Origin of the sequence: Rhodococcus sp. IEGM 1302 (genome assembly GCF_030056935.1) — a bacterium.
In the GTDB taxonomy this organism is placed as follows: domain Bacteria; phylum Actinomycetota; class Actinomycetes; order Mycobacteriales; family Mycobacteriaceae; genus Rhodococcus_F; species Rhodococcus_F qingshengii.
The window spans coordinates 1-57671 of sequence record NZ_JASHKY010000003.1; the positions used below are offsets into that span (position 1 = coordinate 1).

At 64.1% G+C, this 57671-nt stretch carries 45 protein-coding genes, 4 tRNA genes, 1 rRNA gene and 1 pseudogene (1 of these 51 running past the window's edge); 23 read left to right on the top strand and 28 right to left on the bottom strand.

What is annotated here, in order from left to right:
• Positions 1 to 209 precede the first annotated feature (209 nt).
• Positions 210 to 326, top strand: a 5S ribosomal RNA gene (gene rrf, locus QM609_RS07115).
• Between the two features lie 300 nt (positions 327 to 626).
• Here rrf and QM609_RS07120 read toward each other — a convergent pair.
• Positions 627 to 1253 (bottom strand): dihydrofolate reductase family protein, encoded by a 627-nt coding sequence (locus QM609_RS07120; RefSeq protein ID WP_050657074.1) that lies wholly within the window; start codon positions 1251 to 1253, stop codon positions 627 to 629.
• A 141-nt stretch (positions 1254 to 1394) separates the two neighbouring features.
• Positions 1395 to 2987: an adenylate/guanylate cyclase domain-containing protein gene (locus QM609_RS07125; protein ID WP_007733242.1), complete on the bottom strand. Its 1593-nt coding sequence runs from the start codon at positions 2985 to 2987 to the stop codon at positions 1395 to 1397.
• A 42-nt stretch (positions 2988 to 3029) separates the two neighbouring features.
• On the opposite strand from QM609_RS07125, the gene nucS reads away from it, so the two are divergent.
• Together nucS and QM609_RS07135 are read left to right on the top strand one after the other, a co-directional pair.
• Entirely contained in the window at positions 3030 to 3704 is a 675-nt protein-coding gene (gene nucS / locus QM609_RS07130; RefSeq protein ID WP_007733244.1) for an endonuclease NucS, read from the top strand.
• Between the two features lie 19 nt (positions 3705 to 3723).
• Complete coding sequence (locus QM609_RS07135; protein ID WP_054828484.1) at positions 3724 to 4068, top strand: Rv1322 family protein; 345 nt, start codon at positions 3724 to 3726, stop codon at positions 4066 to 4068.
• 7 nt (positions 4069 to 4075) lie between these two features.
• Here QM609_RS07135 and QM609_RS07140 read toward each other — a convergent pair whose 3' ends face one another.
• Both QM609_RS07140 and mce read right to left on the bottom strand, forming a co-directional pair.
• On the bottom strand, positions 4076 to 5134 hold the full coding sequence (locus QM609_RS07140; RefSeq protein WP_042452411.1) for a hypothetical protein: 1059 nt from the start codon (positions 5132 to 5134) through the stop codon (positions 4076 to 4078).
• A 40-nt stretch (positions 5135 to 5174) separates the two neighbouring features.
• Positions 5175 to 5648 (bottom strand): methylmalonyl-CoA epimerase, encoded by a 474-nt coding sequence (gene mce, locus QM609_RS07145; RefSeq protein WP_037131968.1) that lies wholly within the window; start codon positions 5646 to 5648, stop codon positions 5175 to 5177.
• 107 nt (positions 5649 to 5755) lie between these two features.
• Between mce and QM609_RS07150 the strand changes: the two genes are divergently transcribed.
• The 3 genes from QM609_RS07150 to QM609_RS07160 all read left to right on the top strand — a co-directional run bounded on the left by QM609_RS07150 (position 5756) and on the right by QM609_RS07160 (position 8414).
• Positions 5756 to 6949 carry an acetyl-CoA C-acetyltransferase gene (locus QM609_RS07150; RefSeq protein WP_102999546.1) on the top strand — a complete coding sequence of 398 codons (1194 nt, stop codon included), beginning with the start codon at positions 5756 to 5758 and terminating at the stop codon, positions 6947 to 6949.
• Positions 6950 to 7049: 100 nt separating this feature from the next.
• Entirely contained in the window at positions 7050 to 7412 is a 363-nt protein-coding gene (locus tag QM609_RS07155) for a DUF3817 domain-containing protein (RefSeq protein WP_007733255.1), read from the top strand.
• Between the two features lie 105 nt (positions 7413 to 7517).
• Positions 7518 to 8414 (top strand): tetratricopeptide repeat protein, encoded by an 897-nt coding sequence (locus QM609_RS07160; protein ID WP_030537899.1) that lies wholly within the window; start codon positions 7518 to 7520, stop codon positions 8412 to 8414.
• Between the two features lie 18 nt (positions 8415 to 8432).
• Here the strand turns inward: QM609_RS07160 and QM609_RS07165 are convergent, their stop codons facing one another.
• From QM609_RS07165 to QM609_RS07175, 3 genes are read right to left on the bottom strand one after another with little or no spacing between them, the layout of a single operon-like run.
• Complete coding sequence (locus tag QM609_RS07165) at positions 8433 to 9881, bottom strand: neutral zinc metallopeptidase (RefSeq protein WP_050656792.1); 1449 nt, start codon at positions 9879 to 9881, stop codon at positions 8433 to 8435.
• Positions 9881 to 12082, bottom strand: coding sequence for a 1,4-alpha-glucan branching protein GlgB (gene glgB, locus QM609_RS07170; protein WP_050656793.1), 2202 nt, complete (start codon positions 12080 to 12082; stop codon positions 9881 to 9883). The genes QM609_RS07165 and glgB overlap by 1 nt, the downstream gene beginning before the upstream one ends.
• The gene (locus QM609_RS07175; protein ID WP_050656814.1) at positions 12082 to 14106 is read right to left on the bottom strand and encodes an alpha-1,4-glucan--maltose-1-phosphate maltosyltransferase; all 2025 of its coding nucleotides are present in this window, start codon (positions 14104 to 14106) and stop codon (positions 12082 to 12084) included. The genes glgB and QM609_RS07175 overlap by 1 nt, the downstream gene beginning before the upstream one ends.
• 177 nt (positions 14107 to 14283) lie before the next feature.
• On the opposite strand from QM609_RS07175, the gene glgP reads away from it, so the two are divergent.
• Positions 14284 to 16884 carry an alpha-glucan family phosphorylase gene (gene glgP / locus QM609_RS07180; protein ID WP_007733263.1) on the top strand — a complete coding sequence of 867 codons (2601 nt, stop codon included), beginning with the start codon at positions 14284 to 14286 and terminating at the stop codon, positions 16882 to 16884.
• Positions 16885 to 16952: 68 nt separating this feature from the next.
• On the opposite strand, the gene QM609_RS07185 is transcribed toward glgP, so the two are convergent.
• Genes QM609_RS07185 through QM609_RS07195 form a run of 3 tightly spaced genes read right to left on the bottom strand, consistent with a single transcriptional unit; the run spans position 16953 to position 20995 of the window.
• Positions 16953 to 19001 carry an ATP-dependent DNA helicase gene (locus QM609_RS07185; protein ID WP_050656794.1) on the bottom strand — a complete coding sequence of 683 codons (2049 nt, stop codon included), beginning with the start codon at positions 18999 to 19001 and terminating at the stop codon, positions 16953 to 16955.
• A 9-nt stretch (positions 19002 to 19010) separates the two neighbouring features.
• A complete protein-coding gene (locus QM609_RS07190; RefSeq protein ID WP_042446164.1) occupies positions 19011 to 19658 on the bottom strand; it encodes a nicotinamidase in 648 nt (215 codons plus the stop codon).
• Complete coding sequence (locus QM609_RS07195) at positions 19655 to 20995, bottom strand: nicotinate phosphoribosyltransferase (RefSeq protein WP_167398209.1); 1341 nt, start codon at positions 20993 to 20995, stop codon at positions 19655 to 19657. The genes QM609_RS07190 and QM609_RS07195 overlap by 4 nt, the downstream gene beginning before the upstream one ends.
• Before the next feature lie 121 nt (positions 20996 to 21116).
• Between QM609_RS07195 and clpS the strand changes: the two genes are divergently transcribed.
• The 7 genes from clpS to rdgB all read left to right on the top strand — a co-directional run bounded on the left by clpS (position 21117) and on the right by rdgB (position 26197).
• Entirely contained in the window at positions 21117 to 21428 is a 312-nt protein-coding gene (gene clpS, locus QM609_RS07200) for an ATP-dependent Clp protease adapter ClpS (RefSeq protein WP_037132099.1), read from the top strand.
• Between the two features lie 56 nt (positions 21429 to 21484).
• Complete coding sequence (gene aosR / locus QM609_RS07205; RefSeq protein WP_050656796.1) at positions 21485 to 22075, top strand: oxidative stress transcriptional regulator AosR; 591 nt, start codon at positions 21485 to 21487, stop codon at positions 22073 to 22075.
• Positions 22072 to 23139, top strand: a complete 1068-nt coding sequence (locus QM609_RS07210) for a P1 family peptidase (RefSeq protein ID WP_007733272.1) — start codon at positions 22072 to 22074, stop codon at positions 23137 to 23139. Before aosR ends, QM609_RS07210 begins: the two co-directional genes overlap by 4 nt.
• Positions 23140 to 23231: 92 nt before the next feature.
• Positions 23232 to 23891: a rhomboid family intramembrane serine protease gene (locus QM609_RS07215; protein WP_007733273.1), complete on the top strand. Its 660-nt coding sequence runs from the start codon at positions 23232 to 23234 to the stop codon at positions 23889 to 23891.
• 97 nt (positions 23892 to 23988) lie between these two features.
• Positions 23989 to 24747 carry a cyclic nucleotide-degrading phosphodiesterase gene (locus tag QM609_RS07220; protein WP_007733274.1) on the top strand — a complete coding sequence of 253 codons (759 nt, stop codon included), beginning with the start codon at positions 23989 to 23991 and terminating at the stop codon, positions 24745 to 24747.
• A gap of 52 nt (positions 24748 to 24799) precedes the next feature.
• Positions 24800 to 25585 carry a ribonuclease PH gene (gene rph / locus QM609_RS07225; RefSeq protein ID WP_003945332.1) on the top strand — a complete coding sequence of 262 codons (786 nt, stop codon included), beginning with the start codon at positions 24800 to 24802 and terminating at the stop codon, positions 25583 to 25585.
• 3 nt (positions 25586 to 25588) lie between these two features.
• A complete protein-coding gene (rdgB, locus tag QM609_RS07230) occupies positions 25589 to 26197 on the top strand; it encodes an RdgB/HAM1 family non-canonical purine NTP pyrophosphatase (RefSeq protein WP_050656797.1) in 609 nt (202 codons plus the stop codon).
• A 62-nt stretch (positions 26198 to 26259) separates the two neighbouring features.
• On the opposite strand, the gene QM609_RS07235 is transcribed toward rdgB, so the two are convergent.
• Complete coding sequence (locus QM609_RS07235; protein WP_003945334.1) at positions 26260 to 26640, bottom strand: DUF3817 domain-containing protein; 381 nt, start codon at positions 26638 to 26640, stop codon at positions 26260 to 26262.
• Complete coding sequence (locus QM609_RS07240) at positions 26637 to 27044, bottom strand: hypothetical protein (protein ID WP_020970031.1); 408 nt, start codon at positions 27042 to 27044, stop codon at positions 26637 to 26639. The genes QM609_RS07235 and QM609_RS07240 overlap by 4 nt, the downstream gene beginning before the upstream one ends.
• A gap of 234 nt (positions 27045 to 27278) precedes the next feature.
• Between QM609_RS07240 and QM609_RS07245 the strand changes: the two genes are divergently transcribed.
• Positions 27279 to 27998, top strand: coding sequence for an aspartate/glutamate racemase family protein (locus tag QM609_RS07245; RefSeq protein WP_050656798.1), 720 nt, complete (start codon positions 27279 to 27281; stop codon positions 27996 to 27998).
• A 57-nt stretch (positions 27999 to 28055) separates the two neighbouring features.
• Here the strand turns inward: QM609_RS07245 and QM609_RS07250 are convergent.
• A tRNA-Leu gene (locus QM609_RS07250) sits at positions 28056 to 28137 on the bottom strand.
• Positions 28138 to 28210: 73 nt separating this feature from the next.
• The gene (locus QM609_RS07255; protein ID WP_050656799.1) at positions 28211 to 28927 is read right to left on the bottom strand and encodes a DUF8548 family protein; all 717 of its coding nucleotides are present in this window, start codon (positions 28925 to 28927) and stop codon (positions 28211 to 28213) included.
• A 419-nt stretch (positions 28928 to 29346) separates the two neighbouring features.
• Between QM609_RS07255 and QM609_RS07260 the strand changes: the two genes are divergently transcribed.
• Both QM609_RS07260 and acpS read left to right on the top strand, forming a co-directional pair.
• On the top strand, positions 29347 to 38658 hold the full coding sequence (locus tag QM609_RS07260; RefSeq protein WP_050656800.1) for a type I polyketide synthase: 9312 nt from the start codon (positions 29347 to 29349) through the stop codon (positions 38656 to 38658).
• A gap of 10 nt (positions 38659 to 38668) precedes the next feature.
• Positions 38669 to 39067: a holo-ACP synthase AcpS gene (acpS, locus tag QM609_RS07265; protein ID WP_003945362.1), complete on the top strand. Its 399-nt coding sequence runs from the start codon at positions 38669 to 38671 to the stop codon at positions 39065 to 39067.
• Positions 39068 to 39125: 58 nt separating this feature from the next.
• On the opposite strand, the gene QM609_RS07270 is transcribed toward acpS, so the two are convergent.
• Complete coding sequence (locus QM609_RS07270; protein WP_003945379.1) at positions 39126 to 39827, bottom strand: TetR family transcriptional regulator; 702 nt, start codon at positions 39825 to 39827, stop codon at positions 39126 to 39128.
• A gap of 290 nt (positions 39828 to 40117) precedes the next feature.
• Between QM609_RS07270 and QM609_RS07275 the strand changes: the two genes are divergently transcribed.
• Positions 40118 to 41467: a dipeptidase gene (locus tag QM609_RS07275; protein ID WP_050656801.1), complete on the top strand. Its 1350-nt coding sequence runs from the start codon at positions 40118 to 40120 to the stop codon at positions 41465 to 41467.
• On the opposite strand, the gene bcp is transcribed toward QM609_RS07275, so the two are convergent.
• The gene (bcp, locus tag QM609_RS07280) at positions 41464 to 41937 is read right to left on the bottom strand and encodes a thioredoxin-dependent thiol peroxidase (RefSeq protein ID WP_007733290.1); all 474 of its coding nucleotides are present in this window, start codon (positions 41935 to 41937) and stop codon (positions 41464 to 41466) included. The genes QM609_RS07275 and bcp overlap by 4 nt on opposite strands.
• Before the next feature lie 145 nt (positions 41938 to 42082).
• Between bcp and QM609_RS07285 the strand changes: the two genes are divergently transcribed.
• Positions 42083 to 42304, top strand: a complete 222-nt coding sequence (locus QM609_RS07285; protein WP_003945299.1) for a DUF3618 domain-containing protein — start codon at positions 42083 to 42085, stop codon at positions 42302 to 42304.
• 66 nt (positions 42305 to 42370) lie between these two features.
• Here the strand turns inward: QM609_RS07285 and QM609_RS07290 are convergent.
• The 3 genes from QM609_RS07290 to QM609_RS07300 all read right to left on the bottom strand — a co-directional run bounded on the left by QM609_RS07290 (position 42371) and on the right by QM609_RS07300 (position 44151).
• Positions 42371 to 42443 (bottom strand) — tRNA-Lys (locus QM609_RS07290).
• A 93-nt stretch (positions 42444 to 42536) separates the two neighbouring features.
• The gene (locus tag QM609_RS07295; protein ID WP_050656802.1) at positions 42537 to 43967 is read right to left on the bottom strand and encodes an amidase; all 1431 of its coding nucleotides are present in this window, start codon (positions 43965 to 43967) and stop codon (positions 42537 to 42539) included.
• 111 nt (positions 43968 to 44078) lie between these two features.
• Positions 44079 to 44151 (bottom strand) — tRNA-Lys (locus tag QM609_RS07300).
• A 368-nt stretch (positions 44152 to 44519) separates the two neighbouring features.
• Here QM609_RS07300 and QM609_RS07305 point away from each other — a divergent pair.
• A complete protein-coding gene (locus QM609_RS07305) occupies positions 44520 to 45689 on the top strand; it encodes a L,D-transpeptidase (protein WP_125052658.1) in 1170 nt (389 codons plus the stop codon).
• A 133-nt stretch (positions 45690 to 45822) separates the two neighbouring features.
• On the opposite strand, the gene QM609_RS07310 is transcribed toward QM609_RS07305, so the two are convergent.
• Positions 45823 to 46785, bottom strand: a complete 963-nt coding sequence (locus QM609_RS07310) for an oxidoreductase (protein ID WP_050656804.1) — start codon at positions 46783 to 46785, stop codon at positions 45823 to 45825.
• A 55-nt stretch (positions 46786 to 46840) separates the two neighbouring features.
• Here QM609_RS07310 and QM609_RS07315 point away from each other — a divergent pair, with 55 nt between their 5' ends.
• Positions 46841 to 47251 (top strand): MerR family transcriptional regulator, encoded by a 411-nt coding sequence (locus tag QM609_RS07315; protein ID WP_050656805.1) that lies wholly within the window; start codon positions 46841 to 46843, stop codon positions 47249 to 47251.
• 291 nt (positions 47252 to 47542) lie between these two features.
• On the opposite strand, the gene QM609_RS07320 is transcribed toward QM609_RS07315, so the two are convergent.
• Together QM609_RS07320 and orn are read right to left on the bottom strand one after the other, a co-directional pair.
• Positions 47543 to 47615, bottom strand: a tRNA-His gene (locus tag QM609_RS07320).
• Positions 47616 to 47699: 84 nt separating this feature from the next.
• Positions 47700 to 48299: an oligoribonuclease gene (orn, locus tag QM609_RS07325; protein WP_076948676.1), complete on the bottom strand. Its 600-nt coding sequence runs from the start codon at positions 48297 to 48299 to the stop codon at positions 47700 to 47702.
• A gap of 120 nt (positions 48300 to 48419) precedes the next feature.
• Between orn and QM609_RS07330 the strand changes: the two genes are divergently transcribed.
• Positions 48420 to 50159: a helicase HerA-like domain-containing protein gene (locus QM609_RS07330; protein WP_050656807.1), complete on the top strand. Its 1740-nt coding sequence runs from the start codon at positions 48420 to 48422 to the stop codon at positions 50157 to 50159.
• Between the two features lie 19 nt (positions 50160 to 50178).
• Here QM609_RS07330 and lysA read toward each other — a convergent pair whose 3' ends face one another.
• The 5 genes and pseudogenes from lysA to QM609_RS07355 all read right to left on the bottom strand — a co-directional run.
• Entirely contained in the window at positions 50179 to 51522 is a 1344-nt protein-coding gene (lysA, locus tag QM609_RS07335) for a diaminopimelate decarboxylase (protein ID WP_042923884.1), read from the bottom strand.
• Positions 51523 to 51674: 152 nt separating this feature from the next.
• Positions 51675 to 52112, bottom strand: coding sequence for an LPXTG cell wall anchor domain-containing protein (locus QM609_RS07340; RefSeq protein WP_050656808.1), 438 nt, complete (start codon positions 52110 to 52112; stop codon positions 51675 to 51677).
• Positions 52113 to 52284: 172 nt separating this feature from the next.
• Complete coding sequence (gene cmrA, locus QM609_RS07345) at positions 52285 to 53088, bottom strand: mycolate reductase (protein ID WP_007733327.1); 804 nt, start codon at positions 53086 to 53088, stop codon at positions 52285 to 52287.
• Between the two features lie 19 nt (positions 53089 to 53107).
• Entirely contained in the window at positions 53108 to 55138 is a 2031-nt protein-coding gene (locus tag QM609_RS07350; protein WP_076948652.1) for an NADPH-dependent 2,4-dienoyl-CoA reductase, read from the bottom strand.
• 110 nt (positions 55139 to 55248) lie between these two features.
• Positions 55249 to 55773, bottom strand: a pseudogene (locus QM609_RS07355) (PadR family transcriptional regulator); the annotation flags it as partial.
• 128 nt (positions 55774 to 55901) lie between these two features.
• Between QM609_RS07355 and QM609_RS07360 the strand changes: the two are divergent.
• Positions 55902 to 57263 carry an MFS transporter gene (locus tag QM609_RS07360; RefSeq protein ID WP_050656811.1) on the top strand — a complete coding sequence of 454 codons (1362 nt, stop codon included), beginning with the start codon at positions 55902 to 55904 and terminating at the stop codon, positions 57261 to 57263.
• On the opposite strand, the gene QM609_RS07365 is transcribed toward QM609_RS07360, so the two are convergent.
• On the bottom strand, positions 57253 to 57671 hold the 3' portion of the coding sequence (locus tag QM609_RS07365) for an acyl-CoA thioesterase (protein ID WP_050656812.1). 403 nt of this gene lie beyond the right edge of the window; the window shows 419 of its 822 coding nt (coding positions 404-822); its start codon lies beyond the right edge, outside the window; its stop codon occupies positions 57253 to 57255. The genes QM609_RS07360 and QM609_RS07365 overlap by 11 nt on opposite strands.

The following is a 57671-nucleotide window of genomic DNA, read 5'->3' on the forward strand; positions in this document are numbered from 1 at the left end:
GGAAGTGCAGTAATGCATGCAGGTGACTGGTACTAATAGGCCGAGGACTTACCACAAAGAAGCTACGCGTCCACTGTGCGGTATCTGAAACAACACACAGATACTGATGAGAAACCCTGTTTTCTCCATCCCCCAACACCAGAAACTGGTGTTGACGGGTGGTGAAACCAGGTGATCAGAAGAAGGTTACTGTGACAGTTTCATAGAGTTACGGCGGTCATAGCGAAGGGGAAACGCCCGGTCCCATTCCGAACCCGGAAGCTAAGCCCTTCAGCGCCGATGGTACTGCACTCGACAGGGTGTGGGAGAGTAGGACACCGCCGAACACACATTAGAGAAGCCCCCCAACCAGTACTGGTTGGGGGGCTTTCTCGTACCCAAAACACCCCCACCATCACCCGAAAGTACCTTCGCCGGCACCCCCGACTTCGAGTGAACGGTACGTTCGTCGCCTCAGATCGACCCAACGCACCGTTCGCACGATCAAAGGGGCGGGCACGCCGCCGACTCACCACCCCGTCCGGGATCGAGTGAACGACACGCTCACCCTCTTGGGCGAGGGGAACGGTACGTTCACACCATCAGGGGCGGGAACACGACTGAGGACGACAGGCACTTTGCCCGGATCAGTCGATGCCGTCGGCGGTGGCAGTCGCATACTTCGGCCGGCCAGCCGGCAGATACCTCTGAATCGTCACGCCCTTTGATGTGGCTCGCGATTCGGCCAGCTCTAGTGCGATGTCCGGTCCGGAGTCGGGAAACAGTCGCGTGCCCTGGCCTACCACCACCGGAACGATCAGCAGGATCATCTCGTCGACAAGATCGTTCGCGAAAAGCCAGCGGCACAGGTTGCCACTGCCGTGCACCTGAAGCTCACCGCCGGGTCTGGCTTTCAGTTCGCCGAGAGCTGTGGCGGTGTCACCTGAAAGGGCTGTCGTGTTCGTCCATTGCGGATCGGTGAGCGTCGTCGACGCAAGGTACTTGGGCCGCGAATTCAGTGCGCTTGCAATGGGGTTGACGTCGGGATTCTCGAACGCGCCCCAATAGCCGGCGAAGATCTCGTACGTGTGTCGCCCGAACAGGAACGCGTCAGCGCGCTGGTAGACCTGGACGAGGTAATCCATGGCTTCGGTGTCCACCAATGGCGCGGACCAGCCGCCCCGCTCGAATCCACCTCGCCGATCTTCGTCCGGCCCACCGAGTCCTTGCATCACCCCGTCGAGAGTGGCGATGGTAAAGGTCGTCAGTTTCATAGTCGTACCCATCTCCCAGGCGTCGTCGGATTTCCGCTGTGCCGATATAGACCGTCGAGAAGCGGGAAAGTCATCGAGCGAACGTGGCGTTGATCGCCTTGGACCGACCGAACGTGCCGTTCGCTCAGGGGGGAGGTGGGGTCAGGGCTGAACGGGCACGGAGTCTGACGGGCTGGTCTCGGACTCCAGGGCGTCGCACGGAATCGCGAGCTCGGTCTGTTCGAGGCGGCCGCGAAGGGTGATGTTCTCGGTGATCGACCACTGTGCAGCCTCGGCGCTGTCAGCGGCAGCCACAGCCCGACCGGATGCGGCGACGTTACCCGGAACCGTCTTGGCAACTTCGGACAGTCGCGCCGCTTCGTTGACGGGATCACCGATGACGGTGTACTCGAATCTTTCTCGCGCACCGACGTTCCCGGCTACGGCAACACCTGCGGCGACGCCGATTCCCGCGCTCACTTCCGGAACCTCGGCACGCAGGCGCTGCTGAATCTTGCGGGCAGCGGCGAGTGCGCTGCCGGCGTGATCGTCGAGTGTCGTCGGCGCTCCGAAGATCGCCAGCGCTGCGTCGCCCTCGAACTTGTTGACGAATCCGCCGTGTGCGTCGACCTCGTCGACGATGACGTCGAAGAAACGGTTGAGTAGAGCGACCACCGCCGTAGGGGAGTTGGTGGCCGCGATGGTGGTCGATCCGATGACGTCGACGAAGAGTACGGCAACGTCACGTTCTTCACCGCCGAGTTCCGGGTTTCGGCGAACCGCGTTTGCGGCAACCTCGTGTCCGACGTGGCGCCCGAAGAGGTCGCGTATTCGCTCTCGCTCGCGCAGACCCTCGGCCATGCGATTGAAGCCGGCCTGCAGTAGTCCCAGTTCCGTTCCGTCGTACACGACGACGGACGCGGTGAGGTCGCCACGGGTGACTTGTTCCATTCCTCGTCGCACGGACCGAATGGGGGCCGCGGCGGACCGGATGTTGATGTATGTCAGCCCGAGTCCGACGCACAGAGTGATCCCGCCGATGACGAGGATCGCGGTCGCAAGGGCTTGCCACGAAGCAGGCCGGATGAAGCTGAAGACCGCTACGAGCATCAGGCCGGTGACGGGAACTCCGCTTCCGAGCAGCCAGACGAGGATTGTCCGGCCGGTCAGTCCGAGAACGGCAGCCTTGCGGGGTGCTCCGGATTCGAGTGCACGCGCAGCAATCGGGCGGAGTGCGAACTCGCTGAGCAGGTAGCAGAAAGCGCACGTGGTGATACCGCTGAAAGCTACGGTGAACAGAACTTTCGGAATGGCGTCGGGGTCGACGATTCCGTACATGGTGGTGAAGGTGATGAGCGCGGCCGTCCACAGGACGGCTTGCACTCGGGTCAGTCGCCACGGCCCGCGCAGCGCCGCGCGTTGATTCTGCTCTGTCGGTGGGTGATCCTCGGTGGCCCATCGAAGATCCCGCATCAGCCGTTTGGTGCCCCACAGAAGTCCGATGAGAAAGACACACCCGATGAAGACGGGCACGGCAATGAAGTTGATCCATGCGAATTCGGGGTGGATGATCTCGGGTCCGGGAACCACGAATCCGATGAGCACGATCGCCAGTACCGCTCCGATCAGGTTTGTGACCAGGAGGGGCGCGGTGAGTAGTGCCTGGACGCGGATTCGGCGGCGCCTGGGGCTTTCGTCGGTGGATCCGAGCAGCCACGACCCCAGGGGCGCACTCGGGACACGGCTTCGCTGCATAGTGTGTCGAGAGTAGTCGTAATGATCGCTTAGGGTGGTCCGGTGCGCCTAGTTATTGCTCGTTGCCGTGTCGACTATGTGGGACGCCTGACCTCCCACCTCCCTACCGCAAGACGACTGCTGTTGGTCAAAGCCGACGGCTCGGTCAGTATCCATGCCGACGATCGGGCGTACAAGCCGCTCAACTGGATGAGTCCGCCGTGCTGGTTGGTCGAGACCACCGGGGACGGCGACGACATCCTGTGGGTCGTCACCAACAAGGCGGGCGAGGAACTGCGGATCACTCTCGAAGAGGTCGAGCACGATTCGTCGTATGAACTCGGTCTCGATCCGGGATTGATCAAGGACGGTGTCGAGGCACACCTTCAAGAACTTCTGGCGGAGCATGTCGAGACACTCGGCCCCGGCTACACGTTGGTGCGGCGTGAGTACATGACGGCCATCGGGCCGGTCGATCTTCTGGTCCGAGACGCGGACGGTGCATCGGTGGCGGTGGAGATCAAGCGTCGCGGCGAGATCGACGGCGTCGAGCAGTTGACGCGCTACCTCGAATTGCTCAACCGCGATCCGCTGCTCGCGCCGGTCACGGGAGTTTTTGCAGCGCAACAGATCAAGCCGCAGGCAAAGACTTTGGCCAACGACCGTGGGATCCGTTGCCTGGTCCTTGACTACGAGGCCTTGCGGGGCACCGAAAGCACCGAGTTCCGCCTCTTCTGACGCTGTTTAGACTCGAACCATGCCGCGCCGCAAACCTTCGCCGAAGCAAACCCGTCGAACGGATACTCGGCGTGCTCGGGATTCGAGCGCGGAGTCGGCGTCACCAAGCGGCGTGTTGTTCGGCGGAGCGCTGGTCCGGGAGGAACCCGGGCCGGGCGGTGAAATGTACATGGTGAGGCCGATACCCGGCTCCAACGCGACGAAGTTCTATCGATGCCCCGGTTGTGATCACGACATCAGACCCGGCGTCGCTCACGTGGTGACGTGGCCTTCGGAACCGGGCGGCGCGAACGAGCGTCGACACTGGCACACCGGATGCTGGTCAGGCCGCGGTACGCGCAGCCTGACCAGACGGTGGTCCTGAGCGTCGATCAGTTCCTGGACTGGGCTCGCTGCTCGACGGCGCGGGTGTCGATCTCGGCGGTGTTCGTCTCGTCCGAGTCCTCGAGAACGTCGTCTTCGTCGATACTCGGTTCTGATTTGACCTTATCTGAGTCGACCGGATCTGCGTCGGCCTTCTTGTCTTCGATCTCGAGATCTTCCTCGGCTTCGACGATGACCGGAGCGGGCGGTGCATCGAGGAGTTCGCTCTCCCGGTTGACCGATGCGAGCATAGCCGGAACCGAATCGAGTTGTCCGCGAATACCCAAGAGCTGAGCCAGGATTCGGCCTCGGAGAACGCGCAGTTCTTCGGTGAGTTCCTTCGCGTGAGCGATCTTGCGCTCTGACTGATCAGTGGCGGCCTGCAGCCTGCGCTGGGCCTCGTGCGACGCATCGGCGAGTCGACGCTCGGCCTCTGCTTTGCTCGACGACTCCAGCTCGTTGACGGCGGCGACGACCTTGGCGCGGCGCTCCGACATCGAGATGTCGAAGTCTTCGCGGATCTGAGTGCGCTTGGCCTCGGACTCGGCAGCCAGTCGATCCCGCTCGGCCTGCGCGGCTTCGACGATCCGGGCGGCTTCGGTACGGGCCTGCGCCATGGTCTGCTCGTGCATGGTTTCCATCGCGTTGCGACGGTCCTCGAGTTCGGCGATCAGCGACTCGTAGTGACCACGAAGGCGGGCGCCGTCCTGTTCGGCGATGGAGGTCATCTCGGCTGCGTCGGCCTCGGCCTTCGCGCGCACCTCCGAGGCCTCGTCGGAGGCAAGGCGCAGCATGCGGCTGATGCGATCGCTCATGCCCTCCGCAGTGGTGGGCGGTACCGAGAGGCGGTCGACGTCCTTGCGGAGGTCGTCGATGTCGTCGCGTGCATCGTCGAGCTGCTTGGCGAGGTCACGGGCCTGCGCAGCGGCAGCATCACGATCAGCCGCGGTAACTCGCAGCTCCGCGTCGAATCGCTCGAAGTAGTTGCGTACCTCGTCGCGGTCGTATCCCTTCCGTGCGATCTGGAACGGAAGTTGGATCGAACCGCGGTCCTGCTCGTATGCCATGGCGACAATCTACCTGGCATACGAGCTGGAGTCGGGTCTGCTAGTGGCTCGCGTCGGGTTCGACCAGTTCCACCAGGACGCCGCCGGCGTCCTTCGGGTGGATGAAGTTGATGCGCGAGTTGGCCGTACCGCGTCGGGGAGCGTCGTACAGCAACCGAACCCCGCGGTCGCGAAGCTCGGCGGAGATGGCGTCGATGTCGGTGACCCGGTAGGCGAGCTGCTGGAGTCCAGGGCCGCTTCGGTCGATGAACTTGGCGATGGTCGAGTTCTCGTCCAGAGGAGCGAGCAGCTGAACGGCAGTGGATCCGGCGGGGGAGCCGACGACGGAGAGCATGGCCTCACGCACGCCCTGCGATTCGTTGATTTCCTCGTGGGTCGACACCATGCCCAGGTGCTGCGTGTACCACGCGATTGCCACGTCGAGATCGGGCACCGCGATTCCGACGTGATCGATCGCGACGACGAGGTCGGACGACAAAGGTGCGAGTGCAGAACTGGGGGAGGTCTGTGTCATACCTTTCACGGTAGCGCTACCGTTTGAGGAGTACACGTCGGGATGTGACTTGGCTCTTAGGCCGCACGGAACCGACGACTATCTCTCTTTTGCAGCCGGAGGAAATCGTGACCAGTTCTGTGATTGTTGCGGGAGCTCGTACCCCGATGGGTCGACTCCTCGGATCGTTGAAAGACCTCTCCGGGTCCGACCTCGGCGGCATCGCTATCAAAGGCGCCCTCGACAAGTCCGGAGTCGCACCCGAACAAGTCGACTACGTCATCATGGGACAGGTCCTCACCGCCGGCGCCGGCCAGATGCCCGCCCGCCAAGCCGCCGTCGCCGCCGGCATCCCCATGAACGTCCCCGCCCTGAGCATCAACAAAGTGTGCCTGTCCGGCATCGACGCCATCGCCCTCGCCGACCAACTCATCCGCGCCGGCGAATTCGACATCGTCGTCGCCGGCGGGCAGGAATCGATGTCCCGCGCACCCCACATGCTCGAAAAAAGCCGCGAAGGCTTCAAATACGGCGACGTCACCCTCCGCGACCACATGGCCTACGACGGCCTCCACGACATCTTCACCGACCAGGCCATGGGCCTGCTCACCGAACAAGTCAACCAACAAGAAACCGCCCACATCACCCGCGCCGAGCAGGACGCCTTCGCCGCCGCCTCACACCAGAACGCGGCCCGCGCCTGGAAAGACGGCCTCTTCGACAACGAAGTCGTCCCCGTCTCCATCCCCCAACGCAAGGGCGAGCCCATCGTCTTCGCCCAGGACGAAGGCATCCGCGCCGACACCACCACCGAATCCCTCGGCAAACTGCGTCCCGCGTTCAGCAAGGACGGCACCATCACCGCCGGCTCCGCCTCCCCGATCTCCGACGGCGCCGCCGCCGTCGTGGTGATGAGCAAAACCAAGGCCGAAGAACTCGGCCTGACCTGGATCGCGGAAATCGGCGCCCACGGCGTCGTCGCCGGACCGGACTCCACCCTCCAGTCCCAGCCCGCCCGTGCCATCGCCAAGGCCTGCGCGAAGGAAGGCATCGACCCCACCGACCTCGACCTCGTCGAAATCAACGAAGCATTCGCCGCCGTCGGGATCGCCTCCACCCGCGAACTCGGCCTCGACCCCGCCAAGGTCAACGTCAACGGCGGCGCCATCGCCGTCGGACACCCCCTCGGCATGTCCGGCGCCCGCATCGCCCTGCACCTCGCCCTCGAACTGCAACGCCGCGGCGGCGGCATCGGCGCAGCCGCACTCTGCGGCGGCGGCGGACAAGGCGACGCACTCATCGTCCGCGTCCCCAAGGCCTGAGTGTCTAAATACACCTGAACGAGCGCTCTCGCTCGGCGACGCCCCGTGGTTTTGCTCACACAACTACGGGGCGTCGTAGTTGTTCGGGCACAATGGCCTCATGGCGAACATCTTTGACGTATCCACTCCCGCGAAACGCTTCCGTCTGGTGGCGTGGTGGGAAGCTGTGACCTGGGCGGCCTTGCTGGTTGCCATGTTCTTCAAGTGGGTCCTCGGACACGAAGAAGCGATTCGCATCCCCGGAATGGTCCACGGAACCGCCGGCTTCCTGGTGTTCATCGTTGTTGCACTCCTGACCGCGTGGTCGCTCAAGTGGGACGTCAAGACCACGATCCTTGCGCTGATCTCGAGCGTTCCGCCCTTCGGCACCGTCATCTTCGAACGCTGGGCAGTGCGAAACGGCAAGCTCGGTGAGCTGTCCACGGAGTTCGATGCGTCCAAGGGCAACGCGGCGCTCGTCTGACTGCTGCATCCCTCTACGTAGCTTCTCGCAACTCGTGACAAACTGGGAGCCGTGACTCGACCAGGTTCCAGGCCCCCCGCGCGTTCGTCCGCAGTTGCTGCCGCCATGAGCGGCGCAGTCGACTTGTCCGCCTTCAAAGAGCGGGCCACGGCCCCACCACCGCCGCGTAACACCAGCGGCGACGGGGCCGTTTCTGCTGTCTCCGGGGCAGTGATCGAGGTGACCGAGGAGAACTTCGAAAGCGAAGTCCTGCTGAAGTCGAGCCAGGTGCCGGTGATCGTCAACATCGGTGGCCGCGCATACGAGCCCTCGGTCGTGTTCACCGAAGTTCTCGAATCATTTGCAGCGCGAGCCGGTGGCAAGTGGATTCTTGCCAACGTCGACGTCGACGTGAGCCCTCGTATCGCGCAGGCATTCGGCGTCCAGTCGGTTCCGACGGTTGTTGCTGTCGCGGCTGGTCAGCCGTTGGCCGATTTTCAGGGCGCTCAGCCAGAGGCGCAGCTCAGCCAGTGGTTCGACGCAGTCCTCCAAGCTGTCGAGGGCAAGTTGAGTGGGCCGGTCTCCGACGCGGACGAACCGGTGGAGGAGGTCGAGGATCCTCGCTTCGTGGCCGCTGAAACCGCGCTGGACGAGGGCGATCTCGACGCCGCCATCGCTGCGTACCAGGAAATTCTCGACGCCGAACCCAACAATGCGGAGGCCAAGAGCGCTGTCCGCCAGGTGAAGTTCATGGCTCGGGTTCAGGGTGTCGATCCCGAGTCGATTGCGGCCGCGGATGCTGATCCGTCCGATCTCGAACTGCAGTTCGCTGCGGCCGACCTGGAAATGTTCGCCCAGCAACCCGAGGCGTCGTTCGCCCGCTTGATCTCGGTGGTCTCGCGAACTGCCGGCGACGACAAGGCTGCCGCTCGGACGCGCCTGCTCGAACTGTTCGAACTGTTCGACCCGGCAGAACCGATCGTCATCGCGGCCCGTCGTAAGTTGGCTTCCGCTCTCTACTGACGTGTGGACCGGCAGTCGCTACTCCGTGTAGCGGCTGTCGCACACTTCCCGGCCACCGAGAACGCCGGTCCGGAACGCGTCGACACGTGCGAACCCGCTCGGAACCGTCTCACCGTTGACATCACTGGCAGCCAGGCCGTCGGTCAGCAGCCCCGATACGGCTTCGTCGAGGTCGCCGGGGGAGAGTGTGACCTGTGCTCCGGACGCCGCGGCGTTGGTGGGACTGAGCGCTGCGGTGATGACGCCGGACAGGCAGGCGGCGCGCAGGGCAGTCTGCGGAGTGTCGAGCGATTGGCCGTTCTCCTTCTGCATCGCGAGGGTGTACCTCGACGCGAGCAGGACATAGGCGTTGTAGTCACCGGTGATGTTGGTCTGGATCAACTCGCGTCGCCCGACGCGACCCGGCGTGCCGCGCTCGGCAAGGTCGTCGACGCTGATTCCGATGGTGTTCGTCGACGGGCAGTACGAGACGGGTTCGGTCGCAACGGCATCGCTGCACCCGGTGTCTGCGCCGGTGAACACGACCTTCGGCGGCTCGGGTAGATCGAAGATCGCTTGGAAGGTCTTCACGAACTCGTCGAGAGTTGCCTCGGTGACGGGCAGTTCTCCGGAATCGTTGCCTTCGGCGAACTGCTGCGGGAGGTCTGCACGTCGTGACTCGATTTCGTCGGCGTCCATCTTCGCGCACGCACCGGCGCCGTCGGTGAAGCCGATCTGAGTGGCGGTGACGCGCTCGAACGCCGAACCATGGTGGCTCTCAGGATCATTAGGGTCTTCGTCGCGGATGGCGACCGCCGACGCCAACACCTTGTTGAGTCCGTCGGAGGTGTTCATCGTGAAGTGCGCGGCCTTGTCCTCGGCGACGTGCCGCAAGAAGGCGCCACCGAAACAGTCGGCTTGCTGTTCGCGCACCAGGGCTGCGTCTCGTTTACCGCCGACGATCCCGGCCTTGCGTTGAACGGCATGGCCGTACTCGTGCGCAAAGATGAACGCGACGGCCACTTCACCGAACTTCTCCCGCACCTCGGGCAGCAGCAATTCACGATCCCAACCGATGGTGTGATCGATGCTGCAGTACCCGGCGTTGATGAGTTCTTCGGTGGTCTCCTCACAGAAGTCCGGGCCGTTCGATTCGGTGGGGTCCCACGAGATCAGCTCGTCGACCGGTTCGAAGGGCTTGTCGAACAGAGCCGGGTACTCGGCGGCCCAGTAGGTTTCGATGTCTGTGATGGCGTTGGCTGCCAGCGCGTCGATGTCCCCGCCGTCGGTGCCGGTGATTGCTCGGTCGGCGTTGGGGGCTCCCGGACGCAACCCACTTGGTCCTGCCGTTGCGTCGAGTCCGGCGACGCGGAAGGGATCGTGATAAATCGAGACGGCGTGGCCACTCGTTCCCTGGGCACAACCGGCGAGCAGTGCTGCCACTGCCAACAGTGACGACGTGACAATGACTACTCGCCGGCCGACCATCAACGCTCCAGACTTATCCAAATCGCTCCAGCAGCTGGCAGCGCCACCTGTGCGGAGGCTGGCCGACCGTGCCACGAATGCGACGTTGCTGTGACCGCTCCGAGGTTCCCGACTCCGGAGCCGCCGTACACCTCGGCATCGGTGTTGAGAATTTCCACCCATCGGCCGGGCTCTGGTAGCCCGACGCGGTAGCTCGAGTGCTCACTGCCCGAGAAGTTGAACAGGCAGGCGACAATCGAACCGTCAGTACCGTAACGCAGAAAACTGAGGACGTTGTTCTCGGTGTCGTTGGCGTCGATCCAGGAGTATCCACCGGGCGAGGTGTCGAGGGTCCACATGGCCGGATGACGTCGATACGCGGAGTTGAGATCGCCGACCAGTCGCTGGACGCCGCGATGGAGAGTGCCGGTGTACTGATCGTCGAGCTGCCACCAGTCGAGGCCGCGTTCTTCGGACCATTCCGCACTCTGACCGAACTCCTGTCCCATGAACAGCAGTTGCTTGCCAGGATGCGCCCACATGTATGCAAGCAGTGAGCGCAGGCCGGACGCCTTGGCGAAGTCGTCGCCGGGCATCCGGGTCCACAGAGTTCCCTTGCCGTGCACCACTTCGTCATGACTGATCGGCAGCAGGTAGTTCTCGCTCCACGCGTACATCAGCGAGAAAGTGATCTCGTGATGGTGGTAGGTCCGGTGCACCGGGTCGTGACCGAGGAACCCGAGGGTGTCGTGCATCCACCCCATGTTCCATTTCATGTTGAATCCGAGGCCACCGACATTGGTCGCCCGTGTGACTCCGGGCCACGCCGTCGACTCCTCGGCGACGGTGACGACTCCTCGATGGTTCTTGTGGACGGTTGCATTCATTTCCTGCAGGAACGCAACGGCTTCGAGATTCTCGCGGCCGCCATGGATGTTGGGAGTCCAACCACCTTCCGGACGTGAGTAGTCCAGGTACAGCATGGAGGCGACGGCGTCGACGCGAAGTCCGTCGATGTGGAACTCCTCGAGCCAGAAGAGTGCATTGGCGACGAGGAAGTTCCGCACCTCGCGGCGACCGAAGTCGAATACGTATGTGCCCCAGTCCAACTGCTCGCCGCGACGCGGATCGGCGTGCTCGTACAGGGGAGTTCCGTCGAAACGAGCCAGGGCCCACTCGTCTTTGGGGAAGTGTGCAGGCACCCAGTCGACGATGACACCTATCCCTGCGGCGTGCAGGTGGTCGACGAACCAGCGGAAGTCGTCCGGGGTGCCGAAGCGGGAGGTCGGTGCGTAGTACGAGGTGACCTGGTATCCCCACGATCCACCGAACGGATGCTCGGAGACGGGCAGCAGTTCGATGTGGGTGAATCCGGTTTCGGTGACGTAGACGGCGAGTTGCTCGGCCATCTGCCGGTAGTCGAGTCCGGGACGCCACGATCCGAGGTGCACCTCGTACACGCTCATCGGGGACTGCGAAGGATCGACACCGGCGCGGGTTTCGAGCCAGGCCGCGTCGTTCCACTCATGCGAACTGGTGGTCACTCGCGATGCAGTCGCCGGCGGGACCTCGGTACCGAATGCCATGGGATCGGCCTTGTCGCGAACGGAGCCGTCGTGGCCGTGGACCCGGAACTTGTACAGCGAACCGACTGCGATGTCGGGCAGGAAGAGTTCCCAGACCCCAGTGGATCCGAGGACTCGCATGGGGGCAAATTGCCCACTCCACCCGTCGAAGTCGCCGACGACGGTCACGCCGCGGGCGGCCGGAGCCCAGACGGCGAACGAGGTGCCGTCGACGGGTCCGTCCGGTGTCTCGTAAGAACGCGGATGTGCGCCGAGGATGTCCCACAGTCGTTCGTGCCGACCTTCGCCGAACAGGTGAAGGTCGAGTTCACCGAGAGTCGGCAGGAATCGGTAAGGGTCGGCTGCGAGAACCGTGTGTCCACCCGGGTACGTCACGGAATAGCGATAGTCGATCAGGTCGGGGTAGGGGACCAGAGCCACGAAGATTCCGTTCGAAACATGTTCGAGAGGAAAGTCTTTGCCGCCGATGACGGCGCTGACGGACTCGGCGTTGGGACGCAACGCTCGCAGAACGGTGCCGTCGGCGTGGGGATGGGCGCCGAGGACACTGTGCGGATCGTGATGTTCACCGCGCGCCAACAGCTCCAGATCGTGATTGTCCGGTGCGATACCCGAAGGGAACTTCTCGGTTGACATCACTTGCCTCCACCTGCGCGGTGCGCATTGCGTGCTTGGTAGGCCAGAGAGATCCGGGCCGGATACGGAACCGGTGGGAGCGCGAGGATGTGCGCCACCGAACGCCAGGGCTCGAGGCGGACGAAATTGGCTTGGCCCCAATTGAACTGCTCACCGGTTACCTCGTCGAGCACGGTCATGTGGTCGTGCCATTCGCGTCCGAGCGCCGGCATGTCCAACCAGACGGTGCCCTCTTCTGCAGCGAACGGGTTGAGGTTGATCACCGTCAGGACGGCGTCACCGGTCGAGGCGTCGAACTTCGAGTAGGCGATCAACGCGTCGTTGTCGATGTGGTGAAAGTGCAGGTTCCGCAACTGTTGCAGGGCCGGATGTGCACGCCGGATGCGGTTGAGCGCGGTGATCCACGGCTCGAGAGACTCGCCTCGCGCTGCTGCTTCGGCGAAACGGCGCGGCCGAAGTTGGTATTTCTCGGAGTCGAGGTATTCCTCGCTGCCGGGGCGAACGGCTTGGTGTTCGTAGAGTTCGTAACCGGAGTAGACGCCCCACGTCGGCGCCAGGGTGGCGGCGAGAGCTGCTCGCAGTGCAAACATTCCGGGCCCACCGTGCTGGAGGGACTCGTGCAGGATGTCCGGCGTGTTCACGAAGAGGTTCGGTCGGGCTTCGTCGGCCTTCGCCGCCAGCTCGTTACCGAATTCGGTGAGCTCCCACTTCGCAACTCGCCAGGTGAAGTACGTGTACGACTGCGTGAACCCGCGCCGGGCAAGGCCGTACATGCGCGCCGGACGAGTGAAAGCCTCGGCGAGGAACAAGACGTCGGGGTCGGTTTTCTTGACCTCCGAGATGAGTGTCTCCCAGAAGTTGGGCGGCTTGGTGTGCGGGTTGTCGACACGAAAGATCTTGACTCCGGCGTTGATCCAGTGGCGGACCACGCGCAGGATTTCCTTGTCCAGACCGCGAGGATCGGTGTCGAAGTTGATCGGGTAGATGTCCTGATACTTCTTGGGCGGGTTCTCGGCGTAGGCGATGGTGCCGTCGGGAAGGACGTTGAACCACTCCGGATGCTTCTTGGCCCATGGATGATCCGGGGCGCACTGCAGCGCGAGATCCAATGCCACTTCGAGATCGAGCTTGCGGGCCGCAGCGACGAAGGCCTTGAAGTCCTTGAGCGTGCCGAGTTGCGGGTGAACCGCGTCGTGCCCGCCGTCGACCGAGCCGATGGCCCACGGCGAGCCGACGTCACCGGGTTCGGGAGTGAGAGTGTTGTTGCGTCCCTTGCGGTTGATCTCGCCGATGGGATGGATCGGCGGAAGGTAGACGACGTCGAAACCCATTGCGGCGATGCGGGGTAGGTCTTCGGCCGAGGTTCGGAAAGTACCGTGTTGCGGCACCCCGTTCTCGTCCCAACCGCCCGTCGAGCGGGGGAAGAACTCGTACCACGATCCGAACAGTGCACGGTTGCGATCGACGACGACGGGGTGGGACTCGCCCTTGGTGACCAGTTCACGGAGCGGAGTGGCGCGGAGCAGTTCGGCGACGTCGGAGGCGAAGGCCGGCGCGACGCGAGCAGTCAGCGCCTGATCGCTGCGCAGCGACGCCGTGACGGCCTCGAGCCTGGACCTGTTGCCCCGCGGTACCTCGTGCGCGGCCTGTTCGAACAGGCGCGCACCGATTTCCAGGTCGTTGGCCAACTCGGCCGCCCCTTGCCCGACGGCGAGTTTCGCTTCCACGGCGTGCTTCCAGGTGGCGATGGGATCGCTCCACGCCTCGATCCGGAACGACCACATACCTTCGGCGGACGGTGTGAACACCGCGTCGACGGTGTCCGGTTCGGTGCCGGGGTCCATCGGAATGCGCAGCGGCTTGGTACCGCGCGGACCACGCACGACCAAAGTGGCGGAAATGGCGTCGTGGCCTTCTCGCCACACGGTTGCGTGCACTGGGAAGACTTCACCGACCACGGCCTTTGCCGGATAGTTACCCGAGATCTCGGGTACCACGTCGTCGATACCGAGGCGTCCTGACACGGGAAGCTCCATTTCTGGTGATGGATCGCGGTAAAACTTTCTTTCGCCGGGTTCAACCGTAGTGGGTGCGGCGCTGGAGTGCTGATAACGACGAATGCGGGTCTGTCGGTGGTCAGGTCGGCTCGGGCGTTCGGTTCCACCGGACAGAGTGCAAGGAACTCGACTAGGGTTCGCGGGGTGAAAGCCTTGCGTCGGTTCACTGTCCGAGCCCACCTTCCGGAGCGCCTCGCCGCGCTCGGCCCCCTGTCCACCAACCTTCGGTGGTCGTGGCATCCCGAGACACAGGATCTGTTCTCGCGACTCGACCCCGAACTCTGGCAAGCAGTCCAGTTCGATCCGGTCCGCATGCTCGGGGAAGTCGACCCCACCCGTCTCGACGAACTCAGCAGTGACGAGGCATTTCTCGGTGACCTCGACACTGCAGCAGCCGATCTCGATGCTTATCTGAGCACCCCGCGTTGGTATCAGTCCCAGCAGGCCAAGGGCACATCGTTAGCCGGCGGAATTGCGTACTTCTCCATGGAGTTCGGAGTCAGCGAAGTTCTGCCCAACTACTCCGGTGGATTGGGCATCCTGGCGGGCGATCACCTCAAGGCCGCGTCCGACCTCGGGCTGCCGCTCATCGGCGTCGGACTGCTCTACCGATCCGGCTACTTCCGCCAGTCGCTGACCGCCGACGGTTGGCAGGCCGAGCACTACCCGCCGCACGACCCTCAAGGGTTGCCTCTTCGTTTGCTGACGGACGCAGGCCCGGCTTCCGAAGACGGATCGCCGGTCGTCATTCACGTCGCCATGCCCGGTGGCCGGGTGCTGCGTGCGCGAGTGTGGATCGCTCAGGTCGGACGAGTGCCGTTGCTGCTGCTCGATTCCGACATCGCCGAGAACGACGCGGATCTGCGCGGCGTCACGGACCGTCTCTACGGCGGGGACCAGGATCACCGCATCAAGCAGGAGATCCTCGCGGGTATCGGCGGCGTCCGCGCGGTGCGCGCCTACACCGCGGCGTACGGATTGCCCGATCCCGAGGTGTTCCACATGAACGAGGGGCATGCCGGATTCCTCGGCATCGAACGGATTCGGGAACTTGTCACCACCAGCGGTCTGGACTTCGATTCGGCTCTGGCCGCGGTCCGTGCCGGAACGGTCTTCACGACGCACACTCCGGTTCCCGCCGGAATCGACCGCTTCCCGGCGGACCTGGTCCGTCACTACTTCGGCGGAGCGAACGGCGAGAACGAATCGAGTTTGCTTCCCGGCCTGACCGTCGACCGCATCGTCGGGATGGGGCGTGAAGCCGATCCTTCGATCTTCAACATGGCGCACATGGGTCTTCGCCTGGGCCAGCGAGCCAACGGCGTCTCGAAGTTGCACGGCATCGTCAGCCGCGACATGTTCAACGGTCTCTGGCCGGGCTTCGACGCCGACGAGGTGCCGATCGGTTCGGTCACCAACGGTGTTCACGCGCCGACGTGGGCGGCGCCGGAGTGGATGGACGTGGCCAGGCGGATCGTCGGTCAGGAGCAACTCGAAGAAGCACGCGGGTGGGAGCGCCTGCACGAGTTGTCGGCAACCGAACTGTGGGAAACACGTAATGCGTTGCGCGGCAAGTTGGTCGACGAAGTTCGTCGTCGCGTCCGAGCGTCCTGGCTCGAACGCGGCGCGACCGAGGCCGAACTCGGCTGGACCACTGGAGTATTCGATCCCAACGTCTTGACAGTCGGATTCGCCAGGCGCGTTCCGACGTACAAGCGGTTGACGCTGATGCTGCGTGATCCCGAGCGTCTGCGTGCGATGTTGCTCGACGAGAAACGTCCGGTGCAGTTGGTGGTGGCCGGCAAGTCGCACCCCGCCGACGACGGCGGTAAGGCACTCATCCAGCAGGTCGTGCGGTTCGCCGACGAAGCGGATGTGCGTCACCGCATCGTCTTCCTGCCTGATTACGACATGTCGATGGCCCGCTACTTGTACTGGGGCTGCGACGTGTGGCTCAACAACCCGCTTCGCCCCCTCGAGGCGTGCGGTACTTCCGGCATGAAATCCGCGCTCAACGGCGGCCTCAACCTCTCCATTCGCGACGGATGGTGGGACGAGATGTACGACGGCGAGAACGGGTGGGCCATTCCGACGGCCGACGGTGTTCTCGACGACGTGCGGCGTGACGATCTGGAAGCCAGCGCCCTCTACGAACTTCTCGAGCACGCGGTACTGCCGACGTTCTACGACCGTGATGCAGCCGATCTGCCGACGCGCTGGGTCGAGAGGGTTCGCCACACCCTCGAGAATCTGGGCCCGAAGGTGTTGGCATCACGCATGGTTCGTGACTACGCCGTCGACTACTACGCCCCTTCGGCGGAATCAGCTCGAGCGGTAGTGGCGGATGATTTTGCCGGCGCGCGTGAGGTGGCCGAGTTCCGTCGTCGCATCGAATCGCAGTGGCCGTCGGTCGTCGTCGAGCAGGTGGACGGTTCCGGCTTGCCGGACACTCCGGAGATCGGTGCGACCATCTCTTTGAAGGCCAAGGTCCGCCTCGGCGGCTTGTCGGTCTCGGATGTGGAGGTTCAGGCAGTCCTGGGACGCGTCAGCCCAGGCGAGGAACTCACCGACGTGGTGACGTTCCCGATGACGCACTTCGGCGCCGAGGACGGAACCGAGATCTTCGAAGCCGAGGTTGCGCTTCCGGTCTCCGGCTCCGTGGGATACACCGTGCGGGTGCTGCCGCATCACCGGTTGTTGGTCGATGCGTCCGAACTCGGGTTGGTGACCACTCCGAGCGTCTGACGTATTGCATTCTGCCCCGGTCCGTTCGGTCGGTACCGGGGCAGAATTGTGCCCGCGTGAGAACCGGCTCAGGGACGTGAGTCGCGGATGCGGGTGAGCGCCTTGCGGACGACTTCGGGGTTGGTCGTCTCCCAGAACGGCGGCAGCGATGCGCGAAGGTAACCCGCGTATCTCGCCGTGGCCAGACGCGGATCGAGCACGGCCACCACGCCCTTGTCGTCGGTGCTACGAAGCAGACGGCCGACGCCCTGTGCCAGGAGCAGCGCCGCGTGATTGGCCGAGACGCTGAGAAAGCCGTTACCGCCATGGGATTCGATAGCCTGCTGGCGAGCCATCAACAGTGGGTCGTCCGGGCGCGGGAACGGAATCCGGTCCAAGATGACGAGGCTCAGTGACGGACCCGGAACATCGACGCCTTGCCACAGGGACAACGTGCCGAACAGTGACGTGGGTTCGTCCTTGGCGAAGGCCTTGACGAGGGTGCCAGTGGCGTCGTCGCCCTGGCACAGGATGGGGGTGTCGAGGCGTTCACGCATCGCCTCCGAGGCGGCTTTGGCGGCGCGCATCGAAGAGAACAGGCCGAGGGCGCGTCCGCCCGCAGCCTCGACGAGTTCGGCGATCTCGTCGAGATAGACCGGGGAGAGGCCGTCGCGGCCGGGCGTAGGGAGGTGGCGGGCAATGTAGATGATGCCGGCCTTTGCATGGTCGAAGGGCGACCCGACGTCGAGTGAGTTCCAGCGGAAAGCCGAAGCGTCAGAAGGTGCTTCGGTGCCGATGGCGGTACCCGAGTCGGGGCGCGCGGACGATTCCGCAGGAAGACCCCAGTTGACGGCGAGACCGTCGAACGATCCGCCGACGGTCAGTGTCGCGGAAGTGAGAACGACGGTGGATTCGGCGAACAGTCGCGAGCGCAGCAATCCGCCGACCGAGAGCGGAGCCATCCGGACGGAGCGCCGCACCGATCCGCGGAACTCGTCCGAGGACAGCCAGACGACGTCCTTGCGCTTGGCCGGGTCGGGTTCGTCGAAAGCGGTGAGAATACGCACTGCACTGTCGTGGACGTCGTCGACGGACGAGAGTGCGGCGTTGCGGGCCGCAGCGGCTTCGGGATCTGCAGCAGCCATACCCGGTTTGGCCGGACCGATAGCGGTGCGCAGCGACCAGGCCGCGTCGCGGATCGCAGCCAGTGCGGGTGCCGCCCCGTCCGGGAGGCCTTCCCAGCGACCTGGGCGCAATTCCTCGAGGAGTCCAGCCCACCCCTCGCCGGCAGCTTCGAGGCGATCGGCATCCTGCTCTTCGGCGATCTTGCCGCAACGCCGGGCCGCGGCACTGATCGAGGCGGCAGTGAGATCGGCCGTGGCGACGCCGGTGACGCGGTCGACCAACTCGTGGGCCTCGTCGATCACCACGACGTCGTGGTCAGGCAGGATCTGGATGCCGGTGATGGCGTCGATCGCGAGCAGTGCGTGGTTGGTGACCACTACGTCGGCCTTCGACGCCTCGACTCGGGCGCGCTCGGCGAAGCAGTCCTCACCGACCGGGCACTGGTTCTTACCGATGCATTCGCGGGAGGTGACACTGACCTGCCGCCACGCCTGATCGGATACGCCCGGCACCAATTCGTCCCGATCACCGGTTTCGGTGTCGGAGGACCATTCGGTGAGGCGGACGACCTCCCGGCCGAGACGCGAGACCGTGAACGGATCGAACAACTCGTCCTCGGGTGGCTGCTCGGACGCGCCGGTATGGATCTTGTTCATGCACAGATAGTTGTTGCGGCCCTTGAGGATTGCGAACTCTGCGCGTCGGCCGAGTGGCTTCTTCAGGGCATCGGCGAGCCGAGGCAGATCTCGGTCGACGAGCTGACGCTGCAGCGCGATGGTGGCGGTGGACACGACCACGGTGCGTCCCGATTCGACCGCGTGGCGCAGGCTCGGAACGAGGTAGGCGAGCGACTTACCGGTACCGGTGCCGGCCTGGACGGCCAGATGCTCGCCGGTGTCGATCGAGTGCGCCACGGCGGACGCCATCGTCAGCTGACTGGTTCGTTCGGCACCGCCGAGCGACCGCACCGCTGTCTGGAGCAGTTCGGGAACGTTCGGGAGTTGATCGGCCACCCACGAAGGTTAATGGATCCCTACGTCAGAAACGTCCACGGATGATTCCCGGGGTGGTTCCCCGGCATTCGAGTCTTCTTGCGACGAGGCCTCGTCTCGCCCGATCAGCTGCACTCCCGCCTCCCGCATCTGCACCAATGCCGACTCGATCGTGGCGGTCGACACACCAGCGGTGAAGGGGAGAAGGACAGTCGTGGCGAACCCCGCGCGCGCGGCATCGACGGCCGTGGCCTTGACACAGTGATCCGTGGCAATTCCGATCACGTCGACGTCGGTGATCTCGTGGGCGCGGAGCCAGTCCTCGAGCGTCGTGCCGTCCTCGGCTGCTCCTTCGAAACCGGAGTAGGCCGCGCTGTAGGCGCCCTTGGAGAAGATCGCCGACCCGGCGACGGAAGCGTCGAACGCCGGATGGAACTCGGCGCCGGCTGTCCCGACGACGCAGTGAACCGGCCAGCTGTCGATGAAGTCGGGATTCTCGGAGAAGTGCGCCCCAGGGTCGATGTGGAAATCGCGAGTCGCGACTACGGCGTCGTACTCGTGGGAGTTGACGAAATCGTTGACGGCTCCCGCAACCGCAGCACCGCCGTCGACTGCAAGAGCTCCACCTTCACAGAAATCGTTCTGAACGTCGACAATTATCAGTGCTTTTGCACTCACTGGTGCTCACCTCCGGTGAATCGAACGGGCACAGCCGAGTCTCCGCGCGAGAGCTTGAGGCCTTCCCACGGCAGGCTCACGAGCCCTGCCTTCAGAACTGCTCTGCTCTCTTCGAGCGTCGGCGCGCTGTCGACGACCTTGCCTTCGCGAACCAGCGGGATCAGCAGTTCGGTCGCGCCGTCCGCATCGGAGACAGGTGACGGTGATCCGGCGGGGTAGATGACTTCTTCGACGATCGTTCCGGTCGGACGCACTACGCGCAGTGCCTTCTTTGCGCCGCCGCGAGATGCCTTGTTGGTGCTTCTCTTCTCGACCGCGATTCCGTCGACCTCGACAAGTTTGTAGACCATGCCGGCGGTGGGGGCGCCTGATCCGGTGACCAGGGAAGTGCCGACGCCGTACGAGTCGACGGGTTCGGCGCGCAGAGCCGCGATCGCGTACTCGTCCAGGTCGCCGGAGACGACGATGCGTGTTTTGGTAGCACCGAGATCGTCGAGTTGTTGGCGTACCTGACGAGCAAGAACGCCGAGATCGCCGGAGTCGATGCGAACCCCGCCCAGCTCGGGACCGGCAACGGCGACAGCCGTTTTCACACCCTCGGTGATGTCGTAGGTATCGACGAGCAACGTGGTGGATACGCCGAGTGCCGCGACCTGACCGCGGAATGCCGCTCCCTCGTCCGGACCGTCTTCGGTGGTGTGCAGGAGAGTGAAGGCGTGCGCGCTGGTACCTGCACTGGGTACGTCGTGACGCCGCGCGGCTTCGAGGTTGGAGGTGGCGTCGAAGCCGGCGAGATACGCGGCACGTGAAGCGGCGACGGCGGCCTGTTCGTGTGTACGACGCGAGCCCATCTCGATCATCCGTCGACCGCCCGCTGCGCTCACCATGCGGGCTGCGGCCGAAGCGATCGCGCTGTCGTGGTTGAGGATCGAGAGAATCAAGGTTTCGAGGATGACGCACTCGGCGAAAGTTCCGCGGACCGAAAGGATCGGTGATCCGGGGAAGTAGAAATCGCCCTCGCGGTAGCCGTCGATGTCACCGGAGAATCGATAGTTGCGCAGCCACTCGACGGTCGTGTCGTCGAGAAATTTTGCAACGATCGCCAGTTCCGGTTCACCGAACCGGAACTGCTCGAGTGCGTCGAGAAGGCGCTCGGTACCGGCGACGACGCCGTAGCGACGACCGTCTGGCAGCCGCCGTGCAAATACCTCGAAACTGCAGTTGCGGAAGGCAGATCCGTCGGCGAGAGCCGCCGAGAGCATGGTCAGTTCGTACTGATCGGTGAGCAGTGCGGTGCTGGCACCGGCGTCGCGGATGTCGGAAATTTGCGTAGGCACGCACACAACTCTATGCGCGAGACGACGTGGGTGGGTGTTGTCGCCTCTCGTCGCGCCGTACCCTGGATACATGGTTTTCGGCGGCGCGACCGTGTCCGGCACTTACTCGGCGAACGTAACGATGAGAGGCGCTACGGCTTCCTCTCCTCAAGCCACGCCCGAGCAGTCGGAGGCTGTTTCGACCATCGAAGCCGCAGATCGGCCCTGGGTGACCATCGTCTGGGACGACCCGGTCAATCTCATGCATTACGTGACTTACGTGTTCCAGAAGTTGTTCGGCTACAGCAAAGCCAAGGCCACCGACTTGATGATGCAGGTCCATTCGGAGGGCAAGGCCGTGGTCTCGAGCGGTTCGCGCGACAAGATGGAGGCCGATGTTCGTCGCCTCCACGCTGCCGGTCTCTGGGCCACGATGCAACGCGACGACACCTGAGAAAAGCACTTTTTCGACCGATTTGTTCGCCTAACTCGTAGACGGGAGTCCGACGCGTGCGGACGTGGAGTAGGAAGAGTTCACTCGGCGGAGTGAAGTTCAAGTCCGAGATGGACGGCCACGAGGCGGCGGTTCTGCGCTCGCTCGTGGAGTCGGTGACCGGGCTTCTCGACGAGCGCTCGTCTTCGGCGCCGGAAGACGAGCTCGCCGCGCTGACGGGTCTTCGTACCGGAAATTCGGAGACGCCCGACAATCCGGTCTTGGCGCGTTTGCTTCCCGACTTCCAGCGCACCGATCCGGACAAGGTCGCTCCGGACAGTGACGATCTCGACGACGCCGGCGCCAATGTCAACGGCGCGCTGCGCAGTTTGCACGAACCCGAGATCATCGACGCCAAGCGTGAGTCCGCTCGCATGTTGTTGGCTTCGCTTCCGGAGGCCGGCGGCAAGGTCGTTCTCACGCAGGAACAGGCCGACGCCTGGCTGTCCTCGCTCAACGACGTCCGTCTCGCGCTCGGAACCAATCTCGGCATCGACGCCGACACCCCGGAGAGCCTCGAACCCGACGACCCGCGAGCCCCGCATCTCGACGTCTATCACTGGTTGACGTGGATGCAGGACTCCCTCGTCCAGGCGCTCATGCCATGACCACAACGCGGACCGGGCCCACTGATTCACTGACAGATGTCGCCGGCCTCGCCGTCGGTCATCACCACAAGCTCGACGAGGGAGCCACTCTCGGAAGCGGCGCAGCCACCGGCTGCACGGTCGTGCTCGCGTCGGCCGGTGTGGTCGCCGGAGTCGACGTCCGGGGCGGCGGTCCGGGTACCCGCGAGACCGATCTGCTCGACCCGAGCCATTCGGTCCAGCAGGTCAATGCCGTGCTGTTGACCGGCGGTAGTGCCTACGGACTTGCCGCGGCCGACGGAGTGATGCGCTGGCTCGAGGAACACGATCACGGGATCGCGATGGGCGCTCCCGGCCAGGTGGTACCGATCGTGCCCGGCGCCGTGATCTTCGATCTGCCGGTGGGGGACTGGACCGTTCGTCCGACCGGCGATTTCGGATTCCTCGCTGCCGACACTGCTTCGCGCGAATTCGCCACGGGCACGGTCGGCGCGGGGGTAGGTGCCAGAGCCGGAGCGCTCAAGGGTGGGGTGGGAACGGCCAGCGTCGTGATCGCCGACGGCCCCGCCGAGGGGACGACGGTCTCCGCCTTGATCGTGGCGAATCCGGTGGGTTCGGTCTTCGACCCCAGAACAGGCCTGCCGTGGGGCGTCGGCTCGGACGGCGCGGAGTCGTTCGGCCTCAGGCTCCCCGACGCGTCCGAACTCGCGTCGGCCAACGCCGTTGCAGCCAAGGGAACCGTCCTCAACACCACGATCGGTGTGGTCGCCACTGACGCCGCCTTGACGAAAGCCGGGTGCCGACGCGTCGCCGTCGCAGGTCATGACGGCCTGGCCCGAGCAATTCGGCCCGCACATTCGCCGCTCGACGGCGACACGATCTTTGCGCTCGCCACCGGTGATCACACTCCGAATTCGGAGATCACGGTTCCGGACGCTTTCCCGAACGATCTGCCGATACTCGACGCGGTGTGCGCGGCTTCGGCCCAGGTGGTCGAACGTGCGATCGTCACAGCGATTCTCGACGCCACGTCGGTAGCCGGAATCCCGAGTTACCGCGAACTCTTCCCGTCCGCATTTCTCTAGGCAGCACTCCTGGAATCGGCGGTAATCTCGAATTGAGCCTGGTCGCGAGTGACCGGATCAGAAAACCGGATCGACGGTGGAGGACGCACACGATGACGATGGATTTCAACAGTCCGGACTTCGGCACCCGGACGCCGGCACCGAAATCCGGTCCGCCCTCGGTGTGGAAGCAGTCGGCCGTGTTGGTGGGCGGCTTCGCGATCCTGCTCTACGTGATCGAGATCGTGGATGTCATCTCCGGTCAGAATGTCCAGAACGCCGGCGTCACCCCGCGCACGCTCGACGGCCTGTGGGGAATCCTGTTCGCCCCGGTGCTGCACGACGACTGGGGTCATCTGATCGCCAACACCATTCCGGTGCTGATCCTCGGATACCTCGTGCTGGTGTCGGGAATTGCGCGGGGACTCGCGGCGACCGGCATCATCTGGGTGATCGGCGGCGTCGGGACCTGGTTGTTCGCCGGCTCGAACTCGAATCACGTCGGTGCGTCCGTGCTGATCTTCGGCTGGGTCACCTACCTGCTGGTGCGCGGGTTCTTCACGCGGAGCTTCACACAGATCCTGATCGGCGTTGCCGTCTTCGTCGTGTACGGCGGAGTGCTGTGGGGCGTTCTGCCGAGCGATCCACGGGTTTCCTGGCAAGGACATCTGTTCGGAGCGATCGGCGGCGTGGTGGCCGCCTGGGCGCTCACGTCGGGGGAGAGGGCCAAGCGCGCCGGGTCGGCGCCGGCCGTTCGACCACCGAGTTTCTGAACGGACGTGGGTCACACCCTCACTGCGGTGTGACTTCGACGCGCCAAAACCACCAAGAGCTTTTTCCCAGACGGGTAGACGTGGCAGCATGACCGGTATGCGCATGACCGTCCTGGGGTGTTCCGGCAGCGTCACGGGTCCGGATTCACCGGCTTCGGGATACCTGCTCACGGCACCGGGAACTCCGCCGCTCGTGATCGACTTCGGCCCGGGAGTTCTTGGGGCGTTGCAGCGATACGCCGATCCGGGCGAGGTGACGATCCTGCTTTCGCACCTTCATGCGGACCACTGTCTCGACATGCCCGGCCTGCTCGTCTGGCGTCGCTATCACCCCAACCCGCCGGTCGGCCGGGCTCTGGTTTACGGCCCCACCGACACCGCGTGCCGCATCGGAGTGTCCTCCGCCGAGTGCGCCGGCGAGATGGACGACATCTCCGACACCATCGACGTCCGGCTCTGGGCCGAGAACGAGCCGGTGACGTTCGGTGAACTGAGCGTCGTCGCCCGCCGGATGAATCATCCACCCGAGGCTTACGGTTTCCGGATCACCGGCGCCGACGGCCGCGTCCTCGTCTATACAGGCGACACCGGTATGTGCGACAACGTCGTCGAACTCGCGCGTGGTGCAGACGTGTTGCTCTCCGAAGCGTCGTGGACCGACAGTCCGGATCGCCCCGAGGGAGTTCACCTCTCCGGTAAGGAAGCCGGCCGTGTGGCTGCCCTCGCCGGCGTCAAGGAACTTCTCCTCACGCACATCCCGCCGTGGACATCGCGTGAAGACGTGATCGCCGAAGCGAAATCCGAATTCTCCGGACCGGTCCATGCCGTCTCCGCCGGAAGTGTCTACGACATCTGATTCCCCTCACATTCGGTGCAGCGCTCACCGGGCGACCGCTAGGCTCACGAAGGTGACTACACGAGAAGACGGTAGGGCGGACGACGAGCTCCGCACGGTCAAGATCACCCGCGGGTTCACCAGTCATCCGGCCGGATCCGTTCTGGTCGAGTTCGGGAACACTCGCGTCATGTGCACGGCCAGCGTCGAAGAGGGTGTACCCCGCTGGCGCAAGGGCTCCGGCTTGGGTTGGCTGACAGCCGAATACGCGATGCTTCCCGCCGCCACGCACACACGCAGTGGCCGCGAATCGGTCAAGGGCAAGGTCGGCGGCCGCACGCAGGAGATCAGTCGACTCATCGGCCGATCACTTCGAGCGTGCATCGATCTCGCGGCGATCGGTGAGAACACCATCGCCCTCGACTGTGATGTCCTCCAAGCCGACGGTGGCACTCGCACCGCGGCAGTGACGGGGGCATACGTGGCCCTGGTCGACGCCGTGACGTACCTGCGCGCAGCCGACCTGCTCTCCGACCCACAGCCCATCTCGTGTGGCATAGCGGCCGTCAGCGTCGGCGTCGTGGACGGACGAGTGCGTCTCGACCTTCCGTACGAAGAGGATTCGCGTGCCGAGGTCGACATGAATGTCGTGGCCACCGATACCGGCACGCTGGTGGAAATTCAGGGAACCGGTGAGGGCGCCACCTTCCCACGCTCGACGCTGGACAAGCTGCTCGACTCCGCTCTGGCTGGTTGTGAGCAACTTTTCGAGATCCAGCGTCAAGCGTTGGCCGAGCCTTATCCCGGGGTGCTACCCGAACCGAAGAATCCGGAACCCAAGAAGAAGTTCGGTGCCTGAGCTGTGAGCGTACGAGTATTGGTTGCCAGCCGAAATGCCAAGAAACTGAAGGAACTTCACCGGGTGCTCGACGCCGCTGGAGTGAACGGAATCGAACTGGTCGGGCTCGACGAGGTCCCGCCGTTCCCCGAAGCCCCCGAGACCGGAGCGACGTTCGAGGAGAATGCGCTCGCCAAAGCGCGTGACGGAGCAGCTGCAACCGGAATGCCTTGCATCGCAGACGATTCCGGTGTCGAGATCGACGCACTCAACGGTATGCCGGGTGTGCTGTCCGCGCGGTGGTCGGGTACTCACGGAAACGACGGCGCCAACACGGCTCTGGCCCTGGCTCAGCTGGGAGACGTGCCGGACGAGCGTCGAGGCGCGGCGTTCGTCTCCGCCTGTGCACTGGTGATCCCCGGCGGCGACGAGACCGTCGTGCGCGGCGAATGGCGCGGGGTGATCGGCCGCGAACCAGCCGGCGACGGCGGCTTCGGATACGACCCCATCTTCCGTCCGGACGGCGACACCCGCTCGGCCGCAGAACTCACCCCGGCCGAGAAGGATGCGGCGTCACATCGAGGGCGCGCGCTCGTACAGCTCGTTCCGGCTCTGGCGGCACTGGCCGGCTGAACCGAATCCGAAAAGTAGAGCCCTGAACGCGTCTGCGTTCAGGGCTCTACTTTTCGGAACTCTCAGAGCTGGTAAGCCTGCTTCACCTGGGCGGTTCGCTTGTGCTCGAACACGAACGACAGGAACGGGATCGTGCCGGCGAGCGCGGTGGCAACCGTCGTACCGGGCTTCCACCTGGCCTTGATCGCCAAGTCGATCGTGAACACGAGGTAGAGCATGTAGAACAGGCCGTGGATCTGGCCGATGTAGAACAACCACGAGGGTGCGTCCGCCGAATTGTCGAGAATCAGGTACTTGTAGACCATCTCACCGGTCAGGAACAGCAGCCAGAGGCCGGTGATCCAGGCGAGAACGCGGTATCGGACCAGCGCCGACGCAACCTTTTTCTGCTTTTCTGCGTTGACCGCGGGGGTAGCGATGCTCGCTTCCGAACCGGTACTCACGTCGTGCTCCTATCGGACTCGCGAGCGGCGAGCTGCGCAAGGTAGTCGTTGTATTCCAGCATTTGGCGGGCTTCAGGGTCGTCGACGTCGAGGTTCACATCGTCGAACTCGGCCCGCGGGCGTTGCGGCAAGAGATCGGCGGGAATCTCACGCGGCTCCGCGGCGGCTTCCTCGGCTTCGGCCTCTTCGGGGTCCACGTCTTCGAGCTGAACGAACTTGCGATACGCGTACACGACAAACGCCGCGAACAGCGGCCACTGGAACGCGTACCCGAGATTCTGTCCCGAGCCTCCGACGGCTTCGAAGCGCTCCCACTGCCACCAGCCGAGCGCGAGGCAGCCGGCAGCTGACACGATGACCAGCAGAATCAGCGCAGGTCGGCGTTTAGTAGCGTTCTTGGACACACTAAGACGGTACCTGAGAGCTATAGTGCCTCGCCCTGCGATCTCCGACACGGTGTCGTAGAAGCCGTGCCACGGCGTGTCGTAGAAGCCGTGCCACGGCGTGTCGTAGAGGCCGTCCCGCAGCACCTGTGCGCTATGCCCATCCTCACCCGCAACGCCAGGGCACTGAACACATTCTCCCGGCTGTGCTGCATCGATAACCTCGGCGCGTATCCGAAAGCAGGGGAGTGTTTCATGCACATCAGAGTGATTCGCCCGGTCATCGACACCACACTGACTCCGGCGGTGACAGCCGAGGTGGAGCACTGGGCGGCGCCCGGTACGACGGTCGACGTCGTGTCACTGCTCTCTGGCACGGCGAGCATCGAGTCCGAGTACGACGAGGCACTTGCCGGCCCCGGGATCGTGCAGCGGGTCGAGGAGGCGGCAGCCGACGGCGTCGACGGTGTGTTCATCACGTGTTTCGCCGATCCCGGAGTGCATGCCGCCCGAGAGATCATCGACGCTCCGGTGGTCGGCGGCTTCGAGCCGTCATTTCTGACAGCGATGAGTCTGGGCGATCGCGTCGGTGTCGTGACCATCCTGCCGAATGTCGTGCCGATGCTCCGATCGCTCACTCGGCGGTATGGGCTGGACAATCGGCTGGGCAGTATTCGAGTCGTGGACATGCCGGTGCTGGGCCTCACCGATCGGGAGGAACTGATCGATCGACTGGCCGCTCAGGCGTCTGCGGCAGTGGAGAACGGCGAGGCCGACACCGTCGTTCTCGGTTGCACCGGGATGCTCGGTGTGACCAGTGCGGTCCGAGACAAACTGCATGGCAAAGGGATTCACGTTCCGGTTGTGGATCCGACGGCGTCGGCGATCACGTGGTTGGAGAGCTCGGTCCGTTTGGGGCTGACGCCGAGCCGGACGACATACATGACCCCGCCGGTCAAGGCTCGAAAGCGCTGAGCCTGATCTAGAACCGAAAAAGCCCCGCCGGATCTGATCCGGCGGGGCTTTTCGTTGTGCGCGAGGGGGGACTTGAACCCCCACGTCCTGAGACACTGGAACCTAAATCCAGCGCGTCTGCCAATTCCGCCACTCGCGCGCGGAATTCAAAGGATACGCGAGTGGAATCGCTCGCGGGCACACCACCCTGGTCGGGATGTGCCCGGGCGCTCTCACGCCGTTGTGGCAAGTGGATCCGCTGCCGGCGGCGTAGCGGATCTCTCCGATCGGCGCGGTTGCTCAGCGGTGCGTTGATATCGCCACGCAGCGTGGGTGAGCGTTTGAACATCGACATCGAGATGTTCGGCAACCGCAACGAGCAACTCGGCTGCGTCGGTGCTCGACAACAATTTCTCGCTACTGCTTGCTTCGGTGGCGAACCGTGCAAGCAGGTCGATCGAAGTTACCGTCAACCTCCCGGACAGGAACATCAGTGTCTCGAAGGTCCTGGGGCCGAGCCCCGGAACGGAGACGACTGCCGAACGGAGGCTTTCGGTGTCCTCGACGTCGGCACTGGACCGGCAACCGGATTCGACGAGCGCCTTGGCCGCACGAGCCGCACCCTCGGCCTTGGTGAAGTAGTTGCCCGGCACGCGCTGGCGATTGCCGAGAATCGTTGCGAGCTCGTCGCCACGGTCGGTGAAGGCGGCGAGAGCGGGCAAGCTGTCGAGGCGATCGTCGGCGGCTACCGAGCGGTGTGTGCGCCAACGGTCGACGACGGCGCGGACTCCGGTCTTCGGTGTTCCATAGGCGGCGCGCGACGAGAAGATCGCATCGAGAAGGGCGGCTTCGGACTCGCGCGGCCATCCCTGGTTCCAATGCGGCCACGCCTCGCACGGAAGCTCGGCGCCGATGAATTCGGCCGCTCTGACTACGTCTGTGTCTTTCATGATTTCTCCCCCCGAGAAGTTGTCCGGTGTGGACGCGCTGAACGTAGCGAGGGGGTCCGACAGATTGTGGCCCGGAACGCACGGGATCGACCGTCCGTCAAGGAGGTCACGAATTGGTAACAATAAATATGAGGGGTTCCTCAGGTTTCTGAAAATCCCGGTAACAGTCCCAGGCAGGGCGTTCGCGACCTACTCGCGAGTCACTTTCTCGAAGTCTCGTGAGGAAGATCACGGCCCCGAAAGTCCAGATTTCCAGGGTGCCGACAAACGTGAGGAAATCCTCATGATTCTGTGTAAACCTTGTCTTGCACGAACGCCCTGACTCCGTCGATTCTCTCGACGAATTCGCGAGCACTTCAGCCGGGCAGCACACCGCAAATCCCACCTCGCCGCAGAGGTGACCAGGAGAGGACGTACGCGTGACGATCGATGACACGACACCTACAGGAAACGGACGCGACTCGAAGGGTGGACGCCGTTTCGGCGTCGATGGGGGACAGTCCCGCACGACCAGCAAAGGTGCCCTCGTCGATTCGCTGAACAACGGCGTTTCCTACGCAATCGCTTTCGGTGGACAGGGTGCTCCCTGGCTCACCTCGCTCGAGGAGCTCAGCCGTGACAACGGACTGGAGCCCGTTCTGACCGATCTGGTCAATGACGCAGCAGCACGCCTCGCGCCCGTCGCGCAGGATCTCCTCGTGGTTCGCCCGGTCGGATTCGATCCGATCGCGTGGATGCTCGAAGCCGAGATCGTCGACGAAGAAGAAGGTGAGAAGTCGGCCGGGCCTTCCGCTGCCGCGCTCACCGCAGCTCCGGTGTCACTCCCCGGCGTCTTCCTCACGCAGCTTGCGGCGTTGCGTGCACTCTCCGCTCAGGGTCTGGATGTAGCCGGTAACCCGCCGGCTGCCGTCATCGGCCACTCGCAGGGCCTTCTGGCCACGGCTGCCGTAGCCGCGCAGGGCAATGACGACGGTGAACTCCTCGCCGTCGCACAGCTCGTCGGTGCTGCTGCCAGCTTGGTCGGCCGTCGCCGCGGCGTCATCGCCGGCGCCTCCGCGAAGCCGATGGTTGCGGTCTCGGGCGTCGATCCCGAGCGTCTCGCGGCCATCGTCGCCGAGCTTGCCGAGGGTGTGGCGCCTGAGCGCGCGGCTGTCCTCGCTATCCGCAACGGCCGTCGCCGCGTCGTTCTCGCCGGGCCGCCCGCTCAGCTGGCACGCGTGCAAGAGCGTTGCGAGCAGATCGAAGCCGAGGAAGCCCGCGAGCGTGAGGGTAAGAAGCGTGGCGGTTCCGTCTTCGCGCCGTCCTTCGATCCGCTCGACACCGAAATCGGCTTCCATCACCCCGCATTGACCGAGGCCGTCGAACTCGTCGGCAGCTGGGCGACCCGTTGCGGTCTCGACGCGGACCGTGCGCGCGAACTTGCGCAGGGTGTCCTCGTCGATCCGGTCGACTGGGTCGAGGCTGTCGACGGCGCAATCTCCGCCGGCGCCAAGTGGATTCTCGATCTCGGACCCAGCGATCAGCTGACCCGAATGACGTCCTCTTCGCTGCGTGGGCAGGGCATCGGCATCATCGCGGCCGCCACCCGCGGCGGACACCGCAATCTGCTCACCCCCGGTGCAGCACCTGAGGTCTCACGTTCGTGGTCCGAGTTCGCGCCGAAGCCCGTTGCGCTTCCCGGCGGCCGTATCGGCGTCGAGACCGCGTTCACGAAGCTGACCGGTCGTTCACCCATCCTGCTCGCAGGTATGACGCCGACGACGGTCGACGCCAAGATCGTTGCCGCGGCAGCCAATGCCGGTCACTGGGCCGAGCTTGCCGGTGGCGGGCAGGTCACCGAAGAAATCTTCGAAGACCGTGTCGCAGAGCTGAAGATGCTGCTCGAGCCGGGCCGCGCGGTCCAGTTCAACTCCCTGTTCCTCGACCCGTACCTGTGGAAGCTGCAACTCGGTGGCAAGCGCCTCGTGCAGCGTGCCCGTACCGCCGGTGCTCCCATCGACGGCGTCATCGTCACCGCCGGTATCCCGGAACTCGAAGAGGCTGTTGCTCTCATCGACGAGTTGTCCGAGATCGGCATCACCAACATTGCATTCAAGCCCGGCACCGTGGCGCAGATCCGCTCCGTGATCCGCATCGCCAACGAGGTTCCGAACTTCCCGGTCATCGTCCACATCGAAGGCGGCCGCGCCGGCGGACACCACTCGTGGGAAGACCTCGACGACCTGCTCCTCGACACGTACGCCGAGCTGCGTACACGCCCGAACCTGGTCATCTGCGTCGGTGGCGGCATCGGAACACCCGAGCGCGCAGCCGATTACCTGACCGGTCGCTGGTCTGCCGCAGCCGGTTTCCCGGCCATGCCCGTCGACGGCATCCTGGTCGGCACCGCAGCCATGGCGACTCTCGAGGCCACCACCTCTCCCGAGGTCAAGCAGCTCCTCGTCGACACACCCGGTACGCCGGACTGGGTCGGTGCAGGTACCGCTGAAGGCGGAATGGCCTCCGGCCGTAGCCAGCTCGGTGCCGACATCCACGAGATCGACAACGCGGCTTCGCGTACCGGGCGCCTCCTCGACGAGGTTGCCGGCGATTCCGAGGCAGTGGCCGAGCGCCGCGACGAGATCATCGCCGCCCTCGACGTCACCGCCAAGCCGTACTTCGGCGACGTCGAGACCATGACGTACGCACAGTGGCTGCGCCGCTACCTCGAGCTGACCGTCGGCATCGACGCGGCGAAGGAATTCGACTGCGGCGCCGATCTTCAGGACGCCATCGTCGAGGCGACGTCGAGCCCGTGGCTCGACATCACCTGGCGTGCTCGCTTCGGCGAGATGCTCCAGCGCACCGAGGCGCGTCTGCACCCGGTCGACCGCGGCCCGATCCCCACGCTGTTCGCTGACGCCGAGACCCTCGAGCGCCCCGAGGCAGCAATCTGCGCACTGCAGGCGTCGTACCCGGACTACTCGACCACCGTTCTGCATCCCGCAGACGTCTCGTTCTTCATCTCGTTGTGCAAGACGCCGGGCAAGCCGGTCAACTTCGTTCCCGTCGTCGACGGTGACGTGCGTCGTTGGTGGCGCAGCGACTCCCTGTGGCAGGCACACGACCCCCGCTACACCGCCGATCAGGTTTGCGTCATCCCCGGCACCGTTGCCGTCGCCGGCATCACCCGTGTCGACGAGCCGGTCGGTGACCTGCTCGATCGCTTCGAGAAGGCGACCTACGACGAATTGGTTGCTGCCGGAACCACTCCGGTTGCACTCGCGAGCCGTCGCCACCAGGATTCCGCACCCGGACTTCTCGACGCCGTTCTCTCGGCTCCTGACCTCCAGTGGGCCGGCCGCCTGACCCAGAACCCCGTCCGTCGTCTCGGCGACCTCGACGAGTGGAGTGCAGAGTCTGCCGACAAGGCAGTTCACGGCACCACCGGTTCCAGTCTGACCGTCGTCGATTCCTCGCACGTGCTGCTTTCGGTTCCGTTGGTGGCAGGCAAGTCGGTCGACATCACGATCACGATCCCCGAGTCCGTCGTCGACGGCGGCGCTCCGGTTGTCACCGAAGCCGATGCCGAAGGTGCGATGTCCGCGCTCCTGGCAGTTGCTGCCGGACAGGAACTTCCGACAGTCAAGAACGGCAAGGCTCGCCTCAACGTCGCGTGGGTTCCCGATCGCATCGCCGATCACGCCGGTGTCACCGGTTCGGGTCTGCCCGCCACGCTCAGTGTCAGCGGCAAGGCTGTTCCGGACGTCGTCGTCGGAGCATGCTGGCCTGCAGTGTTCGCAGTCCTCGGCGCAGCCAAGCTCGATAGTCTTTCCGTTATCGAAGGCATGCTCGACCTGGTCCACCTCGACCACACCGTCGACTTCGTCGGTGAGCTTCCCTCCGAGACAAGCATTCTCGTGGTCAATGCCGAGGTCGCCTCGGTTCTCGACACCGACCTCGGTCGTGTCGTCGAGGTCAAGGTCGAGGTCGGTGCCATGCTCGGCGAGGGCCTCGACGCCCCCGCAGTCGTCACCATGACCGAGCGTTTCGCGATCCGCGGACGCACCGGTGCAGGCGAACTCGCCGACCCGGCTCGCGCCGGTGGATCGATCAGCGATGCGGCTGTCGACACCTCGCGGCGTCGTCGCCGTGACGCGAAGATCCTCGCGCCGGTCAGCATGGGCGCGTTCGCTCAGGTTTCCGGTGACCACAACCCGATTCACACCTCCGACAACGCCGCTCTGCTGGCCGGCCTCGGAACCCCGATCGTGCACGGCATGTGGCTCTCCGCCGCAGCGCAGCAGGTAGTCACCGCAGTCGACCCGGCCGAGACCCGCGTCCCGCCGCGCCGCCTGACCGCCTGGACAGCTCGCTTCCTCGGGATGGTTCGACCCGGCGCCGAGATCGACGTCCGTGTCGATCGTGTCGGTATCGACCAGGGCGCGGAAATCGTCGAGGTCGGCTGCCGCATCGACGGTGAACTGGTCATGGTCGCCACCGGCCGCACCGCCGCGCCGAAGACCGTCTACGCCTTCCCCGGCCAGGGCATTCAGCGCCCGGGCATGGGCCTCGACGCTCGCGCACGCTCCAAGGCCGCCCGCGACGTCTGGGAGCGCGCGGATAAGCACACTCGTAAGGCACTCGGATTCTCGATTCTCGCTGTCGTGCGCGACAACCCGGTGACCGTCAAGGCCCGTGGTGTCGAGCACAGGCATCCCGACGGTGTCCTGCACCTGACTCAGTTCACCCAGGTGGCCATGGCCGTTCTCGGTGTTGCCCAGGTTGCCGAGCTGCGCGAATCCGGAACCTTCATCGAGGATTCCCTTCTGGCCGGTCACTCGGTCGGTGAGTACAACGCACTCGCTGCTGTCGCCGAGGTTTTCCCGCTCGAAGCACTTCTCGAGGTCGTCTTCCAGCGTGGCTCCGCCATGCACCAGCTCGTTCCCCGTGACGAAGCCGGACGCTCCGACTACCGCATGGCCGCTATTCGCCCGTCGCAGATCGGTGTTTCCGACGACGACGTGCAGGGCTTCGTCGCCGGTGTCGCCGAGACCTCCGGTGAGTTCCTCGAAATCGTCAACCTGAACCTGCGCGGCAGCCAGTACGCCATTGCCGGTTCGGTAGCCGGTCTCGACGCACTCGAGGTCGAAATCGATCGTCGCCGAGCAGAATTCGGTGGCAAGCGGGCATACATCCAGGTTCCCGGCATCGACGTGCCGTTCCACTCCACCGTCCTTCGCGGTGGCGTGGCGGACTTCCGCGTGTGCCTGCAGGACTTGCTCCCGCACGACATCGATCCGGACATCCTGATCGGCCGCTACATCCCGAACCTGGTTCCGAAGCCGTTCTCGCTGCGTCGTGACTTCGTTCAGGAAATCGCCGACTTGGTGCCGTCCGAGCCGCTGCAGGAAGTCCTCGCAGACTTCGACAGCTACGCAACGCGCACTCACGAGTTGTCCCGCATCATCCTGATCGAGCTGCTGGCTTGGCAGTTCGCCAGCCCGGTCCGTTGGATCGAGACGCAGGACCTGCTCTTCGGTGACGAGTCCGAAGGTGGACTCGGGGTCGAACGCTTCGTCGAGATCGGTCTCGGCGCTGCCCCGACCGTCGCGAACCTCGCGTCGCAGACCCTCAAGCTGCCGGGCCGCTTCGGCTACCCGGTCGAGGTTCTCAACGTCGAGCGCGAAGCTGCGATCGTCTACGGCACCGACGTCGACCCCGCTGTCGATGACGACGACGAGATCGAAGCGCCTGCCGCGCAGGCTGCTCCGGCCGCCGCGGCCGCTGCTCCGGTTGCCGCTGCCGCGCCGGCTGCACCTTCGGGTGGACCGCGTCCGGACGACCTCACCTTCAAGGCGCCCGACGCCACGAAGGTCCTGATCAGCCTGTGGACCAAGCTCCGTCCCGATCAGGTCGGCCCCGCGGACACGATCGAGGCACTGTGCGACGGCGTTTCCTCGCGTCGCAACCAGCTTCTGGTCGACCTCGGCTCCGAGCTCTCCCTCGGTGCCATCGACGGGGCAGCAGACGCCGACATGGGCTCCCTGGGGGCAACCGTCGACAAGCTCGCCCGTACGTACAAGCCGTTCGGACCGGTGCTCTCCGATTCGATCAACGATCACCTGCGTAAGGTCTTCGGCCCCTCGGGCAAGCGTCCCGGCTACATCGCCGACCGCGTCAAGAAGGTCTGGGAACTGGGCGACGGCTGGGCACACCACGTCACCGCAGCAGTGGCTCTCGGTACTCGTGACGGCGCCAGCATCCGCGGCGGCGACCTCGGTGGCCTGAGCTCCGGCGCACTGGCCGACGCGGCAGCAGTGGACGCAGTCATCGACAGCGCAGTTGCCTCGGTCGGGTCTGCTCGTGGAGTCAGCGTCTCGTTGCCCGCTACCGGCGGCGGAAGCGGCGGAACTGTCGACGCAGCTGCTCTGGGTGAGTTCACCGAGAACATCACCGGTCGCAACGGCGTTCTGGCCTCGGCCGCACGCCTGGTACTCGAGCAGCTCGGACTGAACGAAGAAACGGCAGTCGCGACGGTCGAGGACACCGAACTTGTCGACCTGGTCTCGGCTGAACTCGGCTCCGACTGGCCGCGTCTGGTTGCTCCGGCATTCGACGCGCAGAAGGCCGTTCTGCTCGACGACCGCTGGGCAAGTGCGCGTGAGGATCTCGCTCGCATTTGGCTCGGTGACACCGCGTTGTCGGTCGAGAACTTCATCGGTGCCGGCTCTACCGTCGCCGCACAGGCGAAGTGGTGGGCCACCCGTGCAACCGACGAAGGCCGCACCGCACTCGCCGAGGTCTACACCCGCATCGCTGATGCGGCTGCTGCGGCAGAATCCGACGCACCCGAGTGGGCAGGCGAGGTCGCAGTAGTGACGGGCGCCAGCAAGGGTTCCATCGCGGCAGCGGTCACGGGCAAGCTCCTTGCCGGTGGCGCAACGGTATTCGTGACCACCTCGCGACTCGACGGTCAGCGTCTGGGCTTCTACCGCGACCTGTACCGCGAGAACGCTCGCGCCGGTGCAGCCCTCTGGGTGGTTCCCGCGAACATGGCGTCGTACACCGACGTCGACGCACTGATCGACTGGATCGGCAACGAGGCCACCGAGAACGCAGGCGGCGCAAAGAAGCTCATCAAGCCGGCCATGACGCCGACGATGCTCTTCCCGTTCGCAGCTCCCCGTGTCGGCGGCGAACTCTCCGACGCCGGCGCTCGCGCCGAAATGGAAATGCGCGTGCTGCTCTGGTCGGTGGAGCGCCTCATCGGCGGTCTGTCGAAGATCGGTTACGACAGCGATGTCGACACGCACCTGCACGTGGTGCTGCCCGGTTCGCCGAACCGCGGAACGTTCGGCGGCGACGGTGCTTACGGTGAGGCCAAGGCTTCGCTGATCGCCGTGGTCAACCGCTGGAAGGCCGAGCGCAACTGGGCCGAGCGGGTCACGTTGGCACATGCGGTCATCGGTTGGGTTCGCGGAACCGGACTCATGGGTCACAACGATCCGATCGTCGACGCAGTCGAAGCTGCGGGCGTCCGCACCTGGTCCACCCAGGAGATGGCGACCCAACTGCTGAAGACGGCAACCCGCGAGTCGCGGCGCGCTGCAGCAGAGGCCCCGCTCGAGGTCGACCTGACCGGCGGACTGTCCGAGGCCAACCTGGATCTGGGTGCTTTGGCCAAGGAAGCTGCCGAGGTTGCCGAGATCGCCGAAGCTGTCGACGAAGCAGTGGACGAGTCCAGCATCCTGGCGCTGCCCGCGCCGGCTCGCATCGACGACTCGGTCAAGGCTCCGAGCTGGCCCGAACTGGACGTCACCCCCGCGGACCTCGTGGTCATCGTGGGTGCCGGAGAGCTCGGACCCTACGGTTCCTCGCGTACCCGCTTCGAGATGGAGGTCGACGAGCAGCTCTCTGCCGCAGGCGTTCTCGAATTGGCGTGGAACACCGGACTCATCGTCTGGGAGAACGACCCCAAGCCGGGCTGGTACGACGTCGAATCCGGTGACCTGGTACCCGAGGCGGAAATCGCCGACAAGTACCACGACGCAGTCGTCGAGCGTTGCGGCATCCGTCGTTACGTCGACGAGGGCGCGATGATCGACAACACCGCTCCGCTGCTCACCTCCGTGTTCCTGGACAAGGATCTGAGCTTCGTGGTCGGCAGTGAGGCAGAGGCTCAGGCCTTCGTCGAATCCGATCCGGAGAACACGACGGCGACGGTTTCCGCCGAGTCCGGCGACTGGACGGTCACCCGCCGCGCAGGCACCGAGATCCGCGTCCCGCGCAAGATGAAGCTGACTCGTAGTGTGGGCGGTCAGATTCCGACCAACTTCGACGTCACCAAGTGGGGCATCCCCGCCGACATGGCAGATTCGGTCGACCGCGTCGGCCTCTGGAACATCGTCGCAACGGTGGACGCCTTCCTCACCGGCGGCTTCACTCCGAGCGAACTGCTCCGCTGGGTACACCCGAGCCTGGTTGCCAACACGCAGGGCACCGGCATGGGCGGCATGACCTCCATGAGGAGCCTGTACATCGACACGCTGCTCGGCGAGAACCGTCCGAACGACATCCTGCAGGAAGCGCTGCCGAACGTCATTGCAGCGCACGTCGTTCAGTCGTACGTCGGCGGTTACGGCGCGATGGTTCACCCCGTCGCCGCCTGCGCCACGGCAGCGGTATCCGTCGAAGAAGGCGTCGACAAGATCCGACTCGGCAAGGCGCAGTTGGTTGTTGCCGGCGGGTTCGACGATCTGAGCACGGAAGGCATCATCGGCTTCGGCGACATGTCGGCCACTGCCAAGACCGAGGACATGCATGCCAAGGGCATCGAAGATCGCCGCTTCTCGCGGGCCAACGATCGTCGCCGCGGCGGATTCGTCGAGTCGGCCGGTGGCGGAACGATTCTCCTCGCTCGCGGTGACCTGGCACTCGAGATGGGTCTTCCCGTCCTCGGTGTGGTCGCCTGGGCCGGATCGTTCGCCGACGGTGTCCACACCTCGATCCCGGCACCGGGACTCGGAGCACTGGGCGCCGGACGTGGGGGAGCGGATTCGCAGCTCGCACTCTCGCTCAACGCACTCGGCGTGAGCGCCGACGACATCGCCGTGATCTCCAAGCACGACACCTCCACTGCCGCCAACGATCCCAACGAGGCAGAGCTGCACGAGCGCCTCGCCGGGGCATTGGGACGCAGTGAAGGCGCGCCCATGTTCGTGGTCTCGCAGAAGAGCCTGACCGGTCACGCCAAGGGTGGTGCCGCAGCCTTCCAGCTGATCGGGCTCTGCCAGGTACTGAGCCAGGGCATCGTCCCGCCGAACCGCAGCCTCGACTGCGTCGACGACAAGATGGCCGAATTCGAGCACCTCGTGTGGGCACGTCAGCCGCTCAAGTTCGGTGAGCATCTTCCGCTGCGCGCGGGCCTGCTGACCAGCCTCGGCTTCGGTCACGTCTCCGGACTGATCGCAGTCGTGCACCCGCAGGCATTCGTCGAGTCGGTTCCGGCCGACAAGCGTGACGCCTATGTTGCTGCGGCCCAGCAGCGGACGATCGACGGTCAGCGTCGCCTCGCGAAGGCGATGTGCGGTGGCGACAGCCTCTACGAGCGCCCGGCGGATCGTCGCCTCGGTGCCGACGGAACGCCGGCCAAGGCGTCGCGTCAGCTCGAAGCGGACATGCTGCTGAGCGAGGACGCACGACTCGGCGCAGACCAGGTGTACCGCTCGAATCTGCCCGGCTGCAAGTAGTAGTCACGGTATGGGAGTTCTGGGTATCGGTTTCGACCTCGTGACGGTGTCGGAGTTCGCCGAGCAATTGAACAGGCCGGGAACGGCAATGCTCGACAACTTCACACCGGGCGAGCGTCGAGACGCCGCTACCCGGAGCTCCGAACCGGCACGACATTTCGCCGCCCGGTGGGCTGCGAAGGAAGCAGTGATCAAGGCATGGTCCACTGCTCTCTTCGCCGGCCCACCGGTGCTGGGGGAAATGATCCACAATCAGATCGAGGTCGTCTCGGACGCCTGGGGGCGCCCCGGCATCCGGCTTCGCGGTGACGTGGCCAAACACCTGACCGGAGTGAAGATTCATATTTCGCTCACGCACGACGGGGACATGGCGGGCGCTTTCGCGGTCATCGAATCCGACCCGGAGTAGCACTGCCGGACACGAAAGAGCCGGTCTCCCAAGGGGAGACCGGCTCTTTGTCGTTCGACTAGTCCTTCGTGCGGGATTCCTTCTCGGCGACGAGGAGATACGCGATCATCAACCTTTTCAGTTCGGCGACGGCGTCGGCATGCGACTGACCGTCCTGAACCGAGAAATTGAGCATCGAATACACCACGTGGACAAGAACTTCCGCCATCATCAGGCGACGATCTCGCCGCGTACGAGGCGTCAACGGGCCGAGCATTTTCGCTACGGTCTCGGCGAACTGCTTTTCGTGAATGACTCCGGTTGCCCGCGTGGACGGCGTCGACTGCATCGCCAGCCAGACCTCGCGGCGCGACGGATCAGACGTCCACAGCCCGGCCATGTGATCGACGAAACTGTTCAGGAACCGCAACCAGTCGAGCGAGGGTACTTCGCCGCCGAACTGAGCAAGCTCGTGCTGGACCCCGACGAGGTCCTGGCGGTTCAATTCGCACACGATGACGTACTTGTTCGCGAAGAACTGGTAAAGCGTCCCAATCGGGACGTCAGCACGTGCCGCGACTTCTTCACAGGTGAACGATTCGAAACCGACATCGGTGAGGAGTTCCCGTGACGCAGCCAGGAGTGCGTCGAATTTACGCTGGCTGCGCTCTTGCGTCGGACGCTTGCGCGGCAGCAGTTCCTGCGGTTCTTCGAGGCTCTGGGGATTCTCCAGTGCTGGGTCGACTCGTCGCCGCGCGCGGTGACGAGTCGTGGGCTGCACGTCTTCCAGGCTATCGGTGTTTTCTGTCGAATTTGGGACTTGTGCATTATCCGGTGTCATCGGCCACCTACTTCGGCGGTCGTGATCGGTCGAAACGCACCGCGCAGGTGCGCGCACACGAGTCCCGATGCTGTTGCCACACCTCGATACTAGGTGACCAACTGTCCAGTAGCCGAAGAGGTTGCTGCGCGGTGTGGCGCAACGGCGATCCTGGCGCCTGCCTACGTCCGATTCGGGCAGACTGAGATTCTTCGGGCACACCGAGATTCGATGCCGAGGAGAGGGAGACGATGACGGAAGAACTGCGAACCGCGGTAGGTGAACTCATGCCGCGTGCCCGTGAGGATCTGAGTGCACTTGTGGCGATGAAGTCCGTCGCCGATGCACGGCAGTACCCGCCGGAAGAATGCGCGGCCGCTGCGCATTGGGTCCTGGAGGCATTCCGGGCTCAGGGTTTCGCCGATATCGAGGCGATCGAGACCTCCGACGGTTCGGCCGCGGTTGTCGGGCGTCGACCAGGCCCGGGCGGTGCTCCGACCGTTCTGCTGTACTGCCACTACGACGTTCAGCCGCCCGGAAGCGAAGAGCTCTGGGGCTCCCCGCCTTTCACGCTCACCGAGCGCGACGGACGGTGGTACGGACGGGGCGCTTCCGACTGCAAGGGCAACGTCGTCATGCATCTGACAGCTCTGCGAGCGCTCGCCGCAGCCGGTGTGGATCCGAGCGTCCACCTGACGCTCGTCGCCGAAGGATCCGAGGAGATGGGCACTGGCGGTCTCGAGGATCTGGTGCGAGAGCGGCCCGAACTTTTTGCAGCCGACATGATCCTGATCGCCGATACCGGCAACACCGAAGTCGGGGAGCCGACGATCACGACGTCATTGCGCGGGATCGCGAACGTTGTGGTCCACGTGTCGACGCTCGAGGGTGAGATTCACTCCGGTGTCTTCGGTGGACCGGCGCCCGATGCGATCACCGCGCTGGTGCACATACTCTCGACGCTGCACGACAGCGCCGGAAACACCACTGTCGAAGGCTTGACCAACGACCAGGAATGGGCGGGTGTCAGTTATGACGGCGATCAGTTCCGCTCCGACGCCGGGGTGCTCGAAGGGGTGCAGCTGACTGGTTCCGGTTCGGTCGCCGAGCAGGTGTGGGCTCGTCCGGCGCTGACCATCCTGGGTATCGACTGCCCGCCGGTCGTGGGTTCGGCGGCGGCGATCACGCCCCGCGCGTCGGCGCGTCTGAATCTTCGTGTCCCGCCTGGCACGGATCCGGCGCAGGCACAGAAGTTGTTGACGGACCACCTCCGCGCGGCGGCGCCGTGGGGCGTCCACATCGAGGTCGTTCCGGAATCGACGGGATCGCCGTTCTCGTCCTCGACGGAGGGTGCAGGTTTCGCGCAGCTGAAGTCCGCGCTCACCGATGCCTACGGCCGCGAAGTCGGATTTGCCGGCCAAGGGGGATCGATACCGCTGTGCAGTGCACTGGCCGAGCAGTTCCCCGACGCGGAGATCGCGTTGATCGGCGTCGAGGAACCGCAATGCCGCATTCATGCGCCCGACGAAAGCGTCGACCCGTCGGAGATCGAGAATCTCGCTTTCGCGGAGGCTCTGTTCTTGAGCCGGTACGGGAGTTAGACCGACAGATCGCGTCGTAGCTTGGCGACGTGGCCGGTGGCCCGGACGTTGTACTGGGCCACCTCGATCTTGCCTTCCTCGTCGACGAGGAACGTCGAGCGGATGACGCCCTGGACGGTCTTGCCGTACATCTTCTTCTCACCGAACGCGCCCCAGGCTTCGAGCGTCGCCTTCTCGGGATCGGAGAGCAGCGGGAAGGTCAACTCTTCGGTATCGCGGAACTTCGCGAGTTTTGCGGGCTTGTCCGGCGAGATTCCGATGACTTCGAGGCCGGCGCCGTTCAGCTCGGCGAGGCTGTCACGGAAGTCGCAGGCCTGCTTGGTGCACCCCGGGGTGCTGGCCGCCGGGTAGAAGTACACGATGACCTTGCGGCCGCGGTAATCGTGAAGGGAAACCTCGTTGCCATCGGCGTCTGGGAGCGTGAAATCCGGCGCGACGTCGCCGGCGGACAATCTACTGTTCTCGGTCACGGGAATCGAGGTTAGTCGAGAAATTGCGCGGCAGGTGGGCGCGAGGGCATTCTGCTCCTCTACGGTAGAGCGAAGTGTCGGCGCGCTGCGTCCGCACAGCAGACCCGCACACAGAGCAGCAGAACACAGACAAGTTGGAGGACACGTGCCCAGGGACACCGAGAGCATCGAACGCGAGATCGAGAAGGCGCGTAACCAGCTCGCGAGCACACTCGACGAACTGACGGTCCGCACCAACCCGAAGCGGCTGGTCGAGAACACCAAGAAGACGGTGCTCGCCAAGCTCAACGAGCCGGCAGTGAAGTACGCGCTGATCGCAGTCGGTTCAGTGGTGGGACTACTCGTGGTCCGGAAGATCATTCGCTGACCCGAGTTGTCGAAGACAGAACATGAAGAAGGCCCCCACCTGGTGAGGTGGGGGCCTTCTTGCAAGTGCGCCCACAGGGACTCGAACCCCGGACCCAGTGATTAAGAGTCACTTGCTCTACCAACTGAGCTATAGGCGCTCGCTCTTGCGAGACAGAACATTAGCCGACAGGCTCAGGAGTTTGCAAAACGCGTGTTCATCGTGGTGACGATGGTTACATCGCTTCCGGAATTCACGAGTGTGGAGGGTGCGAATCCGGCCAGCGGACGGTGCTTTCCAACTGCTGTGCGACGGCGAGAATGGTCGGTTCACCACGGCTGCGCCCGACCAGTTGGACGCTCAGGGGGAGTCCGCGTTCGGAGAACCCGGCGGGCACAGCGGCCGCCGGGTTGCCGCAGACATTCCAGATCGAACAGTAGGCGGCGATCGGCAACGCCTTGCGGACTGCTGACAGAAGGCCGGTTCCTTCGAGTTGTCCGATCGGGCGTGGCAGCGCGGGCGTGGTCGGCATCAGGACCAGGTCGAAGGTGTCGAAGACCTGGTTGACCGTCGCTGCGATTCGCTCACCTTTGCGGTAAGCGAATTTCCCGACGCGCGCGGGAGCGGCTATCCGGCCGATGGACGCGAGTGCGCGCGTGCGCTTTTCGAGGAGCGCCGGATGATCGACGCGCAGTGCTTCGTCGCGGACGCCGCCGAGTACCTGCGGGAGAAATGCTGCAGTTGCGTCCGGGTACTCGGGGTCGTGTTCTTCGACGTGATGTCCCAACGCGCTCAACATCTCTGCGATCGAATGCACCGCGGCAACGACCTCCGGGGACGGGCGGACGCCCCGGACCGGACTCCGGGTGGACACTGCAATGCGAAGCGGCCCGGGCGCCGACGCGGCTGACTCGGCAAAGCTGGTGCGGAGCGTTTCGGCTGTGTAGTCGTCGGTCCCGGTGGTACCGGTGATCACGTCGTACACGAGCGCGCTGTCCTCGACGGAACGAGTGAGAGGCCCTAGTGTGCCGAGTCCGCGCCAGAGGTTTCGGTTCGGCGCGGTGCTCACCCGACCGCGCTGCGGTTTGAGTCCGAACAACCCGCAGAACGCCGAAGGCAGTCGGATGGAACCGCCGCCGTCGCCGCCGATTGCCGCTGCGACCATGCCCGACGCGACGGCCGACGCAGATCCTCCGCTCGATCCGCCGGTGGATATGCCGGTGTCCCAAGGGTTTCTCGTGTATCCGTTTGCGGCAGTCTCCGTGAAGGGCCAGATGCCGAACTCGGGCATCGTCGTCTTGCCGACGATCACCGCGCCGGCCTCGCGCAACCGCCGGACGACCTCTGAATCGGCCGATACGATGCGAGTTGCTGCCGCACCGCCGTACGTCGTCGGCGTTCCGGCGACGTCGTTCTCGTCTTTGATCGCGATCGGGACTCCGTGCAGTGGGCCCAGGCTGTGGCCGTCGGCCTGGCGCTGATCGAGACGTGTCGCTTCGTCGAGCGCTTCGTCTGCGAGAACCCGCACAAAAGCATTGAGCGTCGAATCGAGGCGTTCGATACGGCGAAGTGTGTTCTCGGTGAGCTCGCGGGCCGATAATTCTCCGGACCGGATCAGAGCGGCCTGACCCGCAACCCCGGCAAATGCCAGCTCGCTGCCCGGTGTGGTTTCGCGCTCGGTCATCAATCCTCCAGGCCGTGGTTCCGATAACTGTGAAGTCTATTCACCACAACCTGTCCACCACGACACAAAGAAAAATCCCCACCTTCCGAAGAAGGTGGGGACCTTTGCAAGTGCGCCCACAGGGACTCGAACCCCGGACCCAGTGATTAAGAGTCACTTGCTCTACCAACTGAGCTATAGGCGCTCGCTCTTGCGAGACAGAACATTAGCCGAATCGCCGGTTCGGGAGCAAATCGCCAGGTGGAGGCGTCACCGCTGTAGTCCGATCGGAGGAAATCCGCTGAAAGCGGTAACAAAACGGACGGTTCGGAGCGATTGATACTTGAACGTTACTGACGGCGTGGCCTTTCATGACCGTTGGTAACGAGCGCGCCTGGCATCATTGGTGCAGCGCAGTCATACCGCAAGTCCCACTTGCCTTCCGGTAAGTGGGATTCGCATGTGACGCGGAAGTTAGTCGGAGAAATTGTGAAGCGGAGTCGAACGATGAGTCGTCAAAGGTGGGGTCTGTCCGTGCGCGGGGGGAACGGTCGAGCGTCGAAGGGCGCGGCGATGATCGCGGCGTCTCTCGGTGCTCTCGTTCTGATGACCGCGTGCACGTCGGGCGGCAAGGACGTCAGTACCGAAGGGTCGGCGCCGATCGATTCCAATCCGCTCACCGAACTCATCAAGCCGAAGCTCACCTCGACCGCTGCCGACGGCGCTGTCGGCTTCTCGCCGGGCGACCCGGTCAAGATCAACGTCGCTGACGGCGCTCTGTCCGACGTGACGATGGTCAATCAGGACGGCAAGGCAGTTGCCGGCGCGATTGCTGCCGACGGTGCGTCGTGGACCACCACCGAACCGCTCGGCTACAACCGCAAGTACAAAATCGAGGCCCGCGCATTCGGATTGGGTGGCGCCAGTACGACGGTCACGTCCTTCACCACCAGCGCGCCCGGCAACGTCACCAAGCCGTATGTCTTGCCCAACGAGGGTGACGTGGTCGGCATCGGTCAGCCCATCGCGGTGCAGTTCGACGAGAACATCCCCGATCGCAAGGCTGCCGAAGCTGCGATCACCGTCACCACGACTCCGGCCGTCGAAGGTGCGTTCTACTGGGTCAACAATCGTGAGGTCCGTTGGCGTCCGGAGAACTACTGGGCACCGGGCACCAAGGTCGACGTGAGCGTCAACGTGTACGGGCGCAATCTCGGCAAGGGAGTCTTCGGGCAGGAAGACGCGAAGAGTTCCTTCACCATCGGTGATGCCGTCATCGCCACGGCGGACGACAACACCAAGCAGGTCACTTTCCAGGTCAACGGTGAGACTGTCATGACCATGCCCACCTCCATGGGCAAGGACAGCACTCCTACCGACAACGGCGTCTACATCATCGGTGACCGCTTCGCGAACATGATCATGGACTCGTCCACGTACGGCGTCCCGGTCACCTCGGCGCAGGGTTACAAGACCCCCGTCGACTGGGCGACCCGAATGTCCTACAGCGGCATCTTCTTCCACTCGGCGCCGTGGTCGGTCGGGCAGCAGGGCTACTCCAACACCAGTCACGGCTGCCTCAACCTGAGCCCGTCCAACGCCAAGTGGGTCTACGACAACACCAAGCGTGGGGACATCGTCGTCGTCAAGAACACCGTCGGCGGCACTCTCTCCGGCACCGACGGCCTCGGTGACTGGAACATCCCCTGGAGCGTCTGGAAGACCGGCAACGCGGACGTCTGAGTGCGTCCCTGAAGCCTTGAACGGCAGAATGCCCCCGACCGTCCGGTTGGGGGTATTCTGCATCTGTACACCTTTTGTGAGCGAAAGTGCCTCTCGGTCTATCTGAGGCGACGGGAGGTACGTTCGCTCGGTGTCAGCGTCGACCGAACGCGTCCACTCCGGTCATCTCAGCGGACAGTGCCCACAATCTGCGTGCGTCGGCGGGATCGGTAGCCCAAGGCTTCACGCCGCCGACGCTCATGTCATCAGTCTGCGCGACGTCCGCGATGTTGCAGTCCTGGAGATACGCGCCGGAGTGATCGGCGAGTATCGGTGCCGTCGCTGCCCACACCGTTGTAGCGGCGCCCTGGGAGGGAGTCTTGAACCCCGGCACGGCGTCGCCATTCGACGTCGTCCATCCGAGATCGTGTTTCTCCGATGCCGAGAAGTGACGTTGAAGGGGAGTGAGGATGCTCCCGGGATGGACGGAGAACGCACTGATACCGCGTGAAGCACCGGAGCTCGCCAGCTGTACAGCGAATAGAGCATTTGCAGTCTTGGCTTGACCGTACGCAAGCCAGCGGTCGTAACCGTTGCGGAAATGTATGTCATCCCAACGCACTCCCGACAGAAAATGTCCCGCCGACGAGACAGCGACTACGCGAGAACCGTTTGCGGGCATGGCTGGCACAAGCAGGTTCACCAGTACAAAGTGCCCGAGGTGATTGATCGCGAATTGTGATTCCCATCCGGAGCCGACACGGAGTTCCGGGCAGGCCATGACCCCCGCATTGCAGATGATGATGTCCGGAGTGATCCGGGATTCGAGAATTTCTCGCGCACACGATCTGACACTGCTCGGGTCCGACAGGTCGCACGCTCGCACTTCGATACCCGGAAGGTCGGCCACCGCCCTCCGTGCCTGTTCTGGTCGGCGGGCAAGAACTACAACTCGCGCGCCGACCGAAGAAAGTGACTGCGAAATCTCATATCCGAGTCCGGAGTACCCGCCGGTGACCAAAGCAGTTGTGCCGGCTAAATCTTGTCCGGCAAGTACGTCGTCGGCAGTGGAGACTCGGGAGTATCCGGTGTTGATTTTGCGCTGGATGGAATTCATGGCTGCGACCGTAAAATCTGGAGTGCACTCCAGGTCAAGGAAAGGTCGCCAGGCAATGCGCGAACTGTCAATCGGTGACGTCGCTGTCCAGACCGGAATCAGTATCGATTCCCTTCGATACTTCGAACGTGAGGAATTGCTCGTTCACGAGGTGGCGCGCTCGGCAGGTGGGCGTCGGGTCTACTCCGACAGCGATGTCTCTTGGTTGAAGCTGTGTAATCGCTTCCGAGACTCGGGTATGCCGATCGCCACGATCCGCGAATTCGCCGCTCTGGTCAGGTCAGGGCCGGGAAACGAGAAGGAGCGGCTTTCACTTTTACAGTCGCATGAGGAGTTGATTCGATCCAGGATCGCTGCGATGCAGGAAAACCTGAACGTCATCCACGACAAGGTTTCGGCGTACGAGCGACATGTTCGCGAGGGGACCGTCGTAGGTGTCTGGGAGCCGGAACCGTCGCCCGAGTGATCGTCGGGTGGGTGATTTGCGGCCATTCCGGCCGCCCCGATGCGAGCGAAAGTGGCTTTCGGTCTATCTGAAGCGACCAGAGGTACGTTCGCTCAGCTCGGGCACGGGTTGCTCGGGAGCGCGCGATTTGTCGCGGTCGCCACCCCACCCACTTCGGGTGAACGTATCGCTGCCCCCGTCAGAGAAGGGGAGCGATACGTTCACCCGGCTGTGGAAGGGGAGATTGGGGCTGGCGCACAAACCAAAAGAACCCCCGAAAATGTCTTCCGACATTCTCGGGGGTTCCGCTTGGGTGAGCGACGGGACTCGAACCCGCGACAGCCAGGATCACAACCTGGTGCTCTACCAACTGAACTACGCCCACCATTGCCTCGGCCACCGGTTTGACCCGGCTGCTTTGACGAAAGAGATACTAGCGCGAAAGTCGGTCAGGAAGCCAATCGGCAGGTCAGGCGGGACCCAAGCCCTCTACGACGGCTGCGATCTCCGCGCTCGACGGTCCGGGCGCCGCGACGAATGCAGTGCCGCGGTAGTACTTGAGTTCGCGGATGGATTCCTTGATGTCGGCGAGCGCCCGGTGGGCGAGACCTTTTTCGGGCTGGCCGAAGTAGATTCGCGGGTACCAGCGGCGGGAGAGTTCCTTGATGGAGCTGACGTCGATCATCCGGTAGTGCAGGTATGTGTCCAGTGCCGTCATGTCCCGTGAGATGAATCCGCGGTCGGTGGCGATTGAATTGCCTGCCAAGGGAGCCGTACCGGAGACGGGAACGTGCTTGCGGATGTACGCGAGCACCTCTTTCTCCGCCTCGGCGAGGGTGACCGTCGACTTACGAACCTCTTCGGTCAGTCCCGACTTTGCGTGCATCTTCTTCACGACGTCGGGCATTGCAGCCAACGCGTCGTCGTCGGCGTGGATGACGATGTCCACACCTTCGCCCAAGATGTTCAAGTCGCTGTCGGTCACCAGAGCCGCAATCTCGATGAGTTTGTCCGACTCGAGTCGCAGCCCGGTCATTTCACAATCGATCCATACCAATTTGTCCTGCACCAGGAACACAGTAGTGCGCGCGGGAGCGGGATAAGGTCTGCGGTGGAAACTCGACGTGTGTGAGACGGCGTTCGGGTGATGACAAGAACTTCGCCGCATTGCAACGAGGAGGGCTTTTCGATGACCGTGGATCCGAAGGACGGAGCAGCGCCGCTGACGCCGGCGGAGAAGGCGAAAGCTGCCAAGGCTGCCGCTGCCGAAGCCGCTCGGATTGCAGCTGAAGCCGCTGCAGCAGCTGAGGAAGCCGAGAAGGAAGCGGCTGCCGCTGAGGCCGAAGCATCGGCCGGAGCCACCCCCGCTGCTCAGGCGCCCTCGGGTGCTGCCGCTGAAATCGCGGCGGGCTATTCATCCGAGGGGCGGGCACTCGAGCTCGGCTCGGTGGTGATCGACGGTGTGGCAGATCCCACCGCGCGGGTGCGGATTCCGTTGGCGACGATCAACCGTCACGGTCTGATCGCCGGTGCGACGGGTACCGGCAAGACCAAGACGTTGCAGGGTATCGCCGAGCAGCTGTCCGCCGCGGGTGTGCCGGTTGTGATGGCCGACGTCAAGGGCGATCTCTCGGGTCTGTCGAAGGCGGGGGATCCGAGCGAGAAGATGAAGTCTCGCGCAGTCGAGACGGGCGACGATTCGTGGACTCCCGCTGGGATGCCGGTCGAGTTCTTGTCGTTGGGTACCGACGGAATCGGTATCCCGGTGCGCGCGACCATCACCAGTTTCGGGCCGATCCTGCTCAGTAAAGTGTTGGGCCTCAACGAGACCCAGGAGTCGACTCTAGGGCTGATCTTCCACTGGGCCGACACTCAGGGCCTCGCCCTGCTGGACCTCAAGGATCTGCGTTCGGTCATCGCGCACCTGACGAGCGCTGAGGGCAAGGCCGATCTGAAGGGTATCGGCGGAGTTTCCTCCGCGACGGCGGGAGTGATTCTGCGCGCGTTGGTCAACCTCGAAGCCGACGGCGGTGACACCTTCTTCGGTGAACCGGAACTCGAAACCGAGGACCTGCTGCGTGTCGTCGGCGGTGCCGGTGTGATCACGCTGTTCGAACTCGGTGCCCAGGCGGCGCGCCCGGCAATGTTCTCCACCTTCCTGATGTGGGTGCTCGCGGACCTGTTCCAGACGCTGCCCGAAGAGGGAGATCTGGACAAGCCGAAGCTCGTGTTCATCTTCGACGAGGCGCACCTTCTGTTCGCGGACGCGTCGAAGGCCTTCCTGCAGCAGGTGGAACAGACGGTCAAGCTCATTCGTTCCAAGGGCGTCGGCGTGTTCTTCTGCACACAACTTCCGACCGACATTCCGAATTCGGTGCTGTCACAGTTGGGTGCGCGGGTTCAGCACGCCCTGCGTGCCTTCACGCCCGACGATCAGAAAGCCCTCAACAAGACCGTCCGCACGTACCCGAAAACCGAGCACTATGACCTGGAAAAGGCACTGACTTCACTCGGCATCGGTGAAGCCATCGTGACCGTACTCTCGGAAAAGGGTGCGCCGACGCCGGTGGCCTGGACCAAGATTCGTCCTCCGAGGTCGCTGATGGACACCATCGGCAACGACGCGATCAAGGCGGCCGCGTCGTCGAGTCCGCTGAATCAGAAGTACGGCCAGACCATCGACCGCGAGTCGGCGTACGAGAAGCTGACGGCCAAGGTGGCCGGTGCTCCGACGGCGGATCAGTCCCTGGATCTTCCGTCGCTGCCCGATCTGCCGCCACCGCCGCCGGCCGAGCCGGAGGGCCCCAACATCGCCGAGCAGATCTTGGGCAACTCGGCTGTCAAGAGTTTCCTGCGCTCGGCGGCTTCGGCTGCGGGACGCGAGATTTCGCGAAACATCTTCGGCACCGGTAGTCGCCGCAGGCGCTGAGGCTCAGGCGCCCGCGAGGTCAGATGCCGACCTCGCGGGCCAGCAGGTCGTTGATCGATTCGCGCCTGATCAACGGTCGCGCAATCCCGCCCAGCACGGCGACGACCGGCGGCCGGCCGACGCTGTTGTAGGTGGAGGCCATGCTGTGGTGGTATGCGCCCGTACACGGCACTGCCAACAGGTCACCTTCATGTAGGTCGGCGGGAAGCCTTGCTCCGACGGCAATTTCGTCGCCCGATTCGCAGTGTCGCCCGGCGACGGTTACTTCCTGGAGCGGTGCGCGCGAATGCCGGTTCACCAGTTCGACGTCGTAGTGGCTGTCGTACAACGACACCCGAGGGTTGTCGCTCATCCCGCCGTCGACGGAGACGAAGGTTCGTCCCCCGCTGATCGACTTGATGTTCTGTACGCGATAGAGCGTGACTCCGGCCCGCGCAGCGATCGCTCGGCCAGGCTCGAGCACGATTTCGGGGCGAGGGAAGCGGTTTCGGGTGCACGCGTCGTCGAGAGTTTCGTCGATGACGTGAGCGAGGCGGGTCAGATCCAATTGGGCATCTCCCGGCACGTAGGCGATCCCATGGCCACCGCCGAGATCGAGTTCGGTGAGGATGATTCGATGCGTGCGTCGTATGTCGTCCATCTGTGCGATCATCGTCTCGATCGCGGGGCGGAAGAGTTCGGGATCGGTGATCTGGGAGCCGAGATGGCAATGCAGGCCGATGAGCTGCAGGTGCGTCGCGTTGGCGACGACGGATACCGTATGTTCCAGTTCTTCGGAAAACGCTGGTAGGCCGAACTTTTGGTCCACGATGCCCGTGGACACTGCCTTGTGTCCGTGTATGTCGATGCCGGGTGTGACTCTGATCAACACCTTCTGTCGGTGGGTACACACCGACGCGAGCCGTACCGCTTCGCTGGGGGAGTCGAGGACGATCCGGCCGACACCCGCGTTGACCGCCGCCCTCAGTTCGGAAACCGATTTGGCATTGCCGTGCAGGATGATTCGGTGGGGGTCCACGCCCGCGGCAAGCGCGACGGCGAGTTCACCGGCGGAACAGACATCCACCCCGAGTCCCTCGTCGGAGACCCAGGTAGCCATCGCTCGAATCATCAGTGCCTTGCCGGCGTACACGATCTCCGAGTCGGGGAAGATCTCTCGATACGTGCGGCAGCGGTGCCGCACGTCCGCCTCGTCGACGACGTACGTCGGTGTGCCGTACTGGTCCGCGATCTCTTCGAGGGAGACGTCGCCGATGCAGACACGCCCGCTGTGGTCGTGGCGAGTACTGATGGGCCACAACGCAGGATCCATACGCGGTGTCATTGCGCCGCGTAGGGAGGGGAAGATTTCGAGTAGCGTCACGTCGATCTCCTGAAGGTGACCCGCCGTGTTGCGGGCTACCTTCAGATCTACTCCCGAAGATCACCGGTGGGGTGGTTCTTGACGCTTACTTGACGCGCCGCCGAACGAGGTTGACGCGGCCCTGACGGGCTCGACTCACTGTGCCTGTCGACTCACTGTGCTCGCCGCCGCTTCCATCCGAACCAACCGAGCACCGCGAGCAATGCCACCGCGGCGCCTCCGCCGATGACCGTCGATCGGTCGGCGGACACACCAGCGGACGGAGTTCCGCCGGGGCTCGGGGCGTAACCGGCGCCGTACACGGACTCGACCGCCGCTTGGATGTCGAACCCGGTTTCGGTAGCCGGCCCGCAGCTGTGCCCCTCGTGCTCGGCGTCGACGTCGTACGGCGCAGAAACGAACATCAGCTGCTCGGTGCCGAGCACGTAGCTTGTGCCACAACCGTTCCCGTTCGCGAGTGTCCCCACCGACGTCACCGATGCCAGATCGCCTTTGTAGACCCGGCTGACGTCGAACAGGTAGGTGTCCTCGAATCCGTCCGAAGTTTTCTCCGTCGGAGTCCCGAGGAAAACGGTGCTGGAGACGCTCACGGCTTCTTCCGGGGTAGCCGATGATGCGCACGAACATGCCTTCGCTGCCGTGGGCAGCAGTAAGGGCAACCCTCCGGTCAAAAGAAGGATTGCCCCGACTGCCAGTGTTCTTCGCATCGCCATTAACCGACTATACGGTCTGCTATGGCCTGCTCTGAGAAGTTTGCGTGAATCAGCCGCCGAGCTTCTTGTAGAACGTGCCCACGATCGGCGCAACGACCGCACGCGGGCTGTAACCGCCCGCGACGGACATCGCCTTGCTCAAGATGCCCGGTACGACGCGCATTTTGTTCTCGGCCAGGCCGTCGAGCGAGACCTTGGCGGTGTACTCGCTCGAGATCCAGAAGAAGTCCGGGACGAGCTTGTCGACGATCGACGCTTCGGCCGGGTCCGGGGTTTCGGTGCGTACGGGGCCTGGGGCGAGCAGGGTGACGTTCACTCCGGTGCCCTTGAGTTCACCTCGCAACGATTCCGCAAAGGTGTTCACGAACGCCTTGGTGGCTGCGTACGTCGCGTTGTTGGGGATCGGCATGTTGCCGGCCGCGGACCCGACCATCAGGATGGCTCCGGACTTGCGCGCGAGCATGCCGGGCAGCACGGCCAGCGTGAGATCGTGCACTGCAACGGCGTTGAGCTCGACCTGGTCGCGCTCGTAGGCCGGGTCCAGCTCGGCGATCGGCCCGAAGGTGGCGATACCGGCGTTGTTGCACAGGATGCTGATGTCGCGGCCACCGAGTTCCTCGACCAGAACGGCACGCGCCGCGCTGTCGGAGAGGTCCGATGCACGGACCTCCACCTCGACGCCGTGCGCGGCGCGAAGCTTCTCGGCGAGGGCCTCCATGACCTCGCCACGACGGGCAACGAGGATCAGGGAGTGTCCGCGTGATGCCAGATCAGCGGCCAGTGCCTCTCCGATGCCGGAGGAGGCGCCGGTCACTACGGCGCGGGCTGTGGTTGTGGGTGTCGGCAGGCTCACGATCAGTCAGCGTAGCCGGTCAGATCTTCGCGGCCAGTCGTGTGCCCTGTTCGATGGCACGCTTGGCGTCGAGTTCGCCAGCGACATCCGCGCCGCCGATGATGTGGGTCACCACACCCGCGACGGTCAGTTCGTCCACCAGATCGCGAACCGACTCCTGCCCGGCGCAGATGACGATGGTGTCGACCTCGAGAAGTCGGGGCTTCTCGTGCTTCTCACCGAAGGTGATATGCAGGCCGGCGTCGTCGATGCGCTCGTAGTTGACGCCCGAGAGCTCGTGGACGCCCTTGTTCTTGAGGGCCGCCCGGTGGACCCAGCCGGTGGTCTTCGCGAGGCCGGCGCCGATGCGTCCTGGCTTGCGTTGGAGGAGATAGACCTCCCGCTCGGAGAGCTCTGGTACCGGAGTGGTGAGAGCGCCCGGGGCCATTTCGGGTTCGGTGACGCCCCATTCCTGCTTCCACTCCTTGAGATGAAGAGTGGGGGAAGTGGGGTGCGTGAGGAATTCGCTCACGTCGACGCCGATGCCGCCGGCACCGATGACGGCGACGGACTTGCCGACGGGCTTGCCCTCTCGGACGACCTCGGCGTAGGTCAGCACCTTCGAGTTCTCGATGCCGGGGATCTTGGGAACGCGCGGCGTCACGCCGGTGGCAACCACCACTTCGTCGAAGGATCCGATGAGATCTGCTGGTGCGACGCGGGTTTCGAGCTTGACCGTCACTCCGGCCACGTCCAGCATGCGGGTGTAGTAGCGAATGGTCTCGGCGAACTCTTCCTTACCCGGAATGAGCTGTGCGATCCCGAATTGCCCGCCGATCTTGTCCGAGGCCTCGAACAACGTGACCGAATGACCACGCTGAGCAAGATTGAGTGCTGCGGAAAGTCCGGCAGGACCGGCGCCGACGACGGCGAGATTCTTGGTCCGCCGAGTGGGGGAGAGGATCAGCGTGGTCTCACGGCCCGCGCGCGGATTGAGCAGGCAGGAGACCTGCTTGTGAACGAAGGCGTGGTCGAGGCAGGCTTGGTTGCAGGCAATGCACGTGTTGATCTCGTCGGGCGCTCCGCGTTCTGCCTTGTTCACCCAGTCGGGATCGGCGAGCATCGGCCTGGCCATCGAAATCAACTGCGCGTCACCGCGGTTGAGGATCTCTTCGGCAGTCTCGGGCATGTTGATCCGATTCGAGGCGGCTACCGGAATGTCGACGTGCTTCTCGAGCTTGCTCGTGATGTCCACGAAGGCTGCTCGGGGAACCGAGGTGACGATGGTGGGCACCCGTGACTCGTGCCATCCGATGTCGGTGTTGATGATCGTGGCGCCGGCAGCTTCGACTTCCTTTGCCAATGAGACGATTTCATCCCAGGTCTGACCGCCCTCGACCAGGTCTGCCATCGACAACCGGAACACGATGATGAAGTTCGGGCCGACGGCCTTGCGTGTGCGTCGCACGATTTCGACTGCCATGCGTCGACGGTTCTCGGAACTGCCGCCCCACTGGTCGGTGCGCTTGTTCGTGCGCTCGCAGAGGAACTGGTTGATGAAGTAGCCCTCACCGCCCATGATTTCGACGCCGTCGTAACCCGCGGACTTGGCCAGACGCGCGCAGCGAACGTAGTTGCGGATCTGCCAACGCACCCCACGGCCGGTCAGCTTGCGCGGACGGAACGGATTGATGGGCGCCTTGATCGACGACGCGGAGACACTGAACGGCTGGTAGCTGTAGCGGCCGGCGTGCAGGATCTGCATGGCGATCTTTCCACCCGCGTCGTGAACCGCCTTGGTGATCCGGCGGTGACGGCGCGCTTCGATGCGGTTGGTCAGCTTGGCACCGAAGGGTAAGAGCCAACCGGTGCGGTTGGGCGCGTAGCCGCCGGTGATGATCAAGCCGACTCCGCCACGGGCACGTTCGGCGAAGTACTCGGCCAAGCGGTCGGTGTCCTTCGCGCGATCTTCGAGGCCGGTGTGGATCGATCCCATGACGACGCGGTTCTTCAGCGTCGTGAATCCGAGGTCGAGCGGTTCGAGCAGGCGGGGGAACTGTGTATCCGTCATGACTGAAGATGTCCTTCCGTGGCGTACTCGCCAGTGTCTTCGGTGGCGGGCTCGCCAGTGTCTTCGGTGGCGTACTCGCCGGTGTCTTCGGTGGCGTACTCGCCAGTGGGCAATGCGTCCAGAACTTCCTGGCACCAGTCGGTGAATCCTTCCTCGACGCGGATGCCGCCGCGAAGTACGAGGTACTGATGCAGTGAAGAGCCGGAAAGCGCTGCTGGATTGGGGAAGTCACGCTTTTCGATGAGTCGGTAGACGTCGAGGCGGGCGGCGTGGCCGTCGCGGTGGCGAGCGACTTCGCGTCGTAGAGCGGGGAGATCGGCGTGCGCAGCGGCCCTGATCTTGATGGCCAACTCGTTGCGCAGGTGGTTCGGTTCGGACGGCTCTGCGATCCATCGGGTCAGTTCGGCGCGGCCGGCATCGCTGACGCGGTACATCTTCTTGCCCGGTCGGCCGTCCTGCGCGATGGCCTCCACCTCCACCCAGCCTGCCTCGTCCATTCGCTTGAGGACTCGGTAGATCTGCTGGTGCGTCGCGCTGTGGAAGAAGCCGATCGACTTGTCGAACCGGCGTGTGAGGTCGTATCCCGACGCATCCTGTTCGGAAAGGGAGACGAGCAACGCATGTTCGAGTGCCATGGAAAAAGTATCTATGCACTCAGGTGCGTATGCAACTAAGTGCGTACTAACTCGGGTGCATAGAGCGTCTTGTATGTCGACTTCGGAGAGAGGCGCCGAGTCGCCCGCGCGCAGTTAGGCTTCGCCGTATGAGCGCCGAGTCCACGAGCACGCAGGCAGAGCCACCCGCAGGCATCGGCGGTGCGGCCACGAAGAGTCAAGTGTTCGCATGGGGGCTGTGGGATTGGGGATCGGCCGCATTCAACGCAGTGATCCTCACGTTCGTCTTCTCGGTTTATCTCACCGACGCGGTCGGTGACGACCTTCCCGGCACGATTTCGGCAACTACGTGGCTCAGCTGGGCACTCGGAATCGCCGGCTTCTTCATCGCGATTCTCGCTCCGATCACCGGACAACGTTTCGATGCGTCGGGTAAACGTAAACTCTCGCTCGCGATACTGACCGGCATCACCGTGCTCTCGATGGCGGGCCTCTACTTCGTCGAAGACAACTACCGCTATCTGTGGCTCGGATTGGTTCTGCTCGCAATCGGTTCGGTGATCTTCGAACTGGCCGGCGTTCCCTACAACGCCATGATGCGGCAGGTGTCGACACCGGAGAATCTGGGTAGAGTCTCCGGCTTCGGCTGGGCCATGGGATATTTCGGCGGAATCGTGCTGCTGTTGCTGTGCTACTTCGGGTTCATCGTCGGCGACGGTGACACTCGGGGATTCCTGGGATTGACCACCGACGGCGGCATGAACATCCGGATGGTGGCACTGCTGGCTGCAGTGTGGTTCGCGGTCTTCGCGATTCCGGTGTTCTTCAAGGTTCCCGAGTTGCCCAGCCCCGCGGTCGATCCGAGAGCGTCCAAGGCCGGGTTCCTCGACTCCTATCGGGTGTTGTGGCGCGATCTGCGCGAACTCTGGAACGTCGACAGGCGCACGATCTGGTACCTGATCGCGAGCGCGCTCTTTCGTGACGGTCTCGCGGGCGTGTTCACCTTCGGAGCCGTGCTGGCTGTCAACGTCTACGGAATCAGTGCGGCCGACGTGCTGTTGTTCGGTGTTGCGGCCAACGTGATTTCCGCAATCGGTGCATTGGTGGCCGGACGTTTCGACGATCGGATCGGACCGAAACAGGTCATCACCGTCTCGCTGGCGTCGATGATCGTGGTCGGCGCGATCCTGATCGCGGTGTCAGGGCCGGTGATGTTCTGGATCTTCGGTCTCGCGCTCTGCCTCTTCGTCGGGCCCGCTCAGTCTTCGGCACGAACCTTCCTGGCGCGCATCACCCCGCCTGGGCGTGAAGGTCAGATGTTCGGCCTGTATGCGACCACAGGCCGAGCAGTGTCGTTTTTGGCACCGACACTGTTCGGCCTGTTCGCATGGCTCTTCGGTGCAGACCGTGCCGGCATCATCGGACTGCTGGTGGTTCTCGGCGTCGGCCTTGCCGCATTGTCGATGGTGAAGGCGCCGGAAGGGGACAGTGCGCTGCCCGTCAATCCTTGAAGTAGACCAACTGGTGTGTCGTAGCGAGCAATGCGCCGTCACTGCCCCAAATTTCGGCCGACTGATCGAAGTACCCGTTGCCGAACCGTTGGGTCCGCGCGGTTCCCAGCACGGAATTGTCTGCCTGTTCGGTCAGCGTCTGAGCGTCGGCGTGGAAGTAGATGGTCATCGAGACCGTTCCAGCCGGAGCCATCTTGCCTCGGCGCAAGAAGACTCGTGGGAAGAAGACATCGCACAGTGCGGTCAGCGACGTGAAGTCGAGAGCGCGTGCCGGTTGATCGCGCACCCAGAGCGTCGTTGTCGAGTCGGGATGCTCGCCCGACTCCAGGTCGGGGATTGCACCTTCGACAAAGCGCATCTCGTAGTTCTGTGCCCAGGCGATGAACTCGGGGAACGGCAGCAGCGTAA

Coding starts and splice junctions, on each gene's coding strand:
- QM609_RS07255 (WP_050656799.1), bottom strand. CDS start 28,927: ATGAAAGACACAGACGTAGTCAGAGCGGCCGAATTCATCGGCGCCGAG.
- acpS (WP_003945362.1), top strand. CDS start 38,669: ATGGGAGTTCTGGGTATCGGTTTCGACCTCGTGACGGTGTCGGAGTTC.
- QM609_RS07210 (WP_007733272.1), top strand. CDS start 22,072: ATGACCACAACGCGGACCGGGCCCACTGATTCACTGACAGATGTCGCC.
- QM609_RS07125 (WP_007733242.1), bottom strand. CDS start 2,987: ATGCAGCGAAGCCGTGTCCCGAGTGCGCCCCTGGGGTCGTGGCTGCTC.
- QM609_RS07315 (WP_050656805.1), top strand. CDS start 46,841: ATGCGCGAACTGTCAATCGGTGACGTCGCTGTCCAGACCGGAATCAGT.
- QM609_RS07350 (WP_076948652.1), bottom strand. CDS start 55,138: ATGACGGATACACAGTTCCCCCGCCTGCTCGAACCGCTCGACCTCGGA.
- QM609_RS07215 (WP_007733273.1), top strand. CDS start 23,232: ATGACGATGGATTTCAACAGTCCGGACTTCGGCACCCGGACGCCGGCA.
- QM609_RS07140 (WP_042452411.1), bottom strand. CDS start 5,134: ATGGCATACGAGCAGGACCGCGGTTCGATCCAACTTCCGTTCCAGATC.
- QM609_RS07155 (WP_007733255.1), top strand. CDS start 7,050: ATGGCGAACATCTTTGACGTATCCACTCCCGCGAAACGCTTCCGTCTG.
- QM609_RS07295 (WP_050656802.1), bottom strand. CDS start 43,967: ATGACCGAGCGCGAAACCACACCGGGCAGCGAGCTGGCATTTGCCGGG.
- QM609_RS07135 (WP_054828484.1), top strand. CDS start 3,724: ATGCCGCGCCGCAAACCTTCGCCGAAGCAAACCCGTCGAACGGATACT.
- glgB (WP_050656793.1), bottom strand. CDS start 12,082: ATGTCAACCGAGAAGTTCCCTTCGGGTATCGCACCGGACAATCACGAT.
- QM609_RS07220 (WP_007733274.1), top strand. CDS start 23,989: ATGCGCATGACCGTCCTGGGGTGTTCCGGCAGCGTCACGGGTCCGGAT.
- QM609_RS07160 (WP_030537899.1), top strand. CDS start 7,518: ATGAGCGGCGCAGTCGACTTGTCCGCCTTCAAAGAGCGGGCCACGGCC.
- QM609_RS07305 (WP_125052658.1), top strand. CDS start 44,520: ATGATCGCGGCGTCTCTCGGTGCTCTCGTTCTGATGACCGCGTGCACG.
- QM609_RS07165 (WP_050656792.1), bottom strand. CDS start 9,881: ATGGTCGGCCGGCGAGTAGTCATTGTCACGTCGTCACTGTTGGCAGTG.
- clpS (WP_037132099.1), top strand. CDS start 21,117: ATGAGAGGCGCTACGGCTTCCTCTCCTCAAGCCACGCCCGAGCAGTCG.
- mce (WP_037131968.1), bottom strand. CDS start 5,648: ATGACACAGACCTCCCCCAGTTCTGCACTCGCACCTTTGTCGTCCGAC.
- QM609_RS07330 (WP_050656807.1), top strand. CDS start 48,420: ATGACCGTGGATCCGAAGGACGGAGCAGCGCCGCTGACGCCGGCGGAG.
- QM609_RS07275 (WP_050656801.1), top strand. CDS start 40,118: ATGACGGAAGAACTGCGAACCGCGGTAGGTGAACTCATGCCGCGTGCC.
- QM609_RS07120 (WP_050657074.1), bottom strand. CDS start 1,253: ATGAAACTGACGACCTTTACCATCGCCACTCTCGACGGGGTGATGCAA.
- QM609_RS07245 (WP_050656798.1), top strand. CDS start 27,279: ATGCACATCAGAGTGATTCGCCCGGTCATCGACACCACACTGACTCCG.
- QM609_RS07310 (WP_050656804.1), bottom strand. CDS start 46,785: ATGAATTCCATCCAGCGCAAAATCAACACCGGATACTCCCGAGTCTCC.
- QM609_RS07360 (WP_050656811.1), top strand. CDS start 55,902: ATGAGCGCCGAGTCCACGAGCACGCAGGCAGAGCCACCCGCAGGCATC.